Below are 56005 nucleotides of genomic sequence, written 5' to 3' on the forward strand. Positions count from 1 at the left end.
GCCTTGGCCTCGGCCTCGCGGCGCAGCCTGCTCCCCCGGCGCAGCGCCTGCCGGGGCAGCGCGCCCTCGGGCCGGTAGCCCTCGATGAGCTGGACGCCGACACGCTGGGCGGGGTTGAGCGAGTCCAGGGCCTCCTGGAAGATCATCCCGATCCGCGCGCCCCGGTAGGCGCGCATCTCCTCGGCGCCGAGCCGCGTGACGTCCACGCCGCCGATCTCGATCGCGCCCTCGGTGTAGGACGGGGCCACGAACTCCAGCAGGCGGATGATCGACAGTGCCGTGACGGTCTTGCCGCTGCCCGACTCCCCCACCACGCAGAGCGTCTGCCCGGAGGCGACGTCGAGGGTGAGCCGGTGGACGAGTTCCTGGGGCCCGGCGTCCTCCCGGGTGACGCCGATGGTCAGATCCGTCAGGTTGAGCAGCGACATGCGCGTGAGCTCCATTCCTGGCACCGGTACCGTGCTCGAAGCGGGGCACGCAAACCCACACTGAGCTGCCGAAAAGCCATGTTCGAGCCAGATAGTTCTACAAAGGTTGACAGACGGTCCCTCCACTGTCAACGGTTATTCCACGTTCGTAGACAGAGGGTCTATGGTGAACGTCTACATTCGTAGACAATACAGAAAGGGCAGGGCCTTGACCATGTCCACGCCTTCCCCCACGCCGGATCCGATCGTCGCCATCGCCACCGGTTACATGGGCGCCAAGCAGCTCTTCGCGGCCAGCCGCATCGGACTGTTCGCGGCGCTCGCGGACGGCGCGCGCAGCGCCGGGGAGATCGCGACGGCCACCGGCGTCACCCCCCGCATGGCCCGCATCCTGGCCGACAGCATGGCCGGGCTCGGCCTGCTGACCAGGACCGACGGCCGGTACGCCCTCGGCGCCGACGCGGCCGGCTACCTGGCCGGGCAGAAGTCGTCCGAGCTCGACCTCGGCCCGTTCCTCACCTTCCTCAACGAGATCAGCTACGGCCACTGGCTGCAGTTCGACAAGACCGTGGACACCACCGAGCCGGGCGTCCTGGACACCTCGGGCAACCGGTGGGGCACGTTCATGGCCGGGGTCATGACGTACAACAGCCTGCACGCCAGGATGCTGGGCGGCGCGTTCGACTTCTCCGGCTTCCGCAACCTGCTGGACCTGGGCGGCCTGTCCAGCGCCTTCGCCTTCGAGGCCCTGCGCGCCAACCCCGCGCTGCGCGCCACCTTCGTGTACGACCCGACGTTCGCCGACTCGATCGCCGAGCAGGTCGCCCAGGCCGGGTTCGCCGACCGGGCCGAGGTGACCGGCGCCCCGACCGACACGGCGACGCCGTCCGGCCCGTACGACCTGGTCATGGTCAACCACGTCATCCACCGCTTCGACGTCGAGCAGAACCGGGCCATCCTGCGCAACGCCCGCGCGGCGGCGGCTCCGGGGGCGCGGCTGCTGCTGCTCGACTTCTTCCTCGACGACGACGCCGAGCAGCGGGCCATCGACGCGCTGCACGCCGGGGAGTACCTGGTGATCGACGGGACGGTCGTCTACGAGGAGTCGGAGGTGCGCGGCTGGCTCGACGAGGCCGCCTGGAAGCCGGTGGACAAGCTGGCCCTGCCGGGCAGCCCGCGGGTCATCGTGGCCGAAGCGGTCTGAGCACGCGCCGGCCCGCGCCGCGGACGCGCGACGCGGGCCGGAACGGGCGGGGTCAGGGCCAGGGCTGGGCTCAGGGCTGGGCGATGCGGTCGAAGAACGACTGCAGGTGCCGCTTCTGCAGCTCGACCGTGGAGAACTGCGGGCCGACCAGGCTCATCACGTTGGCGCCCGCGTTGAGCAACACGAGCTCGTCCACGAGCTGCTCGTCGGGGATCGAGGTGCGGATGTCGCCGTCGGCGCGGCCCTCCTCGATCAGCCGGTGGAGCATGCCGCGCCAGGCGCGCAGGTGCTCCAGGTACTTGTCGTACAGCTTGGGGTTGGTCAGCGAGGTCTGCCAGAAGATCAGCAGCACCCGGCCGGCGGTGATGCGCTCCTCGTCGATCGGCATCGCCGCCTCGCACATCTCGCGCAGCGCGCCCAGCCCGCGGCGGCCGTCGAGCTTGACGTAGCTGGTCACGATGGCCAGGGCGCGCTCGTACGTCGCCTCGATGATGTCTTCCTTGCCGGGGAAGTAGTGCTTGAGCGCGCCGTTGGCGAAGCCCGCCGCGTTCGCGATCTCGCGCATGGTGGCCGCCTCGATGCCCCCCTTCGTGATCAGGTCCCACGTGACGTCGATGATGTCGCTGCGACGCTGGTCGTGGTCAATGATCTTGGGCATGCGGGACCCCTCCGTACGGCGTTTCGTCTACCAGTGTAGGACAAAATGCCGGGAGGGCATGACCCGATTGTTAGCCGCGGGTGACCCGGACGTCATAGAGGGCGCCGGCGGTGTTGGTCTTGTGCGCGCACGCGACCCGTTCGATCTCCGCGGGGTCGGCGCCCGCGGCGATGAGGTCGAGCAGGTGCTCGTGCTCCTCCACCGAACGGCGGGCCCGGCCCGGCAGGTAGCCGAACACCGAGCGCCGCATGTGGTCGAGCCTGGTCCATTCGGCCTCCAGCAGGAAGTTCAGGTGCTCGTCGTCGCAGTGCTCGTAGACGGAGAAGTGGAAGGCCCGGTTCAGCGCGGTGAACGCGGCGGGGTCGAACGAGTCCAGCGCCTCGAACAGCCGGGCGTTGATCTCGCGTGAACGTGCCACGTCCGCCGGGCCCATGCGCGGGGCCGCGACGGCGGCCGCGTACCCCTCCAGGCGGGCCAGTACCTCCAGGGTGTGGCGCACCTGCGCCGCGTCGAAGATCGCGACGCGGGCGCCGACGTTGCGCACCACCTCCACCAGCCCGTCGGACTGCAGGCGGCGCAGCGCCTCGCGCAGGGGGATCGTGCTCACGCCGATCTCCCGCGCGAGGCGGTCCATGACGAGCTGGTAACCGGGGCCGTAGGTGCCGTCCAGGATGCGCGAACGCAGGATCTCGTAGCTGAGCTCCGCCTTCGACGCGACTCCTCCTGTGCTCGTCACGTGGCGAGCGCCTTGGCGACCGCGTCGCGGAACGCCTGGCCGGCCAGCGCGCCGCGGTGATCACCCGGGACGGTGACCAGCCGGGCGCCGGGCGCCAGCGCGACGACGTTCTCGATGCCGGAGGTCATCATGTCCTCCGCGCCCGCCACGAACACCGGCGGCGTGCGCCCGGCCCATCCCTTGGGCTCGAACGGCGTGGCGCGCAGGCCCTCGACCAGCCTCACCAGCCCGGCGGCCCGCTCGGGCACCCCGCCGGAGGCGCCCGCGATCATCGCCGCGATCATGCCGGTCATCGGGTCGCCCGGCTCGCCGCCCGCGACCGCCGCGCGCAGCGCCGCCACGTCCAGCGCGGCGAACGGCTCGAACGGGCTGAGCCCGCCCAGCACGACCGCCCGCACCCGGTCGGGCGCCAGCTCCGGCAACTCCCAGGCCAGCCGGGCGCCGAGCGAGTACCCCACCACATCGACCGGCCCGTCGCCGGCCAGCGCGAGCAGCGCCGCGGCGACCGCGGGCGCGCCCGCCGCCTCGGCCGGAACCGGGCTCCCGCCGTGACCGGGCAGGTCGGGTACGACGACCACGCGCCCGGCCGCGGCCAGTTCCGCCGCGATCCCGGTGTCCACCCAGTCCTGCCGCCCGCTGGAGGCGAACCCGTGCAGCAGCAGCACGGGCGGCGCCCCGGTGGGCCGGTCGGGCGTGAACGTCTGAACGGCCGTCATGTCTGCCGAATCCTTCATGTCGTGTGGAACGCGGGCACGGGGAAGTCGACGACCACCTGACCGGTGCCGCTGCTGCCGAAGTAGGGGCAGAGCTGCTCGCCCCGCCCGTTGTACGCGCGCCAGCCCAGCAGCCCGAAGAGCATGGCGGTGTCGGCCATCGCCCCCTCGCCGGTGCAGCGCTCGTTGTAGTCGGGCAACATGTCGAGGAACTCCGAGATGCGGCCTTCGCCCCACATCTCCAGCACCGCGTGGTCGACGTTGCGGTTCAGTTCGCTGCTCACGTCGTCGAGCAGCGACTCGGCGATCTCGTTGGGCGGGAAGGCGTGCGAGAGCGACCCGCTGGCCAGGAAGGCCACCTTCCTGTCGCTGCGGAGCACGGCACGCAGCAGGGCCTCGCCGATCCGCCGGTTCTCCTCGACGGTCGAGTAGATGTTGCAGCCGATGGGCAGGACCCGGACGCCGGCGTCCTGGTTCATGAAGTACATCGGCACCAGCGTGGCGTACTCCAGGCCCAGGTCCTGATAGGTGTGCACGCGGGCCTTCTGGCCGCCCGCGACGATCTCCTCGCGGATCAGCTCGGCCAGCTCGGGATCGCCCGCGTAGTCGTAGGCGAGGTCGTGGATGAAGTGCGGCAGCTCATGGCTGACGTACGTGGCCTGGTGGCGCGGCTTGCCGTTGAGGTGGAAGCCGATGCTGTTCATCCAATGGGTGTCGGCGATCAGGAACGTGTCCGCGCCGAGCTCCCGCGCCCGCCTGCCGACCTCGGTCAGGGCGAGCTCCGCGGGGCGGCGGATGCCGAAGTGTTTGCCGGGCTGGATCGACAGCCAGATCGACGGCACGTGCGTGATCTTGGCGGCGAGCACGATCTCACCCATCACGCCACTCCCCGGCCTGCTTGGGCGGTCTGAACCATCATCCGCACTCTCCTCTCCACTGATGGCGTGATGAGCATCATGTAGGCATCTGAGGGGGTTTGTCGATATTGTTCCACATGCCATAACATAAATGATGTCGTATATGATTTGGAAGGAGACGAGGTGGGACACCCTCTTGGCCTGTCGCCGGGGAAGATCATCGCGGTCCATCTGAACTACCGCAGCCGGGCCGCCGAACGCGGCAGGACCCCGGCCGTCCCCTCCTATTTCCTCAAGCCGCCGACGTCCCTGTCGTGGTCGGGCCGGCCCGTCGTGCGGCCGGACGGGTGCGAGTTGCTGGCGTTCGAGGGCGAGATCGGCATCCTCGTCGGCAGCCGCGCCCATCGCGTCTCCCCCGAGCGCGCGCTGGAGCACGTGGCCGGGTACGTGGCGGCCGACGACTTCGGGGTCTACGACTTCAAGCACGCCGACCTCGGCTCCAACCTGCGGGCCAAGGGCCAGGACGGGTTCACCCCGGTCGGCTCGGAACTGCTCACGGACGCCGATCCGGGGCGGTTGTGGTTGCGCACGTACGTCAACGGGGAACTGGCCCAGGAGGCGTGCACGGACGAGTTGCTGTTCGGCTTCGACCTGCTGATCGCCGACCTGTCCCGGTACATGACGCTGGAGCCCGGCGACCTGATCCTGGCCGGCACCCCGGCCGGCTCGACCGTCGTACGGCCCGGGGACGTGGTGGAGGTCGAATTGGAAGGCACCGCCCGGCTGCGCAACGAGGTCGTCGCCGAGCAGGACCCGCCCGCGGCGTACGGCGTCCGGCCCAAGGTCACCCACGAGACCAGGGCCGCCGCGTACGGCGCCGCGCACCCCGCGCCCGGCCCCCTGACCCCGGAGATCACCGAGGCGCTGCGGTCGGTCTCGACCGCGACGATCTCCTCCCAGCTCCGCGCCCGCGGCATCGACCACCACTTCATCGAGGGCGTCCGCCCCGCCCGCCCCGACCTGCGCATGGTCGGCGTCGCCCGCACCCTGCGCTACCTGCCGCTGCGCGAGGACGTCTTCGCCGAGATCGGCGGCGGCATGAACGCCCAGAAGCGCACCGTCGAGGAGATCCGGCCGGGCGAGGTGCTGGTCATCTCCGCCCGGGGCGAGCACGGCGCGGGCACGCTGGGCGACATCCTGGCCATGCGCGCCCTGCGCCGCGGCGCGGCCGGCGTCGTCACCGACGGCGGGCTGCGCGACAGCCCCTCCTTCGCCACGCTCGACCTGCCCTCCTACTACGGCACCGCGCACGCCGCCGTGCTCGGCCGCCGCCACGTGCCGATGGACTCCCAGGTGCCGGTGGACTGCGGCGGCGTGCTGGTGTGCCCCGGCGACGTGCTGGTGGGCGACGCCGAGGGCGTCGTCGTGATCCCGCCCGCACTGGTCGCCGAGGTCGCCGGGGCCGCCGCCCGCCAGGAGGACGAGGAGCGCTTCATCCTGGATCGCGTCTCCGAGGGAGCCTCGATCGACGGCCTCTACCCGCTGAAGGGCGCCTGGCGCGAGGCGTACGAGCAGCAGCGCTGACCCCCCGAAAAGGAGAACCCCATGAAGTTCCGCTCCGATCCGTCGACCATCCGCGGATCCATCGCACCCGTGGTGACGCCGTTCGCCGCCGACGGGTCACTGGATCTCGACTCGCTGCGCTCGCTGGTGCGCTGGCAGCTCGGCCAGGGCTCGCACGGCATCTCCACCGGCGGCTCCACCGGCGAGCCCGGCGCGCAGTCCGTCGAGGAGCGCGTCGCGGCGATGGCCGTGGTGGCCGAGGAGACCGCCGACCGGGTGCCGTTCCTGCCCGGCACCGGCTCGGCCAAGCTCGACGAGACCCTGCGGCTGACCGCCGAGGCCGAGCGCCTGGGCGCCGACGCCGCCCTCGTCATCACGCCCTACTACGCCCGTCCCACCCAGGAAGCCCTCTACCGCTGGTACGCCACGGTCGCCGCCGAGTTCCCCGCGCTGCCGATCGTCATCTACAACGTGCCCTCCCGCACCGCCGTCGACATCGCCCCCGCGACCGTGGCCAGGCTGCGCCGCGACCACGACAACATCGTCGGCATCAAGGAGACCACCAAGGACTTCGAGCACTTCTCGCACGTGCTCAACCTGTGCGGCCGCGACTTCCTCATGTGGTCCGGCATCGAACTGCTCTGCCTGCCCCTGCTGGCCATCGGCGGCGTCGGCTTCGTCAGCGCCGCGGCCAACCTGGCGCCGCGGACCGTGGCCCGCATGTACGAGGCGTACACGGCGGGCGACCACGAGACCGCGCTGGAGCTGCACTACTCGCTGCACCCGCTGGTCGAGCTGCTGTTCGTGGAGACGAACCCGGCCCCGGCCAAGTGGGTGCTGGAGCAGCGCGGCCTGATCGCCTCCGGCCACGTACGGGCCCCCCTGATCACCCCCACCGAGCCCGGCATCGCCCGGATCAACGAACTACTGGCACAGAGCGAGGGAGTCGCCTGATGAAACTGGAGCACTACATCGGCGGCCGGCACGTGCCGAGCCAGTCCGGTGCGACCTTCACGGCGCTCGATCCCACCACGAACGAGCCGTACCTGGAGGTGGCCGCGGGCGGCGCGGCCGACGTGGCCGCGGCAGTGGCCGCGGCCCAGAAGGCGTTCACCGACGGGCCGTGGAGCACGATGCCCGCCGAGCAGCGCGCCGGGACCCTGCGCGCCGTCGCGGCGGCCATCGAGTCGAGGGACGACGAGATCGCCGCGCTGGAGTGCCGCGACACCGGCCTGCCGATCACCCAGGCCCGCGGCCAGGCGCGGCGGGCCGCGCACAACTTCCGGTTCTTCGCCGACGTCATCACCACGATGGGCGAGGACGTCTACCGCGTCGGCACCGCCCAGCTCAACTACGTCGTACGCAAGCCGGTCGGGGTGGCCGGGCTGATCACGCCGTGGAACACGCCGTTCATGCTGGAGACCTGGAAACTGGCCCCCGCGCTGGCGGCCGGCTGCCCGGTGGTGCTCAAGCCCGCCGAGTGGTCGCCCGCGTCGGCGAGCCTGCTGCCGGAGATCATGGAGGAGGCCGGGCTGCCGACCGGCGTGTTCAACCTGGTCCACGGCATCGGCGAGGACGCGGGCGCGGCACTGGTCGCCCACCCCGACGTCCCGGTGATCTCCTTCACCGGCGAGAGCGGCACCGGCCAGACCATCATGCGCAACGCCGCGTCGTCGCTGAAGACGTTGTCGATGGAGCTGGGCGGCAAGTCGCCACTGCTCGTCTTCGAGGACGCCGACCTGGAACGGGCGCTCGACGCGGCCGTTTTCGGCGTCTTCTCCCTGAACGGCGAACGCTGCACGGCCAGCTCGCGCGTGCTCGTGCAGGACACGGTCTACGAGGAGTTCGTGGCCCGGCTGGCCGAGCGCGCCGCGCGCGTACGGGTCGGCGCGCCCGGCGACCCCGCCACGGAACTGGGCGCGCTCATCCACCCCGAGCACTACGAGCGTGTCATGGAGTACGTCGCGATCGGTTCGGGCGAGGGGGCCCGCCTGGTCGCCGGCGGTTCCCGGCCCGAGCACCTGACGTCGGGCAACTTCCTGGCCGCGACGGTGTTCGCCGACGTGACCCCGCACATGCGGATCTTCCAGGAGGAGATCTTCGGACCGGTCGTCTGCGTGACGCCCTTCTCCACCGAGACGGAGGCGGTGGAGCTGGCCAACGCGACCCGGTACGGCCTGGCGGCGTACCTGTGGACCAACGACCTGCGGCGTACGCATCGGCTGGCCCAGTCGATCGAGGCGGGCATGCTCTGGGTCAACTCCCAGAACGTGCGCGACCTGCGCACGCCGTTCGGCGGGGTCAAGGCCAGCGGCGTGGGCCGGGAGGGCGGCCGGCACAGCATCGACGTCTACACCGAGTCGCACATCGTGCACCTGGCCACCGAGGACCTGCCGATCCCCCGGTTCGGAGCCGCCTGATCCGGACCGTTCCCTGCCGGGCCGGTCCCCGGCCCGGCAGGCCGTAGACGCTGAGAAGTGCGTGGAGTTACGCTCCGGTGGCCGATATGGCAGTGATGGCCACTCTTGGGGGGGAACCCAATGAGCTACACACTTTTACGCGGCAGCTTCGTGATCCGTTACCCGGATCTTCCCCGTCAGGGCCCCGAGCCCGACGGCGACACGATCAAGTTCAGACCCGACTCGCCCGCGCTGGTCGAGACGCTGGCCCGTCCCTCCGGACGGCCCCCGGACCTCACCGCGCGCGGCATCTCCGTCCGCCTGGAGGCCATCGACGCGCTGGAGACCCACTTCCAGGACACCCGCCAGGAACTCACCGGCGCGAACGCGGCCCGGGACGAGCTGCTGCGCCTGCTCGGCTTCACCGGCGTGCAGTTCTTCGACGACCTGCCCAACAAGGTCCGGTCGGCCGACCAGGACGAACTGCGCGGGCACGTGCTCAGCAACGGCATCGACGCCAACGGCCGGCTGATCGGCTTCGCGTTCACCGGCGAGCACCCAGGGCCCGACGGCCTGGCCGTGTTCCTCGACGAGGCGCTGGTGGACACCTCCGCGAACGCGCGGCTGCTGGCCGCCGGGCTGACGTACCCGGCCTTCTACGCCACGCTGCCCGCGACGCTGCGCACGCATCTGGCCGGGGTGTCGCGTACGGCCAGGACGAAGGCCTCGCCCACCGGCATCTGGCCGCGTTCGGCCGCCGATCCCGACGGGCCCGCCGAGGTGGCCTCGCTGGAGGCCCTCACCGGGCTCGTCATGTGGCCGAAGTTGTTCCGCCGGCTGGTTCCGTACCTGGCGACGGGCGCGAGCGACCTCGACGGCTTCGACGCCTGGCTCCGGGCCGACCCCGTCAACCGGGACGACGCTGTGTTCCTGCTGGACAAGCTCGAACACGGCAACCTGCACGACGTGATCCGCGCCTCCGGCACCCGGATCCAGCTCACGGCCTGGCCCGAGGACTTCGTCATCAGCCCCGACCCGGCGCCGCCCGGCGCGCCCGTGGACCCGCGTCCGGTCTCCGCCGGGGACGTGCTGATCGTGGCGGCGCTGCCCGACCCGGCGGGCGCCGACCGGGGACACGAGAACGTCACCCTCCTCAACGTCACCGGCCGGCCGGTCGACCTGGCCGGATGGGCGCTGGCCGACTCGCGGGGCGGGCGCACCGAGCTGACCGGGTCGCTCGCCGCCGGAGGCGTCCTTCAGGTCGTGCCCGGCGGGCGGCTGCAACTCGGCAACCAGGGCGACACCATCCTCCTCGTGAACGCGAAGGGCGTCACGATCGACCAGGTCACCTACAAACCCGACCACGTCCGCCCCGGCCGGACCATCTGCTTCGGCCGCTGACCCTCGCCCGCCGCCCCCGCGCGCGGGCCCTGGGCCTTCGCGGGCGCCGGAGGTGGTCCGGCGCCCGCGAGCGGCCGCCCGGTCTCAGGACAGCAGCGCCGCCAGGGCGAGGGTGGTGTCGGGGTGGTGGGTCAGCAGGGCGGCGGCCTCCGGGTGCTCCGGTCCGGCGCCGGCGGCCACCGGCCGCCAGCCGCCCTCGCAGCCCAGCAGCTCGGCCGCCGCGTCGCAGGCCGCCGGATGCCCGGCCAGCAGCTCGGCGACCGGGCCGGACGCGGCGGGCGCGACCGCCTTGGACGCGGGCGGCGCCGCCGTACGGGCCCATGGCGGTGTCCAGGCGTCCACCGCCGTCAGGCTGCCGGGGAACGTACGACCGGCCTCCCGTACGAGGACCGGCATCAGCTCCCCCGCCTGGTCCCGCAGCGTCGTGATCAGCTTCGGCAACCACGGCAGCAACACCTGGTCCGGCAGCCGTCCGAACGCCTTGGAGATCACCTCCACCACGAACCCGGACAACGCCGGAGCCGGCTCCATCGCCTGCACGAACCCGGTGATGTACTGCGGGAACGACGGGATGACCAGCGGGTTGGCCAGCAGTTCGTCGCACCGCGACCGCAGCTCGGCCAGCGGCAGCAACCCCAGCAGGTGCTGGGCCGCCCACAACAGCGCCACCTTGGCCGGCGACTCCGGATGCGACTGCCGCACCGCGATCTCCAGCTGGGCCCGGTCGCACCCGAGCGCCAGCGCCAGCCCCTCCATCGTGAACAGGAACCCGAGCATGGCCGACACCTGCCGCACCCCGGTCTCGTCCTCGACGAACGCGGTCGGGAGCAGGGTGCAGTAGTGGGCGTAGCCCTCGGTCACGAACGCCTCGCACCACGTGGGCAGCACGGGCTCGGCGGTGCGGTAGTAGGACAGCAGGCGGCGGATGCGGCGCAGCACGTCCGGGGCGTCGTCGACGCTGCGCTCGGCCGCCAGCAGCTCCACCGCCCGCGCGCCCAGCTCGTCGGCGATGCGCCCGCCGCCCAGGAAGAGGATGGCGTCCTCGACGGCAGCCAGCGCGACGGCGGCGGTGGCGTCCGGCTCCCACACCTTGCGCCGCAACCGCTGTTCGAGCACCTGCTCGATGGTGACGCCCTCGTAGCCGAGCTCGATGATGGCCCGCTGGTTGCGGCCGATCGCCAGGTCCCAGCTCTCCTGGATCGGCCGTTCGCCGAGCCTGCGCTCGCCCATGATCGGCCGTGCCGCGTCGCCGGGCAGCAGGTAGCGCAGCATCCACAGCAGGTCGGAGCAGGGCAGCAGCTCGGGGTCGGAGTGCAGGTCGAGCAGCGCCCGCTGGAGCGTACGCCGGTCCAGGTCGACGCCGAGCGGCCGGAGCCGGTCGTAGACGTCCTGGGCCAGCGGGGGCAGCGCGTCGTAGCCGACCGAGCCGATGCGGTCGCCGCCGAGCAGGATCTCGCACAGGCGGCGCACGTCGCGCCGGCCCGGCACGACGTCCTTCTCGATGCACGTGACCGCCGCGTCCTGGAAGTCGTACGGCGTGGGCCTGGTCCGGTTGCGCATGCCGGCGAGCAGGATCGACGTCTCGAACACCGCGATGGCGTCGGCGGTGCTGGCGAGATAGCCGTTGCGGCGGGCCAGCCGGACGATGTCCACGCTCCAGCCCAGCAGCTCGGCCTCGTCGAGCGCGTCGAGCTTGGGCGGGCTGGACAGGAACCCGGTCAGCCGGTCGGCGGCCTGCGCCGGCGCGGCGGGCGCGGGCAGCTTGACCGCCCGTTTCCTGGTGCCCTTCTGCCCGCTGAGCTGGAACGGGGTGAGCTTGCTCCGCGTCACGGCCTTGGCCCAGGTCGCGGCGGCGATCGACACCGACCCGGAGGCCAGCCCGAACTGCGCCTCGATGGCCGAGTGGCTGGACGGGATCAGCCCGTACAACCACCGGGTCCCGGTGCGGGGGCCGATCTCGTACGGGGCGGTGGCGGCCAGGCCGAACTGCTCGACGCGGCTGGCGGCGTGGAAGGCGCCGCAGACGTAGAGGCAGTCGGCCGGGTCGGCGCCCGAGGCGGCCAGGTGCTCGCGCATCCTGGTCCACATGTAGCGCTCGCGCTCCTCGTCGACGGCCAGCCGGTCGTCCTCGGGGCGCAGCCGGCGGAACAGGCTGCCGATGAGGACCATGACCTGGCGGTAGGTGTCGTAGTCGGCGCCGGACAGCGGCTGCTCGACGTACTGGTCCCACCATTCCGACCAGTGACGGACCTTGCCGTGGTGGAGCAGGTGCTCCTCCAGCTCGGCGAAGCGGGGGCGCAGGTCGCCGATCTCCACGCCGACGGCGTCGCCGTGCAGGCCGGCCTCCTCTCCCGGTTTCGCCGGCTCCTTCTCCTGCTCTCGCGGCAGCCATTGGAAGACGTGGTCCGACGAGCGGTCGACCAGCACCAGCTCGACGTCCGGGGTCTCCAGCGCGTACGAGATGGCCTGGTACTCGGCCGACGCCTCGGTGATCGGGGCCACCACGCTCAGCGGCCCCGAACCCTTGGGGAAACCGTCCAGCTCGGTCGCGAACGCCTGGAGCGCCACCGGCAGCCGGCAGTTGCGCAGCTCGGTCAGCAGCGGCGCCAGGTCCTCGCAGAGCTCCAGGTAGATGACCTTCGGCTGCTTCTCCCGCAGGCGGCGCACCATGGCCAGCGCCGAGGCCGGCGAGTGGTGGCAGACCGGGAAGATCTCCAGCTCCTCGCGCAGCGCCCGGTCGACGTCCTCGACCAGCCCGGTGAGGATGGACGACACCGCGCCGTCGCCCACGAAGGCCGCGGCGGCCTCGCTGAGCTGGTCCTTCAGCGGTTGGAAGAGGCTCATGACAGGGTGGAGATGGCCTGGCGGCCGCCCTCGAGGAAGTCCTGCCACGGGCCGCCGTCCTTCTTGCTGCGCGGTTCGACGACGCCGTGCCAGTACTTGTTCAGGATGGCCAGGTCCTCGGGGCTGCGCCGGGCCAGCGAACCGACGAGCGAGCCCGCCAGCGTCTCGGGCCGCAGCGTGCGGTCGCCGAAGAAGTGGCTGTGCAGGATCGCGTCCTCCAGCACGCCGATCTGCTCGGCCGTGGACAACGCGGACTCCAGCTTCTCGTCGTCGCTGGTCGCCGAGGCGGCCGCGGCCCGCAGGTCGGCGAAGCTCTGCAGCAGGATGTCCAGCAGCGTGGGCGGCAGGTCCAGCTCGATCTGGTGCCTGCGCAGCAGCTCCTCGGTACGGAACCGGACGATCTCCGCCTCGCTCTTCTTGTTCGTCACCACCGGGATGCGGACGAAGTTGAACCGCCGCTTGAGCGCGGAGGACAGGTCGTTGACGCCCCGGTCGCGGCTGTTGGCGGTGGCGATGATCGAGAAGCCGGGCTGGGCGAAGACGATGTTGTCGTCGTCGAGCTCGGGGATGGAGACGTACTTCTCCGACAGGATCGAGATCAGGGCGTCCTGGACGTCGCTGGTCGAGCGGGTCAGCTCCTCGAAGCGGCCGATCACGCCCTGCTCCATCGCGTTCATGATGGGCGAGGGGATCATGGACTCGCGCGACTGGCCCTTGGCGATGACCATCGAGACGTTCCACGAGTACTTGATGTGGTCCTCGGTGGTGCCGGCGGTGCCCTGCACGACCAGCGTGGAGTTGCGGCTGATCGCCGCGGACAGCAGCTCGGCCAGCCAGCTCTTGCCCGTGCCCGGGTCGCCGATCAGCAGCAGGCCGCGGTCGGAGGCCAGGGTCACGATGCTGCGCTCGACGAAGCTGCGGTCGCCGAACCACTTCTGCGGGATCTCGCGGTCGAGCCCGTCGGAACGCTCGGAGCCGAGGACGAAGATGCGGATCATGCGCGGGCTGAGCCGCCACGAGAACGGCTTGGGGCCGTCGTCGACCGACTCCAGCCAGTCGAGCTCCTCGGCGTACTTCGCCTCTGCGGGGGCGCGGAGCATGTCACTCATGGTCGGGGGTTCTCCTAGGTGAGGAAGTTCTTGAGCTCGAAGACGAGCTTGCGGACATGGCCGGAGAGCACGGGGGTGCCCAGGTCCTTGAGTTTCTGCCGGTACCACGGGTCGACGCTCTGGTAGCCGGAGCTGTTGACCGAGCCGACGGGGATGAACTTGACGCCCGACCGGTGGATCGACTCGAAGTCGGTGATCAGCGAGCGGTTGTCGTAGAAGTCGGAGATCCACACCATCACGGTGTTGCGCGGATCGGCGATCTTCGGTCTGGCCAGGGCCATCGCGGCCGTGCCGTCGGTACCGCCGCCCAGCGTCGTACGCAGCAGCACCTCGAACGGGTCGTTCACCCACGGCGTCAGGTCGAGCGCGCGGGTGTCGTACGCGACGAGGTGCACGTCGACCTTGGGCAGGCCGGCGAAGATCGAGGCCAGGATGGTGCAGTTGACCATCGCGTCCACCATCGAGCCCGACTGGTCGACGACCACGATCAGCCGCGCCGGGGTGGTACGCCGGGCCGTCTGGCGGTAGTAGAGCCGGTCGACGTAGAGCCGCTGGTCCTCGGGGCTCCAGTTGGTGAGGTTCTTCCAGATCGTGCGCTCGATGTCGAGGTTGCGGAAGACCCGCTTCGGCGGCACCGACCTGTCGATGACGCCCACGCTCGTCTTCTCCACCTGCGTGCGCAGCACCTCGGCGACCTCGTCCACGAACCTGCGGATGAGCGCCTTGGCGTTGGCCAGCGCGACGCCCGACAGGTTGGACTTGTCGCGCAGCAGCTGCTCGATGAGCGACATGCTGGGCGTGAGCTGCTTGGCCAGGGCCGGGTCGGCCAGCACCTCGCGCAGGCGCATGCGCTTGACGAGGTCGCCCTCGATCATGGCGAGCACGGCGGCCAGCTCCTCGTTGCCCGGCCCGTGCTTCAGGCCGCCGGGCTCGCAGCCCATGCCCTTCTCGAACCAGCCCGCGTCCTGCTTCCAGCGGGCCAGGTCGCCCGCCGTGACGTTGCCCGTGCCGGTGGAGAAGACGTTCAGCAGCAGTTTGGAGACCAGCGCGGCGCGGCGCACCTCGCCGCCCTCCTCGTGCTCCTTCTCCGCCATCAGGTCCTGCAGCTCGGCGCCCAGCTCGGGGAAGCGCTGGACCAGCGTGTCCACCGACACGCCGGGGTCGAGCAGCGCGGGCGGCAGGTCGAGGTCGCCGACGATGCCCATGCTGGCGGTCTCCAGCGCGGGCTGCTCGTCGGCCGAGAACAGCCGCGACATGAGCCGCCAGTACAACACTTGGCGCCGGGTCTCGTCGGCGCTCGTGGTCGGGTCGCTCATTTGCGCAGCAGCCGTCCCGCTCGTTCGCGCAGCACGGCGACGACGTCACCGGCCTTGGCCTCGGCCTTGACGACCTTGGGGTCGGTCGGGCCGGTCGCCCAGTCGCCGTTGTGCGCGGTGACCGGCTTCTTCTTGACCGTCGCCTGTACGGCGAGCGGTTGCAGCAGCCACCTGCCGCCGTCCCAGCGCACCAGCCCGATGCAGGCCGACGACGCCGCCACCAGCTCCGGCGTGAGCGGACAGCTCGACGGGAGCCGGTCGAGGGCGAGGGCGAGCCGGTGGCCGCCCAGGTCGAGGGCCTCGCCGTCGACCTGGTAACCCTCGATCAGCACCGGTTCGGCGATGCGCACGGGGTGGCGGTCGAGCGGCGGCGTGGCGGCGGCCGTCGCGCCCGCGAGCTGGACCCGCGCGGTCGTGAACGGGTCGGCCTCGGCGCCCGTACGGGCCCGGTCGTCGTGCCACAGCAGGTCACCGCCGGGCAGCAGCGGCATGCCGTCGATCTCCACGGACCGGTGTCCGGCCAGCGCGCCCATCAGCACGGGATGACCGCCCAGCAGCCGCCACACCGACGGCCCGGCGATCGTGTCGACCTTGGCCGCCGCGACGCTCGTACGCACCAGCCGCGTCTGCCCGCCGGCCTCCTCCAGGACGCCGTGCACCTGCACCCGTACGACGGTGGCGTGCTCGTGCACGTCGGCGCCGAGGATCAGCAGCCGTCCCGACACCGGCTCGGGCGCGCCGTGCCAGGTGCCGGACTGGGCGAGCAGCAGCGCGCGCGTCCACAGGTCGGCCCATCGCCTGGCGGGCAGCCTGTCCATGGCCGCCACCGGGGCCGAGGCACGCAGTTCGGCGGCCAGCCCGTCGAGCAGGACGGCGAGCCCGCGCAGCCGCGGCACCGCGAGCAGCGCCTCGATCGCCTGGTCGGCGCCGGAGACGAGATCGTGGTCGACACCGCGCCAGCCGGTGATGGCCAGCTCCCGCAACCAGACCCGGCACCCCGCGAGCAGGTTCGCCGGCACCTCGTCGCCGGCGCCCTCCCCCGGCTCCCCGGCCGGGGAGGCGGGCCAGGGGGCGCGGGTGCGGCCCACGGCCTGGTCGAGGCGGGCGAGCAGGGCGTCGTGCACCGCGCCGAACAGCGCGGCCCGCCCGCCGGCCAGCACCGCGAGGTGCTCGTCGGCGACCGACCCGGCGGTCACCTTCTCCACCGCCTCGCCCAGCCGGTCACCGAGCGGAGAGGCCCCGAGCGCACCCGCCAGCGCGGCCAGCGCCGCCGCCGGCTCCTCCGCGATCCTGGCGAACCCGTGGCCGAGCGCCTCGTCGAACCCCGCCGCGAGCGCGAGCGCCTCCCGCACCCCGGCCGGCCCGTCGCCCACAAGCTCTGCGAGCTGTACGTCGAGCATCATCGCACCTCCCCCATCGCCGGGAACCAGTGCAGCTCGGCCAGGGGCTCGACGCTGTCGGGCACCTCCAGATAGGCCAGATGACGCAGGAACCGGCTGAACACGACGGCCGCCGGGGTGCGCTGCGGGCTGCCGTTCAGCGCGCTCATCAGGTGGCCGCCCTCGGGCACCTCCACGCGCAGGTAGCGGGCCACCCGGTCGAGGCCGTACTGCAGCACGGCCTCGTCGGCCAGCAGGCGAAGGTGCTTGCAGGCGTAGCCGTGCAGCGCGCCGCACGGGCGGTTGTTGTTGGTGCTGCAACTCAGGTCGTGGGTGCCGGCGGTGATCGAGGAGACGTAGACCCGCTCGATGTCGGACCCGCTCGACACGACCCCCTGCAACCGGCCGTCAGCCAGCTCGACGAAGGGCACCTTCGCCAGCTTGCGCGGCTGGACCGGCGGCACCACCCGTACGACGCTGCGCTGTTCCCACGCGGTTTCGTCCGCGTCCAAGATCTCGACCTCCAGTCCGACGGCATGCTCACGCCGACAGCCACTTCCGAATGGGCTTGATCAACAGACCCGGAAATCTACCGGAGGCCACTGACAGAGCGGGCTGGAACGATCATCTCGGGCGAACCGCCCGCATCAGCGCCGATCGACGACGCGATCGTCGATCAAAGAGACGCCGTCCAGGCCGGGTGTGCGCCGGGGGCGAGCTCCACGAAGCCGGGCAGCTCGCGCAGGGCGAGCTCGGCCCCGCCCGGCGTGTACGTCGCGATGATCCGCAGCGGCCGCCACCCGGTGTTGAACGTCGAGTGCAGCGTGCCCTTGGGGATGTAGATCGCCTCACCGGCCCTGACCGGGAACTCCGGATCGTCGCCGACGGTCTGCCGTCCCTCGCCCTCGATGACGTAGAGGACCTCGTCGGAGTCCGGGTGCAGGTGGCGTTCGTGGCCCTTGGTGGGGTTGATGATGACCTCGCCGAACGTGGAGGAGGCGCCGGGCACGGCGTCGGGCGTCACGTGCCACTTGATCGCCCCCCAGTCGAAGATCATGGTGGGCAGGGCGTCCGGTCGTCGGTGCATGGCGGGTTCCTCCCGGTCAGAGCTGCTTGAAGGCACGTACCTGGTCGGCGATGGCACGCTCCGCGGGCAGGCGTTCCATCGAGGACGCGCCGAAGAACCCGGCGATGCCGGCCGTTCTGTCCTGGATGAGGCGTACGTCGTCGGGTTCGGCGATGGGGCCGCCGTGGCACAACACGATGATGTCGGGGTTCACGGCGACGGCCGCGTCGCGCATCTCCTGGATCCGTACGGCCGCCTCGTCGAGGCTGATCGCGGTGACGGCGCCGATGCTGCCCTTGGTGGTCAGGCCCATGTGCGGGACGAGGATGTCGGCGCCCGCCCGCGCCATGGCCGTGGCCTGCTCGGGGGTGAACACGTAAGGGGCGGTCAGCAGCTCCCGCTCGGCGGCCAGCCTGATCATCTCGACCTCCAGGTCGAAGCCCATGCCGGTCTCCTCCAGGTTCGCCCGGAAGACGCCGTCGATCAGGCCGACCGTCGGGAAGTTCTGGACGCCGGTGAACCCGATGTCCTTCAGCTCGTCGAGAAAGCGCGGCATCAGCCGGAACGGGTCGGTGCCGCACACCCCGGCCAGCACGGGTGTGTCCTTGACGACCGGCAGCACCTCGCCGGCCATCTCCACGACGATGGCGTTGGCGTCGCCGTACGGCATCAGGCCCGCCAGCGAGCCGCGACCGGCCATCCGGAACCGCCCGGAGTTGTAGATGATGAGCAGATCGACCCCGCCCGCCTCGGCGGATTTGGCCGACAGCCCGGTGCCCGCGCCGCCGCCGATGATGAGCCGGCCCGCCTCCCGTTCGGCGCGCAGCCGCCGCAGTGCCTCGTCCCGATGCATCAGGCCCCCTTCTGGATCAGCCGGTGCAGCCGGTCGGCGGCGGCCACGGCGAACGTCGTGTCGTTGATGTCCTGGTCGCTCTCCACCACCTCGACGTGGCTGCCCGCGACGGATGCGAGCACCGCGTCGAAGCAGGCCGCGTCGGCCTCGGGGTCGTGGAACGGGCCGCCCTCGACGTCGACGGCCGACACGCCGCCGCGCGGCACGAACAGCGTGACCGGCCCCGACGCGCGGGCCAGCCGCTCGCCGACCGCCCGCCCGATCTCGGCGTTCTCGGCGGGGGTGGTGCGCATGAGCGTCACGGTCGGGTTGTGCACGAGCAGCCGCCGTGACCTGAACCGTTCGGGGACGGTCTCCATCGGGCCGAAGTTGACCATGTCCACCGCGCCCAGGCTGACGACCTGCGGGATTCCGGCGTTCCCGGCGGCGGTCAGGCGGTCGGGGCCGGCCGACAACACGCCGCCCACGAGCTCGTCGGCCAGCTCGGTGGTGGTCAGGTCGAGCACCCCGGCGAAGTGGCCGCCCGCGGCCAGCGCCTCCATGGCGCGTCCGCCCGAGCCGGTGGCGTGGAAGACCAGCACCTCGTAGCCCAGGGACTCCAGCCGGGCCCGAGCTGCGTCCACGGCCGGCGTGGTGACGCCGAACATCGTGGCCGCGACCAGCGGTTTGTCCTCGCCGGCCGGCTCGGCGCGGGCGTCGTACGAGGCGGCCATCGCGCTGATCGCGGCGGCGGCGTTGGACAGGATGCGGCGGGAGACGGAGTTGACGCCGGCGACGTCGACGACGCTGTACATGAGCGTCACGTCGCTCTCCCCGACGTAGGCGGAGACGTCGCCGCTGACCATGGTCGAGACCAGCAGCTTGGGCAGGCCGACGGGCAGCGCCCGCATGACCGCGGCGGCGATGGAGGAGCCGCCGCTGCCGCCGAGCGCGAGCACGCCGCTCAGGCCGCCGCGGGCGTGCAGGTCCTTGGCGAGCGCGGTGGCCCCGGCCGCCATCGCGGCCAGCGCCGCGCCGCGGTCGCCCGCGCTCCTGAGCCGGTCGAGGTCGGTGCCCGCGGCCCGCGCGACGGCCTCGGCCGGGACGTCGGCGGCCAGCGCGGAGGAGCCCATCACGCCGGTGTCCATGAGGACGACGTCCTGCCCGGCCCGGGTGATCAGGTCGCGGACGAGGGCGTACTCCGCCCCCTTCGTGTCGAGGGTGCCCAGCAGCAGTACCGCCATGTCAGACCTCCTGGGATCGGCCTCTCGACCTTACCCCGGCGATCATCGCGCGAACCGGGATCCCACGCGCCCGGGGCCGCCGCCTGGTCGGCGGCGGCGTACGGGGAGTCAGTGGACGGGGAGTCAGTGGACGGGGAGCACGTCCACGCCGTGGTCCGACTCGGGGCGCGGCCCGAAGATACGGCGGTCGCCGGCCGAGATGGGGACGTCGTCGATGCTGGCCTCCCTGCGCCGCATCAGCCCCGACTCGTCGAACTCCCACTGCTCGTTGCCGTAGCTGCGCCACCACTGTCCGGCGGCGTCGCGGGACTCGTACTGGAAGCGGACGGCGATGCGGTCGCCGGTGAACGCCCAGAGCTCCTTGCGCAGGGCGTAGTCCAGCTCGCGCTCCCACTTGCGGCGCAGGAAGGCGGCGATCTCGGCGCGGCCCGTGACGAACTCGCCGCGGTTGCGCCACACCGAGTCCTCGGTGTACGCGAGCGCGACGCGGTCGGGGTCGCGGGTGTTCCAGGCGTCCTCGGCGGCCTGGACCTTGATCCGGGCGGTCTCCTCGGTGAACGGCGGAACGGGCGGGCGTGTCATGCGATGTCCTCTCATGTCGAGAGAACGAGCGTTCTCCCGGGCTGTGCGCTAGCGTAGAGAACGAGCGTTCTCCGCGGCAAGCATCTGGAGGAGTGTCATGGATCACGAGCAGCGGTTGCTGGACGCCGCGGGCGACCTCTTCTACCGCCGCGGCGTGCAGGCGGTCGGCATGGACGAGATCAGGGCCGCGTCAGGCGTCTCGCTGAAACGGCTCTACCAGTGTTTCCCGTCGAAGGAGGCCCTGGTCGAGGCGTACCTGCGGCGGCGGGACGAGCTCTGGATGGGTTCGCTCACCGCGTACGTGGCCGACGACGGCGACGGCATCCCCTCGGTGTTCCGCTGGCTGGAGCGCTGGTTCACCGAGGACGACTTCCGGGGCTGCGGCTTCGCCAACGCCTTCGCCGAACTGGGCGCCGGTTCGGCCGTGGTGCGTACGGCGGTGCGCGAGCACAAGGAGCGCCTGCGCGCCTACCTGCGCTCGCTCTCGGAGGAGGCCGGCGCGGAGGATCCCGGCCTGCTCGCCGAGCAGTTGCTCACCCTGATCGACGGCGCCACCGTGACGGCGATGATCTCCGAGGACCCGGGCGCGGCCCGGTCGGCCGCCCACGCCGCCACCACCCTGGTCGGCCAGCACACGAATCCCCCCACCCCCTGAGCCGCTCCCGCACACGAAAAAGCGCACCCCCGACGTGGGAGTGCGCTCTTTCGGAGTGGGATCAGGCGGCGTAGGACGGGTAACCGTAGCCGACGACCTGCGACGTCGGGCGGACTCGCTCCTCGACCTTGCCGTTGCCGGTGTTGCCCTCGATCGTGGAGATCGTGCCGTCGCCGTTGTCCTTGACGACGAAGCCGACGTGCTGGATGGCGCTCAGGTCCTTGCTGCCGCCCCAGGAGAAGAAGACCACGGCGCCGGGCTTGGCCTCGGTGCCCCAGCGGTCGTTGGCGGCGAACCACTTGGCGTGGGCGACGGTGTAGGCGTCCCAGCCGATCTGCGGGGTGGCGCCGGTCTGGTTGCCGACCCAGGAGACGAACATCGAGCACCAGGCGGCGTTGACGTAGGCCTGGCGGTTGCCGCCGTCACGGGCGACGGTCTCGCCGGCGCGCTGCGAGGAGGCGTACCACTTCTGGAACTTGGTGCCGCCGCCGTTGGCGTCCTCGGTGGTGCCGACCTGGGCCTTGGCGGTGGCCAGGACCTGGGCGGCGGTGACGTTGACCTTGCCCTTGGCGCTCTCGTCGCTCACCTTGGCGACGTACGGGCGGGCGGCGGTCTCGGCGGTCCGCGCGGCGGTGGTGCCGGCGGCGGCCTGCGAGGCGGTGTCGGCGTTCACTGCGGCGTGCGTGCCGAGCACGCCGGCGATGGCGGTCGCGCCGAGGGCGAGCTTGGCGACGTCGAGCTTGAAGGCACGGTGAAGACGGTGCTTGGCCATGAGGGATTACTCCTTGTGCTTCCGTGCCGCTTACCGGGTTAGCTGACGGGTTCGGGCGGGAAGCTGCCCTACGGCACAGCAGTGCCGATTCACCCCGATGGACACATGGGTCCCCGGTTCCGCACACAGGCGGATTCAGCGGTCTCTGGTCAGGCAAAGGGCTGACGCACGTCTTCCCGGGCCCAGGAAAGGGCCTGAAGGTATATCTGCGACGCCCGGACGCGGATTGCCCGCGCCGACTCTGTACAACATGGGGCCTGCCTGGGTAATTCCCGGGCAATGTCATCCCTACCTGGGACGACTCCCCGCTTGGGTGTGTACAACCAACGTACCCGGCGAGTAATTCCAGGGCAAACGCGGGCAATTATTTCGACAGCCGAAAAGAAACGCCGCTCGCCGAATGTCAGGCCACGTGCGCCTTTATGGCGACGCTGGTGAGGGCGAGCAGCAATTCCAGATCCGGCTCGGCGTCGACCTGCACGGCGACCCAGGCGCGGTCGCGGCAGGCATGGATCTGATCGCACGCATGGAGATAGGGCTCCAGGCGTCCGATGGCGGGTGCGGTGAGGCGTACGTGGATCTCGTCCCGGCCGGCCAGGCGCAGGATCTCGGTTCCGCGTACGGTGAAGGCGATCTGTTGCCCGGTGTCGCTGAGAGCCAGCGACGGCCAGGACCGTAACTCCGCGACCGCGCGGGCCACATAGGGTCCGCGGCGCGTGGGCGTCCGCCGCCAGGCGGAGATTCCTGCCACGATCCAATGCTGGGCCACGGCTCACCCCGCCGTCAGCCCCCGTTCCTGAACCGTTATCCCCCTGTGAACGGGCGTATCCGGGCCCTGACCGGCACGGTTACGGACACCTGACCGATACGTATTGACGCTCCCGCAGGCAGAAGCTACCGTCGATTCACAACTTAAAGGAAACTTTCCTAATAGTTTCCCCAGAAGTCTCCCATCCCACTCCCCACACACCCCCCAACGGATGTCGGAGCGACATGAAACACACCATTCTGAGCAAGGTCCTGGCGGGAATGGCGGCACTTGCCCTGCCCCTTACCGCGGCCGTGGCCGCCCCACCGATCGCCTCCGCCAGTACGGTGGCCTTCGCGGCGGCCTGGGCGCCGTGGACGGCCTACACCGCCGGCACGGTCGTCACCTACAACGGCGTCGACTACGTCTGTCTCCAGGCGCACACCTCCCAGCCCGGCTGGGAGCCGCCGAACGTGGCGGCGCTGTGGAAGGTCTCCGGTGGCGGCGGCGGTGACACGACCGCGCCGTCCGTGCCGGGCAACCTGCGTTCGACCGGCGTCACGAACAACAGCGTGGCCCTGGCCTGGGACGCCTCCACCGACAACGTGGGCGTCACCGGCTACGAGATCTACCGGGGCGGCAACCTCGTCACCACCGTCACGGGCACCACGTACAGCGACACGGGCCTGACGGCGAACACGGCCTACAGCTACACCGTGCGCGCGCGGGACGCGGCCGGCAACCGCTCGGCCAACAGCAACCAGATCACCGCGACCACCACGGGCGGCGGCGACGACAAGACCCCGCCCTCGGTCCCCGGCAACCTGCGCTCGACCGGCGTCAGCAACAGCACCGTCTCGCTGACCTGGGACGCCTCCACCGACAACGTGGCCGTCACCGGCTACGAGATCTACCGGGGCGGCAACCTCGTCACCACCGTCACGGGCACCTCGCACACCGACACCGGCCTCAGCGCCAACACCTCCTACACCTACACCGTGCGCGCGCGCGACGCCGCCGGCAACCGCTCCGCCGACAGCAACCAGATCACCGCGACCACCACCGGTGGCGGCGGTGGCGGTAACAAGGTGCTGGGCTACTTCGTCCAGTGGGGCATCTACCAGCGCGGCTACCACGTCAAGAACATCGACACCAGTGGCTCCGCGGCCAAGATGACGCACATCAACTACGCGTTCGGCAACGTGCAGAACGGCCAGTGCACGATCGGCGACAGCTACGCCGACTACGACCGCTTCTACCAGGCGGGCGAGAGCGTGGACGGCGTCGCCGACACCTGGGACAACGGCGCCCTGCGCGGCAACTTCAACCAGCTCCGCAAGCTCAAGAAGAAGTACCCGAACCTGAAGGTGCTCTTCTCCTTCGGCGGCTGGACCTGGTCCGGCGGCTTCGGCCAGGCGGCCCAGAACCCGACGGCCTTCGCCGACTCCTGCTACAAGCTGGTGGAGGACCCCCGCTGGGCCGACGTCTTCGACGGCATCGACATCGACTGGGAGTACCCGAACGCCTGCGGCCTGACCTGTGACACCAGCGGCGCGGCGGCGTTCAAGAACGTCATGTCCGCGCTGCGTTCGCGCTTCGGCTCGAACAACCTGGTCACCGCGGCCATCACCGCCGACGGCAACGACGGCGGCAAGATCGACGCGGCCGACTACGGCGGCGCCGCCCAGTACGTCGACTGGTACAACGTCATGACGTACGACTTCTTCGGCGGATGGGACGCGAAGGGCCCGACCGCCCCGCACTCGCCGCTCACCACCTGGGACAAGATCCCGATCCCCGGCTTCTACACCGACAACGCCATCCAGAAGCTCAAGAGCAAGGGCGTCCCGGGCGCCAAGCTGCTGCTCGGCATCGGCTTCTACGGCCGCGGCTGGACCGGCGTGACCCAGGCCGCGCCCGGCGGCGCGGCGACGGGCCCGGCGCCCGGCACGTACGAGCAGGGCATCGAGGACTACAAGGTCATCAAGACCCGCTGCCCGTCCAACGGCACGGTCGCGGGCACGGCCTACGCCTACTGCGGCAACCAGTGGTGGAGCTACGACACGCCGAGCACGATCGGCGGCAAGATGGGCTACACGAAGAGCCAGGGCCTCGGCGGCGCGTTCTTCTGGGAGCTCAGCGGTGACACCACCAACGCCGAACTCCTCACGGCCATGAAGAACGGCCTCGGATAAGTTCGCACCTCAGGGCCGGTCCCGGTTTCGGGACCGGCCCTTCGCCGTGTCCGGCGTGCCGCAGGACGGAACGCCTACTCTCTGGGAGAAGCTGGTCACCGGGGGTGAACGACGATTCTCTGGGGTGGCGGGCTCAAACAGCCCTTGTTCTCGACGCCGGTGTTCGTGGTCTTTCTGATCGGCATCACGGCGCTGGTGGTCGGGCTGGACAAGTTCACCGGCGGGGGCGCGGAGCTCGTACCGGTGCTGATCTTCCTGCCAGCGATCGTGTCGGGGCTCGGCACGGTGTGGCAGACGGCGATCGCGTCGTTGTGGGTGTTGCTGGTGGTGTCGGGCTCGGTCGCCTATCTGGGCGGCAACCTGCGCACGAACCTGGAGGTCTCCGGCTTCACCGCGGCGTTCGGGCTGATGAGCGTGGTCGGCGCGAGCTACCGGATCCAGCGCGAGGAGGAGGTACGCCGGTTGCGGTCGGCGGCCGCGGCGTTGCAGCGCCAGCTCGTCAGGCCGCTGCCGCTGCGCTCGCTCGACGTGGTCGTGGACGGCCTCTACCAGCCCATCGAGGAGGACACGATGGTGGGCGGCGACATGTACGAGGTGGCGCCGTCGCCGTACGGGACCCGGGTGATGATCGCGGACGTGCAGGGCAAGGGGCTGCCCGCGATCGGCGCCGCGCTGGCCGTGCTGGGCGCCTTCAGGGAGGCGGCCTACCGCGAGACCACCCTCATGGGCGTGGCCGACGCCCTGGAGGACGCGGTGATCAGGCACAACAGGTTCGCCGCGCACACCGGCGAGCGCGAACGCTTCGTCACCGCGCTCCTGCTCGACATCGGGCCGGAGCTGGAGGTGGACGCGGTCAACTGCGGGCACATCGCGCCGTACCTCATCCACGGCGGGAACGCCGGGCAGCTCTGGCTCGGCGAGCCCGAGGTGCCGCTCGGCCTGGCCGCGCTGACGGGCGTGCCGCGCCACAGCGCGCGCTTCGCCTTCCCGGCGGGCGCCTCGCTCCTGCTGTGCACCGACGGCGTCACCGAGGCCCGCAACCGCGACGGCGAGTTCTACCCGCTGGAGCGGCGGCTGCGCGCCTGGGCCCGCGACCCGCCGGCCAGGACCGTCGAGGCCCTGGCCGCTGACCTGACCGCCTTCACCGACGGCGCCCAGCGCGATGACATCGCCGTGCTCATCATGCGCAGGACGGGCTCATGAGCGCCGCTGGTGCCCGAACCTGACCGGCTCGGGGCCCAGCACGCGTACGGCGGGGTCGGGCAGCACCCGCTCGTCGGAGTCCAGCTCGGCGGCCGGGTCGACGACCGGTTCGGCCTCGCCCGCCTCGACCGTCCGGCGTATGAGGCGTTCGCGCAGCTCCGCGGCCACCTGGGCGTGCGAGCGCAGCCCGGCCAGGTTGACCAGTTCGTGGGGGTCGCTGTGCAGGTCGTACAGGGCCTGCTCGTGGTAGCGGGTGGCGGCGGGGGTGTCCCACGGGTCGGCGTCCGGCGCGACGACGTAGTACTTCCACCGGTCCGTACGAATGCCGCGGCCCACCTCCGACTCGCTCACCTGGAAGAACACCTCCTCCGGCCAGGGCGCGCGGGAGTCGGCCAGCAGCGGCAGGAACGAGCGGCCCTGCATCTCGCCGGGCACCGGCAGCCCGGCCGCCGCCAGCAGCGTGGGCGGCAGGTCGAGGGTGCTGACCGGGCGGGAGATCGCGCCGCCGCCGTCGAAGCCGGGGCCGCGCAGCGCCAGCGGCACCCGCAGGGACGCGTCGTGGCAGGAACGTTTGTACTCGTCGTTCCTGGTCCTGAAGTGGCTGCCGTGGTCGGAGGTGTAGGCCACGATCGTGTCGTCGAGCAGGTCCATGCTGCGCAGGGCGTCGAGCAGCCGGCCCAGGCCCTCGTCCAGCCGTTTGACCTGGCCCAGGTAGCCGCCCAGGTGGCGGGCCGAGGTGCCGCCGAGCGCGGCCAGGTCGGCGGGCAGCCAGCGGCCCTGGTAACGCTCCTCGTAGCCGTCGGGGGCCGGGTGGTTGTCGACCTCGTTCTGGTGGTGGGGCTCCAGAAACGACAGGAACAGGTAGAAGGGCTCGGCGTGGTGGTCGGCGACGAACCTGACGGCGGCGTCCACCAGCGCGTCGGAGCGGTAGCCGGGCAGGAACACCGGCTCGGCCGCGTCGTCGTAGACGATCGTGCGGTAGGCGTCGGAGGTGAACTCCAGCGTGTTGGCCGCCAGCCAGGTGCCGTAGCCGCCGCGCTGCCCGGCCGGTACGGGGTCGCCGTCCGCCAGGTGCCACTTGCCGATGTAGCCGGTGGCGTACCCGGCCGCGCCGAAGTGGTGGGCGAGCGTGCGCTGCCCCTCGGGAAGGGTGAGCCCGTTGCGGTGCACACCCACGGACGTGGGAAAGCGCCCGGTCTGGAGGGCGGCGCGGGCCGGGGCGCACACCGGCTGCGGGGTGAGCGCCACCGTGGCCTGCGTGCCGTTCCTGGCCATCCGGTCGAGGTTCGGGGTGAGCGGGCCGACGGTGTCCCACCGCTGCTGGTCGGTGAGGACGACGATCACGTTCGGGCGCAAGCGTGGGCTCCTGTCGAAGGCCGGTCGGCGCTGACGGCGTGCTGTCGATCGGTGCTGTTAATCGATTAACACGCGGGTGGAGGCACCGTACCTCCATGATCGGCCGGGGGCAACCATCGGACTCCGCGGCCCTTGCGCGAATTATTAAGAAAGTTTCCTAATAGAGAGCATTGACGGCCCTGGTCAGCAGACTTAGGTTCCGATCAACCCCCCAGTCATGCCCCATCGGAGGTGGCCCTTGAAGCCTTCACGTTTACACGCGGCGCTCGCCGCGTGCGGCACCTCGCTGCTCCTCATCGCCGGAGCCCTGGCCGGTACGGCCACCGCCGCGACCGACAACGCCGCCTGCCGCCCGGACGGTCTCTACCAGACCCCCGGCGTGGACGTCCCCTACTGCCTGAACTACGACGAGGACGGCCGCGAGAAGATGGGGGCCGACCACCCCCGCCGCATCATCGGCTACTTCACGAGCTGGCGCACCGGCAAGAACGGCCAGCCCGCCTACCTGGCCTCCAACATCCCGTGGGGCAAGGTCACCCACATCAACTACGCCTTCGCGCACGTCGACGGCTCCAACAAGATCGCCGTCGACGACACCGCCACCGGGATGGAGTGGCCGGGCGTCGCGGGCGCCGAGATGGACCCGGCCTACTCCTACAAGGGCCACTTCAACCTGCTGAACAAGTACAAGAAGCAGAACCCCGGCACCAAGACGCTGGTGTCGGTGGGCGGCTGGGCCGAGACCGGCGGCTACTTCGACGCCACCGGCAAGCGTGTGGCCTCCGGCGGCTTCTACTCCATGACCACCAACGCCGACGGCTCGGTCAACCAGGCCGGCATCGGCACGTTCGCCGACTCGGTCGTCGCGTTCGTACGCGCGTACGGGTTCAACGGCGTGGACATCGACTACGAGTACCCGACCTCGATGAAGGACGCCGGGAACCCGCTCGACTGGACCCTCGCCAACGCCCGCAGGTCGAGCCTCATGAAGGGCTACGCGGCCCTGATGAAGACGCTGCGCCAGAAGCTGGACACCGCGGCCGCCGCCGACGGCAAGTACTACATGCTGACCGTCGCCGCCCCCGCCTCCGGCTACCTGCTGCGCGGCATGGAGACGTTCCAGGTCACCCAGTACCTGGACTACGTGAACATCATGTCGTACGACCTGCACGGCGCCTGGAACGAGTTCGTCGGCCCCAACGCCGCCCTGTACGACGACGGCAAGGACGCCGAGCTGGCCAAGTGGGGCGTCTACACCGCCGCGCAGTACGGCGGCCTCGGCTACCTCAACACCGACTGGGCCTACCACTACTTCCGCGGCGCGATGCCGGCCGGCCGGATCAACGTCGGCGTGCCGTACTACACACGCGGCTGGAAGAACGTCAACGGCGGCGTGAACGGCCTGTGGGGCACCTCCAACGGCCCGAGCGGAAGCTGCCCGCAGGGCCTGACCACCTGCGGCGACGGCGCCCGCGGCATCGACAACCTGTGGCACGACGAGGAGAACGGCAAGGAGGTCGGCGCCGGCTCCAACCCCATGTGGCACGCCATGAACCTGGCCAAGGGCATCGCCGGCTCCTACGGCCCCGCCTACGGCCTGGACCCGGCGAACGACCCCGAGGACCGGCTGACCGGCGCCTACACCCGCAACTACAACACCACCCTGACCGCGCCCTGGTTGTGGAACGCCACCAAGAAGGTGTTCCTGTCCACCGAGGACGACCAGTCGCTCGGCGCCAAGGCCGACTACGTCAAGAACCAGGGCATCGGCGGCGTGATGATCTGGGAGCTGGCCGGCGACTACGCCTGGGACGCGGCCAAGGGCGAGTACTTCATGGGCCAGACCCTGACGAGCCTGCTCTACGACAAGCTCAGGACGGCGACCCCGTACGGCGCGGCCAAGGCCAAGGCCAAGGTGGCCGTCCCGGCCGAGAAGCTGGACGTCACGATCGAGGCCACCGGCTTCCCCGCCGGTGACAGCAACTACCCGATCAACCCCAAGCTCGTCATCACCAACAGGACCCAGACCGCCATCCCGGGCGGCGCGGAGTTCCAGTGGGACTACGCGACCTCGGCGCCGAACAACGCCAAGGACCAGTCGGGCTTCGGCCTGCGGGTGATCAGCAGCGAGCACACCGGCAACAACATCGGCGGGCTCAAGGGCGACTTCCACCGGGTGTCGGTGAAGCTGCCCACCTGGCAGTCGCTCGCCCCCGGGGCGTCGGTGACCCTCGACTACGTCTACTACCTGCCCGTCCCCGGCCAGGCGAACTACACCCTGACCTTCGGCGGCCGGACGTACGGGCTGGCGCAGGACCTGGCGCGCGGCGGCGTCACGCCGAGCCCGAGCCCGACGCCGACCGTCACCCCGACCGGCGGCGCCTGCACCGCGCCCGCCTGGAGCGCGACGGCCGTCTACACCGGCGGCCAGCGCGTCTCGCACAAGGGCCACACGTGGGAGGCCAAGTGGTGGACGCAGGGCCAGGAGCCCGGCACCACCGGCGAGTGGGGCGTCTGGAAGGACGCCGGCGCCTGCTGACCGGCGCCGCCCGCGGGCGGGCGGGACGGCCCGCGTCCCGCCCGCTTCGGCGAGGTCAGGTACGTACGACCTGGGGCAGCCTCTTGCGACGTGACGGTGGGCTACGGAAGGATCGCCAGATCGAGCCCCACCGGTGTCCGTAATCCCATGCGTATACCGACGGCCCGCACCCCCCAGCGTTCACGCATGACGACATGAGAGGCTGTCGTGCTACCACAGGAGAACATCGAGCAGTTCGGCTACCGACAGGAATTACGCCGTGGGGTCGGGCTCACCGATCTCGTGTTCTACGGCCTGATCTTCATGGTGCCGATCGCGCCCTTCGCGATTTTCGGTCCGGTCTACTCGGCGTCGGGCGGCATGCCGGTCCTGGCGTACCTGGTGGGCATGGTCGCGATGTTGTTCACCGCCGCGTCGTACACGCAGATGCTCAAGGCCTTCCCGCTGTCGGGCTCGGTCTACAACTACGCGGGCCGCGGCATCGCCCCGCCTGTCGGCTTCATGACCGGGTGGGCGATCCTGCTCGACTACCTCCTCGTGCCGAGCCTGCTCTACCTCGTCGCCTCGGTCGCCATGCACAACACCGTGCCGCAGGTGCCCGTATGGGTCTGGATGATCATCTTCGTGGCGGTCAACACGCTGATCAACCTGCGCGGCATCCGGATGACGATGTCCCTCACCAAGGTGCTGATCACCTGTGAGCTGGTCGTGCTCGGCCTGTTCGTGCTGGCCGGGGTCTGGGCGCTGCTCCAGGGCAGGGGGCACGGGTTCAGCCTCTCTCCGCTGTTCAACCCGGACACCTTCTCCTGGCCGGTGATCTTCGCCGCGGTCTCCGTCGCGGTGCTGTCCTTCCTGGGCTTCGACGGCATCAGCATGCTCGTCGAGGAGTCGTCCGGCGGCTCGGCCCAGGTGGGCAAGGCCATGCGGCTCGCGCTGCTCCTGGCCGGCCTGCTGTTCATCGTCCAGGTCTGGGTCGCGGCCCTGGTCGTGCCGGACCCGGCGGGCGTGCTGGCCAACGGCTCCGAGACCGCCTTCTACGACGCCGCCGCCGCGGCCGGCGGCGAGTGGCTGCGGCACATCACCTCGACCGCCACCGCGATCTCCTGGGGTCTGGCCGACACGCTGGTCGCCCAGGTCGCCGTCTCCCGCCTGCTGTACGCGATGGCCCGCGACCGGCAACTGCCCTCCTTCCTCGCCAAGGTGTCGGTCAAGCACTCCGTGCCGGCCAACGCCATCCTGCTCGTCTCGGCCCTGTCCATCGGCCTCGGCGTGTGGATGGCCAACCGCGAGGACGGCATCGGCCTGCTGGGCAGCCTGGTCAACATGGGCGGCCTGATCGCGTTCGTCATCCTGCACCTGTCGGTGATCGTGCACTACACCGTCCGCGGGCGCTCCACCGACATCTGGTCGCACCTGCTGGCGCCGCTGATCGGCATGGCGATCCTGATCTTCGTGATCATCAACGCCAACATCATGGCGCAGCGGGTGGGCCTGATCTGGCTGGGCATCGGCGCCGTCGTCCTCGGCATCCTGTACGCACTCGGCCGCCGGCCCGTGCTGGGCGGCGAGCCTGCGGCCGACGTGACAGTCAGCCGAGCGACGTGACCCGGGCGCCACTGCATCACGAGCTGTTCCTCATCGGCCACGACCAGACCGGCAAGCCCCTGGTGCACCAGCACTCGATGGCGCTCGGGCTGGCCGGGGCCGTGCTGCTCGACCTGGCCCTGAGCGAGCGCGTCACGGTCGGGCAGGGTGGGATCTCCGTCGCCGATCCCACCCCGGTCGGCGACCCGGTCGTCGACTCCCTCGTGCCGATGCTGGCCCGCGACCGGGCCAAGCGGGACGCCAAGTTCTGGATCAAGAAGCTGGCCGAGGACGCCTACGACCGCACCCGCCAGAGCCTGGTCGCCTCGAACGTGCTCGTCATGGTGACCAGGCGGCGCATGGGCATGCTGCCGTACACGCGCTACCAGCTCGCCGACATCGCCTCGGTCGTGCGCGCCTCGGCCGGGGTGCGCTCGGCGGTGGAGGGGTGGAAGCAGCCCGACGGGCGCGGCGCGGCGCTGTGCGGGCTGGTGGGGGCGCTGCGGCTGGAGGCCGAGCTCTACCTCGACCAGCCCTCGGCCCGGCTCATCGAACGCCTCCGCGAGATCGCGGTCACCCACTCCCCCGTCGTCAAGGACGTCGTGAAGCTGATCGACGACATGCTCGGCGAGGCCGCGGTCGCGGTCTTCCGCTGACCCCAGCCCGCCGGCCCGCACACCGGCGAGGCCGCGTCATCGGCGGGTCCGCGTTACTGGTGGGTCCGCGCTATCGGCGGGTCCGCGTTACCAGCGGGTCCGCGTTCAGGCGAACAGCTCGCGGATCTGGCCGACGACCTCCACGATCACCGACACCTCGGCCGCCCGTGCCGACAGCCGCTTCAGCGCGTCCATGACCCGGGAACGGTCGGGATCGGCCTGCTCGATCTCCTGCCGCACGTCGGCGACGTCCCGGCGGGCGCGTGCCGGCTCGGTCACGTCCGACTCGTGCTCGGCGAGCAGGCGTTCCAGCCGGTCGAGGAGCCGGGCCGCCTCGCCGGGGGACGTGCCGCCCAGGTTGTTGACCGTGGCGCGGGAGTGGGGCCCCACCGCGATCGGGCCGCTGACCTCGCCGCCGCTGATGTGCACGCCGTACCGGCTGTCCATGGGGGTCTCCTCGTTCGTCACGTGCCTTGCCTTCCCAGGTTGTTGACCGTCGCCGACGCCTGCTGCCCGAACGCCACCGGGCCGCTGACCGTGGCGCCGCCGCTCACGGACAGCGTGTTCATGGTCACGCTCGCCGCCTGCAACCGGTACGCGCCGGTCTCCACGCCCCGGTCCTCCAGGAAGTCGAGGACCGCCTCGGTGAGCCGCTGCTCGATCATCCGCACGTACTTGGAGACGTCGAGCACCTGGATGTGGGTCTGCAGGTCGTCGCTCGCGCCCAGCTCCCGGACGCTGAAGCGGGCGCCGTAGGGATAGACGATGTGCTTGCGCGGGTCGGGGACCAGCATGTTCTGGCGGACGGCCTGCATGCCCGCGCGCGCCAGGCGGGCCGGCGCGGCCAGCACGTCGCGCAGCAGCCGCAGCTTCAGCGACCTGACCGCCTCCCAGGCGATCCGGCCGCCGGTCATCGTGGGCAGCCGGTCCACCACGTGGTACGGGCCGAGTGCGGGCGGGAGCACGGTGACCACGAACTGGGTGTAGAGCATCCGGCCCTCGACGGCCAGGTAGATGAAGGCGGAGGTCAGCGCCTCCTGGTCCTCGGCGGGCGCGACGAGCTCGCCGTTGCGGTCGCGGATCTCCTGGCCCGCGTTGTTGATCGTGACCCGCTGGTAGTAGCGCACGCCGCCCTGGGGATGGCGGGCGATGGCCTCGATCTCCTCCTGCGTGGCGTGGGACCTGGGCAGGCCGTTCTTGCCGATCAGCGGGTGGGGCACCTGGACGCCGCCCTGGTGCCAGTCGGCCACGGTGAAGACGCCCCTGGTGACGACGTGGTCGCCGATGTCGAGGCGCTGGATGCCCTCGTTCGGGCGCAGCACGCGGTCGCGCATGTCCTTGAGCCGCTCGCGGACGAAGGCGTGCAGCTCGACGGGGTCGACGTCGACCGGGTCATCCTGGCGGCGCGGCGGGCCCTCGCGGCCGCGTACGCGGTCGAGCTCGACGGCGATCGACCAGCTCCGGACGATGGAACCGGCGCCCATGAAGGCGTCCTCGTTGGCGTACATGGTGACGTTGCCCCACTGGGCGCTGCGCACGTAGTCGACGCGGTGGGCCGTCTTGGGGTTGGCCGCCCTGGTGACCGGCTCGGGCGCGCCCGGCCGCAGCGTGCCGGCCAGCGTCATGTACGTCGCGATCCGGTAGACCAGCGCCACCCCCAGCGTGATGAAGGGCACGAACATCGCCAGCGCCAGCGCGCCCAGGCCCAGACTCAGGATCTCGGCGGGGCCGTAGGAGGGGCTGTCGTCGAAGAACGAGGGGCCGGACAGCGCGGTGGCCCACATGGCCCACAGCCCGCTGGAGAGCAGCGCGAGCAGCAGGAAGAGGGCCATGTTCCCGGCCCAGAACCAGATCAGGGCGCGCAGCGCCATCGATCCGCGCCGGACCTGCGCGGAGGTCAGCAACACGAGCGGGACGAGCATCGCCACCCACGCGATCGTGCTCAGCGGGGAGACCATGAACCCGATGAGGAAGAACACGGTGATGAGCGCGTCGCGGACGACGAGCATCGAGCGCGAACGCCGGCAGTGGTGGACGACCGGGACCAGGTCGAAGCCGCCGTAGGACGGAGGGACCGCGCGGTAGGGATCGAACATCAGCTCCGCCAGGACGCGGTCGCGGAACCCGCTGTCCAGGTAGGCGGCGGCGCTGAGGTAGCGCGTGACGTTGCTCATGCGCGGGACGCCCGTGCCGGCCGCCGTGTCACGCGTCGAGCCGGCGGCGCCGGGGCTGTCGACGGCCATGACCCTCCTTCGTCGGTGATTGCGCGGCCGAGCTTATGAGGGGCGAGTGCGTGAGGGGGATGGTTGTTATCAAATAGTCTCGTTGACCGGAACTGAAGCTCTGCACAAAGCTTAATAATCGAAATTCATCCCTTTACGGAGCATTACGGGAGGGTGTATTGGTCCACCATTCAGGGGCGGGCGGCCGATGCCGGCGATGCGGCAGCGACCCCGGCACCCTCCCCCAATGCCCCCGCTGCGGCGCCCCCACCCCCAGCACCGCTCCCCCACCCCCCGTTCCCCCGCCCCCCACGGACGCCAACCCCTCGGACACGGCCCCCAAGGGCACAGGCCCCGCAGGCGCCGAGGGCCCGTCCGGCGGAAGCCCGTCCGGCGGGTCCCCCGTCCCCGGCAGGCCGTACGGCGAGGGGGCGTCCTTTGGTGGGGGGATGGAAGGTGTGCGGGGGTTCGGGGGTGGGGGGTCGCGGGCGAGTGTGGGGAGTGATGGGCTGCCGCCTCCGCCTGAGCGGTTGCGGGGTCCGGCGTGGCGGCGTCCGGTGGTGCTGGTCAGCGTGGCGGCGGCCTGCGCCACAACGGCCGTGGTGTGGTGGCTGGCCGGGAGCCGTCCGTCCGCCACCGCCGTGGCGGGCGAGGGCGGGACGCCGGCGGCCGTACAGTCGCAGGCGTCGGACCCGGCGGTGGGCGACCCGGCGGCGACCGGGGACCCGGCACCCACGGGGGACGCCGTTCCCAGCGAGGACGCGACCGGGGACGCGACCCCGAGCGGCGAGGCGACCCCCACCGGGGAGCCGACGGCGGGCGGGGACGGGGTGGCGGCCCAGCAGGCCGGGCAGGTGGAAAGCCTGCTGTCCAGCAGCAGCTCGACCCGTTCCAGCCTCTCGACGGCGATCGCCGACGCGACCAGGTGCCGGCGGAACGCCGTGGACACGATCGAGGACATCACCGCGAGCCGCCGCGACCAGCTCGCCGCCGCCCGGACCCTGGAGCTGGCGGCCCTCCCCGACGGCGCGGCGCTGAAGCAGACGCTCATCACCGCGCTCGACGCCTCCTACGACGCCGACACCGCGTTCCTGTCCTGGGCCCGCCGCCATCTCGCGGGCGGCTGTACGGGCCCGGTCTCCGGCGACCGGGATTATCGGCGCGGACTCAGCAGATCGGAGGCCGCGCAGACGGCGAAAGCACAGTTCGCGCAATCCTGGCAGTCGATAGCAGAGGCCTACGACCTGACAATTTGGAAAGCTCACCAGATTTAGCCATATTCACCCATAATTCAGTCACATGCCGTCGATTTTCGGCGTCCGATCAATGGCTCGTTCCACTCGTTCCATCAGCCACATGCGAAGGAGTACTGCGATGTTCCTGCCACGCCCCCTGATCCGGCTGGCCGTGGGAGCGGCGGCCGGATACCTGCTCGCCGTACGCCCCTGGCACCTGCGCTGGGGCGCGACCGACAGCGAGGTGCACGAGGACCTGGCCGGGTGACGACATCGTGCCGCTCCCCCAGCTCCAGGCCACCCGCGCCGCCCGCCGCCGTCTGGCCCTGGGTGGTGTGGCTCACCGGCCATCCGCGCCCCGGCGCGCGCCCCGGAACCGCCGATCCCACGCCCCCCGACCTCGCGCAACCCCCGCGCGACCTCAAGGCCGGTGACGTCATGGACGGCGGCGGGTACGTCGTCGAACGGGTCGGGGCCCCGTACAGCCTGGTGCTGGCCGACCGCGGCACCGACGCCACCACGAGTTGTTCCGTCGTGCTCCGCGACACCGGCGGCGGCACCCGGCTGATCCTCCGGACGCGTACGCGCGGCGAGCCCACCGTACGCGGCGCCGCCCACGTCGCGATGATGGACGTGGGCGACTTCGTCGCGATGCGCAGGCAGCTCCTCACCATCAAGGCCAGGGCCGAGTCCGCGGGCTGACCCGGTTCAGCCCATCCGCCGCTGCCTTAAGGTTCAAGCTGTGGATCAACGCGGAGCGAGCGCGACGACCGAACGAGCCCCGGCCGACGAGCGGCGGGCACCCCGGCGGCCCAGGCGCTGGTTCGCCTGGACCGTGGTCGCGCTGCTGGCCGTGTGGGCGGCGCTGCGGGTGGGCGGTCTGGAGACCGGGTCCTTCCTCACCCAGCTCATGACGGTGACGCCGATCGGCGCGGGGCTGGCCGCGCTGACCGCGCTGCTGTCGATGCTCAAGCGCAACCGTCCGGCGGCGCTCTGCGCGGCGCTCGTGGGCGTGGTGCTGGTCTCGTGCCTGATCCCGCGGACGTCCGGGGTGGCGGGGGAGGTGGCCGACGGCGTCTCGCTGCGGGTGTTGTCGATCAACCTGTTCGGCCGGGCCGACGCCGAGACCGTGGTGCGCCTGGTGCGCGCGTACGACGTCCAGGTGTTCAGCGCGCTGGAGCTCACGCCTGACGCGGTCGCCCGGCTCGACGAGGCCGGGCTGCGCAAGCTGCTCCCCTACAGGGTGCTCCAGGACGCCGACGGCGCGATCGGCAGCGGCCTGTTCGCCAAATACCCGCTCAGGCCGCTGACCGGCCTGTTCACCCCGATCGGCCACAACATGCCGGCCGCCACGCTGTCCGTGCCCGCCGGTGGCAAGGTCGAGATCGTGGCTGTCCACCCCAACCCGCCGCTCGGCCCGAAGGTGGACGAGTGGAACGCCTCGCTCAAGGCACTGCCGTCCCCGTCTCCGTCGGTGGTCAGGATCCTGGCCGGCGACTTCAACGCCAGCCTCGACCACCGTGCCTTCCGCGACCTGCTGGCCCGCGGTTACGTGGACGCGGCCGACCAGGTGGGCAAGGGGCTCGTACCGACCTGGCCCAACGGCCGGGCGATCCCGCCGATCATCGCCATCGACCACGTCCTGGCCGACCGCCGGGTGGGTGTGGCCAGTACGGAGATCCTCGACGTGCCGGGCACCGACCACCGCGGCGTCTTCGCCGACCTCCGCCTGCCCGACCTCGGCTGAGCCGCCCGACCGCCCAAGCTGCCCTGCTGCCCGACTGCCCGACTGCCCTGCTGCCCTGCTGCCCGGCGTCCTGCCCGGCGGTCAGGCTCGCTGCTCTCTGTAGCGCTCTCTGAGCCTGGCCTTGAGCAGTTTGCCGGCGCCGTTCTTCGGGAGTTCCGCGACGAACTCCAGATACTTCGGGATCTTGAAGCGGGCCAGGCGGCCGTCCAGGTGCGCCAGCAGCTCGTCGGGCTCCGCGCTCATGCCCGCTCGCAGCACGACCAGCGCCTTGCCGGCCTCTCCCCACTTCTCGTCCGGTACGCCGATCACCGCGCACTCGGCCACCGCCGGATGCTCGTACAGCAGGCTCTCGACCTCGGCCGGGTAGACGTTCTCGCCGCCGGAGATGTACATGTCGCTGATCCGGCCGGAGATGCGGACGTACCCGTCCGCGTCGGTCACGCCGAGGTCGCCCGACCTGAACCAGCCGTCGGCCGACAGTGCCTTCGCCGTCTCCTCCGGGCGTCGCCAGTAGCCGGGCATCACGTTGGGGCCCTGCACGTACACCTCGCCGGGCTCTCCGGGGACGGCGGGCGAGCCGTCGGCGGCGACCAGCCGCACGTCGGAGAAGAAGCACGGCACCCCGGCCGAGCCGAGCTTGCCGTCCGGGTGCCCCGCCCCGAGGAAGAGCGCGCCCGGCGAGGTCTCCGTCATGCCGTACCCCTGAAGGAAGGTCAGCCCCCGCTCCCGGTACGCCCTGATCAGCGCCTCGGGCACCGGCGCTCCCCCGCACAGCAGGTGCCGCAGGCTGGACAGGTCGGCCGTCGCCCAGCGCGGCGACCCCGCGAGGGCCGCGAACATCGACGGCACCCCGAACATCATCGTCACCCGCTCGGACTCGACCAGATCGAACGTCCTGTCCACCCCGAAGGACGGCTCCAGCAACGCCCTGCCGCCCTTGAGCACGGTGGGCACGAGCGTCTGCGCCAGGGCCGCGATGTGGAACAACGGCGCGCTGACCAGCGTCACCTCGTCGTGCGCGAGCGGCACGTCGACCAGCAGGTTGACCGCGTTCCAGATGAGGTTGGCGTGGGTGAGCATGGCGCCCTTGGGGCGTCCCGTGGTGCCCGAGGTGTACATGATCAGGCAGATGTCGTCCTGGCTCACCGGCTCGTCGAGGGGGCCGGCGGGCGCGCCGGCGATCAGCTCCTCGAAGGCGTCCTGGGTCAGGTGGCGGCCGGGCAGCCCGCCGCCGTCCTGGCCCTCGCCGAGCACGACCACCCGGGCGCCGGAGTCGTCCAGGACGAAACGCAGCTCGGGCGCGGCCAGCCGGGTGTTGAGCGGGACGAACACCGCTCCGAGCAGCCCCGCGGCGAAGAACGTCTCCACCAGGGACGGGTGATTTGGCCCGAGATAGGCGATCCGGTCGCCGCGTCCCACATCCAGGTCGGCGAACGCGCGGGCCAGCCGCGTGACCCGGTCGTACAGATCGCCGTAGGTCCGGTCGATTCCCGGGTAGCCGACCGCCGGCCGGCCGGGCGTCATCCGCGCCCTGCGTGCCGGCCAAGACCCAAGCCCCTGATTCCTCATCGGCACTCCTTGACGGTCAGCACTCAAGCTAGGACACCAAGCGCTTGATGTCATCGAAATGCCGGACTTTCCCCACCCTTCCTCCACGGGTGCGTGATCCAGCACCATCAAGGGACATCTTCCGCAAGCCCGGCACCCGCTGACGGGATGCCGCCGAGAGGACCCAGGTGAACGTACGACGTCCGCGTGCCCTGCTCGTCATGGACCCCGCGAGCTTCGCCGAGCAGTTCCACGAGCCGCAACTACGGCGGCTGAGCGAGCTGGCCGAGGTCGGCGACCCGGTCTCGACCGCGGACCTGGACACGCCCGAGGCACGCCGCGCGCTGCGCGCGGCCGAGGTGCTGGTGACCTCGTGGGGCTGCCCGCCCCTGACCGCCGAGCGCCTGGCGGACGCGCCCCGCCTGCGCGCGGTCTTCCACTGCGCCGGCTCGGTACGCGGGTTCGCCACCGACGAGGTCTGGCGCCGCGGCCTCCTCGTCACCAGCGCGGCCGGCGAGAACGCGATCCCGGTGGCCGAGTTCACCCTGGCCGCGATCATCCTGGCCGGGAAGAAGGCGCCGTTCCTCGCCCAGGACGCGCGCCGGCACCGCGAGAACTGGCCCTACCCGGCCCACCGAGGCGAGCTGTCCAACCGCGGCCGGACGGTCGGCGTCGTCGGCTTCTCCCGGGTGGGCCGCCGGGTCGTGGACCTGCTGCGCGTGCTGGAGCTGGGCGAGGTGCTGGTCGCCGATCCGTACGCGGACGCGGACGAGGTGCGCGCGGCCGGCGCCCGCCCGGTCGCGCTGCCCGAGCTGCTGGCCCGCTGCGACGTGCTCACCCTGCACGTACCGGCGCTGCCGGCCACCCGGCACCTGATCGGGGCCGCCGAGCTGGCCCTGCTGCGCGACGGCGCGACGGTGATCAACACCGCGCGCGGTTCCGTCCTGGACACCGCCGCGCTGGAGCGCAAGTGCGCCGCCGGCCGGATCGACGCCATCCTCGACGTCACCGACCCCGAACCGCTGCCGGCCGGGTCACCGCTGTACGACCTGCCCAACGTCATGCTCACCCCGCACGTCGCCGGCTCGCTCGGCTCGGAGACCCGGCGGCTGAGCGAGAGCGCCCTCGACGAGCTCGACCGTTACGTCTCGGGCCGCCCGCCCCGAGCCGCCGTGACCGCGGACGACCTCACCGTGACCGCCTGACCCGTCCGCGCGCCGGCCGGCCGGGTGTGCTTCGTTCGGTCACGACTTGAACACTGCCGCCGAACGATCCCGGCGGCCGGGCTGGAATGTCGCCATGGGCCTCTTCCCGCGTCCGCCCCGGGTCTCCGCCCGGCCGCGCGAACCGCGTCCGCCCCGGGTCTCCGCCCGGCCGCCCGAGCTGCGTCCGCCCCGCTCGATGTGGTGGTGGACCCTTCCCGCCGCGCTGCTGATCGGCGCCGCCGCATGGGCCACCACCGCCTGGCTGCTCCAGGATCTGAACACGGTTCCGGTGTCCGGCCGGGTCGCCGCCCGGATCGAGGCCGTCCGCACCGCCCTGGCCGCCGCGGCCGGCGTCGGCGCCGCGGTCACCCTGCTGCTGGCCGTACGCCGGCAGCGCCACCAGGAGCTGGCCACCGCGCACACCACCCACGACGCCAACGAACGCCGGGTCACCGAGCTGTACACCAAGGCGGTCGAGCACCTCGGCAGCGACCAGGCCGCGATCCGCCTCGGCGGCATGTACGCCCTGGAACGCCTCGCCGAGCACACCCCCGCGCTCCAGGGAACCGTCGCGGAGGTGATCTGCGCGTATCTCCGCGGGCCCTGGACGCCGCCCGCACGCCGGAAGGCGTCCGCCGTACCGGCCGGGCCGGATCCGCGCGAGGAACGGCAGGTGCGCCTCGCCGCCCAGCGCATCCTGGCCAGGCATCTGCACCACTCCCCTCCTCCGGCGCGTCGCTGGTGGCAGCCGCGCGACTCCGGCGACGCGGACCGGCTGCACTGGCCCGGCACCCGCCTCGATCTCACGGGCGCGACCCTCGTCGACTTCGAGTTCGTCGAGTGCCGCGTGGCCGACGCCGACTTCCGGGAGGCGACCTTCGCCGGTGAGACCATGTTCGCGGCGACGACGTTCACCGGCCGCGCGAACTTCGCCGGGGCGACCTTCACCGGCGACGCCAGTTTCACTTGGGTCACCTTCGCCGACGGCCACCCGGGACTCGACGGCGCCGACTTCGACGGCGCGACCTTCGCCGACGACGCGAGTTTCCGTCATGCGACCTTCACCCGCAGCCCCCGATTCGAGAGGACGGCCTTCCTGCGGGACGCCGTGTTCGACGGGGCGGTCTTCGGCGGAGGGGCCAGGTTCGTCGGCACGGCCGTCGTCGGCGAGGTCTCCTTCGTCGCGGTGAAGGGACTGGAGATGACCGGCCTGCCGGCCGGGCGGCAGCGGTGGCGGCGGATCGTCCGGCGGCGCGGCCGTGGCTGACCTGGGCGAACTCGCCGGGGCTCGCGAGGTGAGGGCGGGCGCCTGCCGGTCGGTGGCGGCGGTCAGCACAGGGCGGCGTCGAGGGCGGCGAACAGGTGCTTGTCGTTCTCCGGGGTGCCGGTGACGTAGACGGTGGCGGCCCGGCCGGCGCGGTCGCGGCCGCTGAGCACGCGTACCCCCGGCAGCCCGCCGTCGTGCATCCAGGCCGGTCCGCAGCTCAACGGGTAGGTGTACACGCCGAGCCCGTACCGGCTGCCCTGGGGGTCGGAGGCGGGGACGGCCCCGGTGAGCATGGTACGCAGCGTGCGCTCGGGGACGGCCTGCCAGAACCGGTTGAGGTCCTCCGGCGTGGAGACCAGGCCGCCGCCGGCGCCGAACGCGTAGCCGGGAAGCTGGGTCATGTCCGTCTCGCCGTCCTTGGGGGCGGCGGGGTTGAGGCCATAGGTGTGGGCGTGCCTGCCGCGGATGCCGAGCTCGCCCTGCTTCGGCCAGTACGTGCCCGGCAGCCCCTTGAGCACTCCCTCCTCGGTCACCCGGCGGAAGTCCTTGCCGGTCACCTTCTCGATGATCATGCCAGCGACCAGGTAGTTGGTGTTGGAGTACGACCACCGGCCACCCGGCTCGCCGGTGAAGGGGCGGGCCAGCGCGAGCGCGAGGTGGTCGGCGGGGACGGCCGGCTTGGTCCAGTCGACCAGGTCGAAGTACTCGGGCAGGCCGCTGGTGTGCTGGAGCAACTGGCGGACGGTCACCCGGGCGCCGCGCAGCGAGCCGGGCAGGTAGTGCTCCACCTGCTCGTCCAGGCTCACCTTGCCGTCGGCGACCAGTCGCATCACCGCCGCCGCGATCACCGGCTTGGTCACACTGGCGGCGCGGAAGCGGCCGTCGCCGCCGACCATCGGCCTGCCGGTGCCGCGCTCGGCGGTGCCGGAGGTCCAGGTGGTCGTACGGCCGTCGCGCTCGCGTACCGAGACCACCGCGCCGGCCAGGCCGTCCTGCTTGGTCAACCGGTCGATCTCACGCTGCACGCCGCCGCCGGTCGCGGCCATGGCGGGTGAGGCCGCTCCCAGCAGAACGGTCGCGGCGGCCGCGGCAGCAATGTACTTGTTCATCAGGACATCTCCTCAGAGGGTGGCGATGTCCCAATCTTTGGGCGTTCCGCTCCCAAGATCAGTCACGTGGGCCCGCTTGTTCCGGTGGGGCCGGCCCTACCGGAACTGGTCAGGCCCGCGAGGGGGCGTCCTGGGCCGCCGCGCCGCGTGGTTTCCAGCCGGGGGGCGGGTCCTCGCCGACGAGCCCGTCGACGGCCTCGCGGAGCAGGTCGGCGTGGCCGGTGTGGCGGCCGTACTCCTCGATGAGGTCGCACAGCAGGCGGCGCAGGCTGGCGTGGCGGCCGTCGGGCCAGGACAGGTGGACGAGCTGCTCGGGGCCGCCCTCGGCGAGCGCGGCGTCGATGCGGGCGCGGGCGCGCTCGACCGCGGCGTCCCAGAGGGTGTACAGCTCGGCGGGGGTGTCGCGCTCGGCGGAGGTGAACGGCCAGTCGGGGCCGTCCCAGCCGGAGGACTCCCACGGCTCGCCGAGCGGGGCGCCGGTCAGCCTGACGGTGGTCAGGTGATCCTCGACGAGGGCCAGGTGCTTGAGCAGGCCGCCGAGGGTCAGCGCCGAGGCGCCGACGCGGGCGCGCAGCCCGGCGGCGTCGAGGCCGTCGGCCTTCCAGCGGAAGGTCGTACGCAGGCGGTCGAGCGCACCGAGCAGGTGGTCGGCCTCGCTGCCCGCGAGGGGCGGCTCCCAGGGGGTGTCACTGTCGCTCACGCCGACACCCTAGACACCACCACCGACAATCCCACCGACAATCCCACCGCCATCCAACGCCACCCCCGGCCCCGGGCGACGGCGCCTGGCGGCCCCGGGCTCGCGGATCGTGGCGGCCCGGGGGCGGCGGCCCCACCTCGGCCGCGCTTCCGGCCCCATCAGCGGTCAGCGGAAGGCGGCGGCGTTGCGGGTGGCCCAGGCGGTGAACGGGTGTGCCGGGCGGCCGAGGACACGTTCGACGTCGGGGCTGACACGCCGCTCCTCGGGCGTGGGCTCGCCCAGGATGGCGAGGGTGCCCTCCACCACGGGCGGCGGCATGACCCGCGCCATCTGGGCGCGGGCGGCCTCGCGGGTCTGCTCGGCGAAGCGCACCGGCTCGCCCAGCGCGGCCCCGATCGCCGCCGCCCGTTCCCTCGGTGTGGTGGCCTCGGGCCCGGTCAGCACGTACGTCGCCCCGTCGTGCCCGTCCTCCCGCAGGACCGCGGCCGCCACGGCGGCGACGTCGTCGGGGTCGACGAAGGGCAGGCCGACGTCGCCGAAGGGCGCCTCGGCGGTGCGGTGCGCCCGTACGGGCTCGGCCCAGGCGAAGGCGTTGGAGGCCATGCCGCCCGAACGCAGGACCGTCCACACCAGGCCCGACCCGCGTACGGCCTCCTCGAACCGGGCGGCGTGCGGGTAGGCCCCCGGCCGCGTGCCGACGCCCTGGCTGGACAGCAGGACGATCCGGCGGACGCCCGCCTCCCGCGCGGCCTCGACGACGCCCTGCGGGTCCTCCCCCGCCACCAGCAGGAACAGCGCGTCCGCGCCCGCGAGGGCCGGACGCAGGCCGGCGGGGTCGCCCAGGTCGGCGGCGACGGCCCGCACACCCGGCGGCACGTCGGCCTCGGTGATGCGGCGGGCGACGGCGGTGACCGGCAGGCCCTCCCCGGCCAGCAGGCCCACCAGCGGGCGGCCGACGTTCCCCGTGGCACCGGTGACGACGATCATGTCAGTTCTCCTTGATTAGTTAGTTGCCTGACTGAGAAGACCGTAGCACAGAAAGTCAGTCAGGCAACTAACTACTTTTCTCGATCCCGGCCGAGCACCCCGGCCAGGACCCGCCGCAACTCGTTCTCCGGCTGCGCCGGGAGCGAGGCGGCGCGCCAGGCGACGAACCCGTCCGGCCGTACGAGGGCCGCGCCGGTCGCGGTGATGCCGTACACGTCCGGGAAGCGGGCGTCGTCGATCCGGTGGACGTCGAGGTCCAGCGAGGCCGCCGCCTTCCCGGCGGCTTCGGCCCGCCCGAGCCCCCGTCAGAGGTGTGAATCCCCCGTAGGCCGGGGACATCTGGGCAAATGGGGACGGCGCTCGCTGCCGCGAATCTGACCGGGCAAGGGTGGACCCAGCTGGGCGAACTGGGTCTGGCCCTGCTGTTGTCGGCCGCCATCGGCCTCGAACGCGAGATCCGCCAGAAGAGCGCGGGCCTGCGTACGCACACGCTGGTCGGCTTCGCCGCCGCCCTGATCATGCTGGTGTCCAAGTACGGCTTCGCCGATGTCCTGGGCGAGCACGTCACCCTCGACCCCTCCCGGGTCGCCGCGCAGATCGTGTCGGGCATCGGGTTCATCGGCGGCGGCCTGATCTTCGTCCGCCGGGACGCGGTACGCGGCCTGACCACCGCCGCCGTGGTCTGGCTGACCTGCGCGGTCGGCATGGCCGCCGGAGCCGGCCTGTGGCTGCTGGCCGTCGCCGTCACCGCGGGTCACTTCCTGGTCGTGTTCGCCTTCACCCCGCTCGCCGCCCGGCTGCCCCGCTCGAAGTACGCCCAGTCGCGCCTGCACCTGACCTACCTCGACCGCCACGGCGCGCTCCGGCGCGTGCTGGCCCTGTGCGGCGAGAAGGACTTCGTCATCGCCGAACTCAACCTGGAACGCGACAGCGAGCGCAAGGACCGGCAGTCGGTCTCGATCTGGCTAGTCGTCCAGGGCTCGGGGCCGGTCGAGGAACTGGTCACCGAACTGCTGGACATCGACGGCGTGCTCGGCGTCTCCAGCGACGAACTCGACGTCACCACGCCCTGACCGGCGCGGGGGCCGCACAACCGTTCAAGACCGGGGCCCGTCCCGTCGGCTACAACGGTGGCGGCGGAACGCGGGAACCGGAGGTCGGGCGCATGGCCGTGGCGGGTTTCATCGGACTCGGGATCATGGGACGTCCCATGGCGCTCAACCTGGTGCGGGCGAGCACGGAGGTGGTGGTCTGGAACCGTACGGCGACCGGGTGCGAGCCGCTGCGGGCGGCCGGCGCGCGGGTCGCGGCGAGCCCGGCCGAGGTGTTCACGCGGGCCCGCGTCGTGCTGCTCATGCTGGCCGACGAGGCCGCCGTGGACGCCGTGCTCGGGCGCGACACGCCGCGGTTCGCGTCCATGGTCGCGGGGCGCGTCGTGGTGCACATGGGCACGACGTCCCCGGCGTACTCGGCGGACCTGGGCGCCGCCGTACGGGCCGCGGGCGGCGACTACGCCGAGGCGCCCGTGTCGGGCTCGCGCGGCCCGGCCGAGGCCGGGCGGCTGGTGGCCATGCTCGCCGGCGAGCCCGCCACGATCGAGCAGGTACGTCCCCTGCTCGCCCCCATGTGCGCCGAGACGATCGCCTGCGGCCCGGTCCCCGGCGGCCTGCTGATGAAGCTGGCCGTGAACGTCTTCCTGATCACCATGGTCAGCGGCCTGGCCGAGGCCGCGCACTTCGCCGCCCGGCACGGCCTGGACCTGGAGACGTTCGCCCGGGTGCTCGCGTCGGGGCCGATGGCCAGCGAGGTGTCCCGGGGGAAGGCGCGCAAGCTGCTGGACGGCGACTTCACCGCCCAGGCCGCCATCGCCGACGTGCTGAAGAACAACCGGCTCATCGCCGGGGCGGCGCGGGCGTCGGGCGTGGCCTCGCCGCTGCTCGACGTCTGCCACGCCCTGTTCGCCGAGACCCTGGCGCTCGGGCACGGCACGCTCGACATGGTGGCCGTGGTCCGGGCGATCGAGGCCAGGACCGAGGGCCGTCAGGTCAGCGCGGCCGTCCACTCGCCGGGCGTGAGCCCGTAGGCGCGCTTGAACATGCGGGTCAGGTGGCTCTGGTCGGCGAACCCGGCGCGCAGGGCGGCCTCCCGCAGCGGCACGCCGCCGCGCATCGCCCGCCGGGCCAGGTCGAGCTGCCGCATCGTCCTGAAGCGGGTGGGGCTGGTGCCGAAGGCGGCGCGGAACTGGCGGGCGATCGTCCACCGGTCCAGCCCCGAGACGCGTTCGAACTCGGCCACCGGGTGCCGGGTCACCGGGTCGGCGGCGATGAGCTCGCGCACCCGTGCCAGCGCCTCGACCGCGAGGGGGTCGCGCCGCCGCCGCGCCGGGACGTCGGCGTGGCGTTCCAGCGCCGCCGCGACCAGCAGCGCGACCTCCAGCCGGGCCAGGTCCTCCAGAGGCTCGTCCAGGTGCCGCAGCCACGCCAGCAGCGACGGCGACATCCCCTCCGGCCGGACGACGGGGTCGGCGACGAACGGCAGCGGCCGCCCGCCCAGCGCCTCCTGCACCAGGTACGGGTCGACGTAGAAGATCCGGTAGCCGAAGCCCGCGTCGGTGCCGGCGGCGCCGTCGTGCACCTCGTCGGGGTGCAGGACGTGCCACTCCCCCGGCAGGCATCGCCGTACCTCGCCCCGGTAGCGGAAGGTCTGCACGCCGGCGAGCGTGACGCCGATCGCGTACGTGTCGTGGCGGTGCGGCGCGAACGCCTCGCCGACGAGCGAGGCCGCCAGCCGCTCGATGCCCTCGGCGGCCACCCCGAAGCGCAGCCGGTGCCCCGGCCGGGCCGCCCCGCCACGGACAGGTCGTGTCTCCACCACCCCAGTGTCGGCCATCGGACCGGGACCGGGCGGCGGATCACAACTCGGCGAGGCGGCGGGTGAGGAAGCGGCGCTCGGCCTCGGTGGTGGTGAGTTCGAGCGCCCTGCGGTAGGCCGCGCGGGCGCCTTCGGTGTCGTGCAGGCGGCGCAGCAGGTCGGCCCGGGTGGAGTGGTAGTAGCGGTAGTCCTCCAGGGGGAGCCCGTCGAGGACGGCCAGCGCCGCGCCGGGGCCCTCGACCTCGGCGACCGCCACGGCCCGGTTCAGCTCGACGACCGCCGAGCCGGTCAGCTCGCGCAGCCGGCCGTAGAGCGCAGCGACGGCCGGCCAGTCGATGGGCCGCTCGGTCTGGAGGTCGGCGACGGCCGCCTGCACGGCGTACGGACCGGCGGCGCCGAGCGCGACGGCGCGGCCGAGCAGCGCGCGCCCCTCCCGGATCTGGGCGGCGTCCCAGAGCGCGCGGTCCTGCTCCCCCAGCAGGACGATCTCACCGTCGCGGACGCGGGCCGCGCGCCGCGAGTCGTGCAGCAACATCAGGACCGCCAGCACCGCCGCCAGGCGCCCCGGCAGCAGGTCGGCGCGGGGGATCGCGAACGGGATCCCGGCCGCCCGGATCTTGTGCCGGGCCCGGGACAACCGGCGTTTCATCGTCTCCTCGCTCACCAGGAACGCCCGCGCGATCTGCGGCGTCGAGAGCCCGCCGAGCGCCCGCAGGGTGAGCGCGACCTGGGCCTCGGGGGCCAGCGCGGGATGGCAGCAGAGGAAGAAGAGTTCGAGTCGTTCGTCGGGGATTTCCGAACGGTCCATGTCCGCCTCCGCACTCGGGCCGGCGATCGGGTGGTCCAGGAGCCGGAGCTTCTCGGCGTGCCGGCGGTCGCGGCGCAGCCGGTCGACGGCCCGGTTGCGCCCGGTCACCACCAGCCAGGCCACCGGGTCGGCCGGCACGCCGTCGCGCGGCCACCGCTCGGCCGCGACGGCGAACGCCTCCTGCGCGGCCTCCTCGGCGACGTCCAGGTCGCCGGTCCAGCTCACCAGGGCGGCGAGCACCCGTGCCCAATGCTCGCGGAAGACCTGCCCGATCATCGGCTACCGCACCTCCACCGGGCGCACCTCCACCGACCCGCCCATCCGCACGGCCGGGATCGCCGCCGCCAGTTCGAGTGCCTCGTCGAGGTCGGCCGCCTCCACGATGTAGAACCCGCCCAGGATCTCCTTGGTATCGGCGAACGGCCCGTCGGTCACCAGCAGGCCGCCGCCGTCCATGCGGACGGTGGTCGCGGTGGCGGCCGGTTGCAGCCGTTCGCCGGCGATCATGCGTTCGTCGGCCATGAGCGCGGCGTACCGGGCGCTGACGCCGGCGCGCTCGTCGTCGTCGAGGCCGTCGTAGGCGCCGGGGCGCTCGTTGATGAGCAGGGCGTATCTCATGGGATCCTCCTCGGGGTCGTCACGCCGTAGTATCGCGGCCGTAGACCAGGCGGACGGCCTGGCCCACCCGTTCGGCCGAGACGAGGGTCAGCCGCTCGGGCCGGTCGAACAGGCGCCTGCCCTGCCCGAGCACGACCGGGAACACCATCAGCCGGTACTCGTCGATCAGGTCGTGCGCCGCGAGGGCGTCCACGACGCCGGCGCTGCCGGTGACCACGACGTCCTGGCTGCGCTTGCGCTCGGCCACCTCCTCGGCCAGGTCGCCGCGGAGCAGGGTGGAGTTGGCCCACGCGCCGGCGTCCGTGAGCGAGCGGGAGGCGACGAGCTTGGGGATGGCGTTCATCCGCTGCGAGAACTCGTCGGTCCTGGAGGGCCAGATGCGCGAGAAGAGTTGCCAGGTGCGGCGGCCCAGCAGCATGAGGCCGGTGTCCAGCACGGGACCGAGCGCGAACTTGTCGCCGGCCACGGCTTCGGGGCCGTGCCGGAAGGCCCATCCGCCCTGCGGCGTCCCACCGGAGCCGTCCGGGTCCTCGATGACGCCGTCGAGCGAGACGAACTGCATGACGATCAGCTTGCCCATGATCCTCGTACCTCCTGGGAGCGGGTTTCCGGACCGAGGACGACCGGGGACGCCGCCCGGGGACAGCCGATCGATGTGATCCGCGTCACATCTCCGGTACGGGAAGCGCCCGCGCGTCGTTGCCGGCGATCGGGTTGCGTACGCTGCCGAGGCGTTCGGCCTCGACCTCGACGACGTCGCCCGGCTTCAGCAACCACGGCGGCGTACGGGCGTAGCCGACCCCCGCGGGCGTGCCGGTGGCCAGCAGGTCGCCGGGCCGCAGCGTGAACGTGCGCGAGACGAGGGCCAGCACGTCGCCGACGGTGTAGACCATGTCGTCGGTGCGCGCGTCCTGGACGACCTCGCCGTTCACCTGGGTCCGCAGCCGCAGCCCGTCACGCAGGTCGCCGACCTCGGACGCGGGCACCAGCGGGCCGAGCGGGCCGGAGCTGTCGCCGTTCTTGCCGAGGATCCACTGGCTGGTGAGCTTCTGCGCCCGGCGCGCGGTGAGGTCGTTGAAGACCGAGTAGCCGGCCACCGCGGCCAGGGCCTCCTCGGGCTCGGCGTCCACCAGCGGCGCGCCGACGTACGCGACCACCTCGCCCTCCCAGTCGAGGCCGTCCTCGCCCGCGGGGACGGGCACCGGGACACCGCCCACGGTCAGCGACCGCGTCCAGCGGGCGAACAACGTCGGGTGCGGCGGCACGCCCTCCCCGGCGAACGAGCCCTCGGCGACGTGCCGGAGGTAGTTCAGCCCGACGCAGATCACCCGGGCCTCCGGCAACACCGGCGGCACGAAGGTGACCGACGCGGCCGGGACGCTCTCACCGGCCGGTTCCCTGTCCAGGAAGCCCGCCGCGTCGGCCCAGAACCGCTCAAGCGTGGCCAGCACGGTGACCTCGGCGCCGTCGGCCGACAGCGCGGCCACCTCGACGCCGCCGGTCTCCCGGCGGATGCCGACGATCCTCATCGTCCATCTCCTCATGGCCGCCAAACCTTCTAAAGGTTCGCAGGTTTTGTGGTTGGATTCGGACTATGCCGCATCTCTCCGCGTCCGGACAACCGCCGGCCGATGTCGGGCGGGGGGCTCGTACCCGGGCCGAGCTGCTGGCCGCCGCGCTCGACGAGCGGATCAGGTCACAGGGCCTGGCGCCCGGCGAGCCGGTCGGCACGCTGGAGTCGCTGCGCGCCGAGACCGGCCTCGGCTACGCCACGGTCAGCGAGGCCGTCCGGCTGCTGCGCGACCGGGGCGTGCTGGAGATCCGGCCGGGGCGCGGCGGCGGGCTGTTCGTCGCCGACCGAGGGCCGGTGGTGCGGCTGCGGCACACGCTGCTGAGCGTCACGGAGGAGCCGGGCACGGTCGCCGACGCCATCGAGCTGCGCGACCACCTGGAGGAGCTGATCGACGTCGGCGCCGCCCGCCACCGCACCCGCCGGGACGTCGCCGACCTGCGCGCCCTGCTGCGGCGGCTGCGCGCCGCCGCCGGCTGGGACGCCTTCATGCGCGCCAACTGGGCCCTGCACGAGCGCATCGCCGCGATCAGCCCGAACGCCATGGCCCGCGCCGTCTACACCGGCACGCTGGGCCATCTGGGCGCGACGTCCGCCCGCCCCGACGGCGCGGCCGGGGCCGCGTACCGCGCCGGGCGCTACCAGGTCCACGCCGACCTGGTCGAGGCGATCGCCGCCGGCGACGAGAGCGCGGTCCGGGCCGCCGTCGCCCGGCACAACACCACGACCTGACTGAGCCGAAGGGGCGCGCATGCCCGGTGAGTACCGCCAGTACCTGTTCCCGTACGACCATCCGCGGCTGGCCGGCGTACGCGGCCTGGACCCCTACGCCTACCGCGAGCACGCCAGGAGGCCGGGCACGTTCACCGGCGGCCTGATCGAGGGCTGGACCCCGCTGTACGGCGCGGACTTCCGCGGCGTCACCACGGACGGCGTCCCGCGGCCGGACCTGTACCCGCTGACGCCCGCCGAGCCCGGCGAGGAGGCGCCGGTCGCGGCCATGGTGGACGCGGCCCGCGACCTGCTCTCCGCCCTCGACGACGAGGGCCGCGACCGCCTCTGTCACGAGGTGGCCGCCGTGGAGTGGCAGACCTGGGCCAATCCGGAGTTCATGCAGTTCGACACCGGCCTGCGGCTGGACCTGCGACCGCCGGCCGTCCGGGAGAAGGCGCTGGCCCTGGTACGCGCCTCGCTCTCGCCGGAGGGCTACCGGCTGGTCCGCTCGGCGATGCTGGTCAACGGCTTCCTCGGCCAGGTCGTCGGCCTGGAGACCATCCTCAACGAGTTCAGCTACAACATCGCCCTCTACGGCACCCCCGACCCGCGGGCTCCGTGGGGCTGGCAGCTCTACGGCCACCACTGCGCGCTCAACTGCCTGGTCGTCGAGGGCCGCATGGTGCTGTCGCCGGTGTTCCTCGGCGCCGAGCCCGACGAGATCGACGCCGGTCCGCACGCCGGCCTGCGCGACCTGTTCGCCGACCGGGTCGCGGCCGGGCTGCGGCTGATGGCCGCCCTGCCCGGCGAGCTGCGGCGGCGGGCCGTCCGCTACGAGCGCATGGTCGATCCCGCGATGCCCGAGGGCCGGGTGCACCCGGGGGACGAACGCCACCTGGCAGGGGCGTTCCAGGACAACCGTGTCATCCCGGTCGAGGGGCTGCGGGTCGCCGACATGCCGGCGCGGGCCCGGCGGCACGCGCTGGCCGTCGCCGAGTCCTTCGTCGCGCCGCTGCCGCGGGGCCCGCGCGCCGCCCGGATGCGGGAGATCGCCGCACACCTCGACGAGACCTGGTTCTGCTGGATCGGCGGCCACGAGCCGGGGGACGTCTTCTACTACCGGCTGCAGTCACCGGTGATCGTCGCCGAGCTGGACCACCACAGCGGCGTGTTCCTCGACTACGACACGCCCAAGCCGTTCCACGTCCACACCGTGCTGCGCACGCCGTACGGCAACGACTACGGCCGCGCTTGGGTCCGGCAGTGGCGGGCGCCGGGTCAGGGCTCGGGCTGAAGGTAGACGACGGTCGAGATCGGGACACGTTCGCGGATGCGCCGTTCGGTCTCGGCCAGCGCCTCGGCGACCGTGTCCCCCTGGTCGGCGACGGTGACGCGGGCGGCCACGAGCAGTTCCTCCGGGCCCAGGTGCAGGGTGCGCAGCCGGCTGTAGGAGGCGACGTCGTCGTCGTCGCACAGGGCCTGCTCGATGGCCCGCTGGATCTCCGGCGAGGCCGCCTCGCCGATGATCATGCTCTTGGTCTCCGTGGCCAGGGTGACGGCCACGATGATCAGAAGCACGCCGATGGCGATCGAGCCGATGCCGTCGTAGACCGGGTTGCCGGTGACCAGCGCGAGCGTCACCCCGATGAGGGCGAAGGCCAGCCCCAGCAGGGCGGCGGTGTCCTCCAGCAGGACCACGGGCAGTTCGGGGGCCTTGGCCTCGCGGATGTAGCGGGTCCACGACCGGCCGCGGCGCACCCGGTCGGCGTTGCGCACCGCCGTACGCAGGGACAGGCCCTCCATGACGATCGCCCCGGCCAGCACCCCGATGGCCCACGGCCAGCTCTCCAGCGGGTGCGGGTCGCTGATCTTCTCGTAGCCCTCGTACAGGGCGAACAGGCCGCCGCCGAAGAACAGCACGACCGACACCAGGAAGGCGTAGAAGTAGCGTTCGCGGCCGTAGCCGAAGGGGTGGGCCGGCGTGGGCCCGCGCTTGGACCGTGACTGGCCGAGCAGCAACAGCCCCTGGTTGCCGGAGTCGGCGACGGAGTGGATGCCCTCGGCGAGCATCGAGGACGAGCCGGTGAAGAAGAACGCCACGAACTTGGTGACGGCGATCCCCAGGTTGGCGGCCAGCGCCGCGAGGGTCGCCTCCTGCGAACCCTTGCCGCTCACGCCGTACCCGCCGCCGGTGCTCGTGCAGGCTGCTGCGTCATCGCGGTCCTCCCGTGCCGGTGTGCGAGTCGGATGCGTGCCTTTGCCCCGTGGACCCGTGCCCACACGTCGATCTTCTGCTGTGCACGACGTGCATTGATGCGCGTTGTGCATCTTTGTAGGGTGGAACGGCCCACCGAGAGAACAGGACGTGCCGATGAGCGACAGCAGCCTGACCGACGACTCCCCCGGCGCCGCCCCGACCGCGATGCGCCGGATCCTGCCCGCCGACCTGGTCGAGCGCGGCGGCTGCCCGTTCGACCCGCCGCCCGGCCTGCGGGCGCGCCGCGGCCGGGCCCCGGTCCAGCCGCTGCATCTGCTGAACGGCGCCCAGGCGTGGCTGGTGACCGGCTTCGACGAGGCCCGCGCCGTGTTGTCGGACGCCCGCTTCAGCGCCGACCGGATCCGCCACCGCGAGGCCACGTCGCTCCAGCCCCACGAGGTGGCCGAGCAGGCGGCCGGCACCCTCAAGCCCGGCCCGGCCGTCGAGACCCGTGAGGACGGCTTCTTCGTCTTCATGGACCCGCCCGAGCACACCCGGATCCGGCGGCTGCTGACCGGCCAGTTCACCGTACGGCGCATGCGCGAGCTGGAGTCCCGGGTCACCGAGATCGCGGTCGAGCACATCGAGGCGATGAAGGCGGCCGGCACGCGGGCCGACCTCGTGACGGCGTTCGCGCTGCCGCTGCCCTCGCTGATCATCTGCGAGCTGCTGGGCGTCGACTACGCCGACCGCGCCGAGTTCCAGGAACGTACCTCCGTCGGGCTCAACGCCAACTCCACCGCCGAGGAACGGGCCGTGGCGGGCGCCGAGCTGTACGCGTTCATGCAGCGGCTGGTGGCCGCCAAACGCGCCGAACCGGCCGACGACCTGCTGTCGGGGCTCGTCCACGACGCCGATCCGCCGCTGACCGACGCCCAGCTCGTGGACGTCGCCCTCGTCCTGCTCGGGGCCGGCCACGAGACCACCGCCAACATGCTGGGCCTGGGCGCCCTCGCCCTGCTGGAGCATCCCGGCCAGCTCGCCGCGCTGCGCGCGGACCCCTCACTCGTCGACAACGCGGTCGAGGAGCTGCTGCGCTACCTGAGCATCATCCAGCTCGGCGTCAGCCGGGTCACGACCGAGCCCGTCACGCTGGACGGCGTCGACCTCCCCGCCGGCGCGACCGTCGTGATCGCCACGCCCGAGGTCAACCGCGACCCGCGCCACTGGCCCGACGCCGACCTGTTCGACGTGCACCGCCCCCGCGTCCCGCACCTGGCCTTCGGGCACGGCGTGCACCAGTGCCTGGGCCAGCAGCTCGCCCGCGTCGAGATGCAGGCCGGCCTGCGCGAGCTGATCACGCGCCTGCCCGGCCTGCGCCTGGCCGTGCCGGTCGAACAGGTGCCGCTGCGCGACGAGATGCTCATCTTCGGCGTCCACTCCCTGCCGGTCGCCTGGGCCTGAGCTGCCGGGCCCCCATAATGAGGACCGTGGTGAAGGAGGAGACGGCAATGGTCCGGCCCACGCCCGTCGTGGGGCGGCGCGAACGCAAGAAGCAGGCCACCCGCGCCGCGCTGCGGGAGGCCGCGCTCCGCCTGTCGCTGAGCCACGGCGTGGAGAACGTGACCGTCGAGCAGATCGCCGGCGAGGCCGACATCGCGCTGCGCACGTTCTTCAACTACTTCTCCAGCAAGGAGGAGGCGGTCGTGGCCTCGCTGGCCGCCGCCGCCCAGGAGCTCATCGCCCGGTTCCGGGCCCGACCGCGGACGGAGAGCGTCCTGGTGGCGTTCCGCGAGGCCGTGCTGGCCGTCATGAACGAGAGCGACGCCGCCGGGCGCGACCACGTCAGGGCGTTGCAGCTCGTCCGTTCGGCGCCCACGCTGGTGCCCCAGCAGCTCGCCGTGCTCGCCGCCCAGGAGAAGGCCCTGGCCGAGGCGATCGCCGAGCACGCCGGGCTGCCCGCGCCCGGCCGGCCCGGCGACTCCGGCTATCCCCTGCTGTGCGCGGCGGCCGCCCTGACGGCGCTGCGCGTCGTCCTCGACCAGTGGTTGCGGCAGACCGCGGACTCCGGGCGTCCGCCGGACGCGGCGCTGCTCGGACGGCAGATCGACGCGGCGATCAGCCAGCTCGCGGCCGGCCTCGACCACCCGGGCCGTCCGGACCATCCGGACCATTCAGGCGGCTGACCGGTCAGGCCCAGCCGCCGTCCGCGGCATCGGCGGCGTCCGCGACGTCGGCGGCGAACCGGTCCCATGCGGCCTGGCGGGACACGCCGAGGGCCTCGCCGATCCTGGCCCAGGTCACGCCGCGCTCCCGCAGCAGCCGTACCCACGCGCGCAGGTCGCGTTCGGCCTGCTCCACGGTGAGGGCCTGGCGGGGCAACATGGTCAGCATGTCCTCGTCGGACATGCTGACCAGGTACTCGTCAGTGCGGGGATCGGGGCCGCGGTGGACGGGCCGCGGAACGTCGTCCGGCCGGGCCGGGGAGTCGGCGATGATCTGGTTGCACAACTCCACGCAGGCGTCGCAGATGTAGACACCGGGGCCCGCGACCACCCGGCCGGCCTCGGCGTAGGGCTTGCCGCAGAACGAGCAGCGGGTCGCCAGGCCGTCGGTCGGGCCCACGGGCCGCCTACGTCTGCTTCGTGTCACCCGCCGATCATCCCATGACCGTTCTGTCAGCCCGAGCTTGACGACCAGGAGCGGTCCCGGCGACGCCCCGGCCTCAGGTCCAGCCGAGCTTGGCCGCGCGGACGCCCGCCTGGAAACGGCTGCCCGCGTCGAGCAGGGCGGTCAGCTCGGCCACGACCCTCGTCACCGTACGGTTCGAGACGCCGAGGGCGCGCGCGATGGCGTCGTCCTTCGCGCCCGTGGCCAGCAGGCGCAGCACGGCCCGCTGCTGCTCGGTCAGCTCGTCGCCGTCGGCCGCCCTGGGCACGTCGCCCGGTTCGGAGGCGGTCATCCAGCAGTAGTCGAACAGGGCGGCGTAGGAGGCGACCAGTCCGCTGCCCTCGATGAGCATCGCGCCCGCCATGAGGTCGCCGGGCATCACCTCGACCACCAGCAGCTCCCGGTCCACCATGATCAGCCGTACCGGGACGAAGGGCATGGTCCGTACCTCGACCCCGGCTCCCAGCAGGCCATGGACGTGCTCGCGCAGGAGCGGCT

The 56005-nt window shown here is 72.1% G+C and carries 54 protein-coding genes, 1 pseudogene and 1 riboswitch (2 of these 56 running past the window's edge); of the genes and pseudogenes, 23 read left to right on the forward strand and 32 right to left on the reverse strand.

Annotated elements, in window-relative coordinates:
* Nucleotides 1–443, reverse strand: partial view of a dipeptide ABC transporter ATP-binding protein gene (locus IEZ27_RS26055; protein ID WP_229824333.1) — the start only. The gene continues 1297 nt to the left of window position 1, outside the view; only the first 443 of its 1740 coding nucleotides appear in the window; the start codon lies at nucleotides 441–443; its stop codon lies off the left edge, out of view.
* 199 nt (nucleotides 444–642) lie between these two features.
* Here IEZ27_RS26055 and IEZ27_RS26060 point away from each other — a divergent pair, with 199 nt between their 5' ends.
* On the forward strand, nucleotides 643–1632 hold the full coding sequence (locus IEZ27_RS26060; RefSeq protein ID WP_189649634.1) for a methyltransferase: 990 nt from the start codon (nucleotides 643–645) through the stop codon (nucleotides 1630–1632).
* A 70-nt stretch (nucleotides 1633–1702) separates the two neighbouring features.
* Here the strand turns inward: IEZ27_RS26060 and IEZ27_RS26065 are convergent, their stop codons facing one another.
* The 4 genes from IEZ27_RS26065 to hpaD form a co-directional block, all read right to left on the reverse strand.
* Nucleotides 1703–2290, reverse strand: a complete 588-nt coding sequence (locus IEZ27_RS26065; RefSeq protein WP_189649635.1) for a TetR/AcrR family transcriptional regulator — start codon at nucleotides 2288–2290, stop codon at nucleotides 1703–1705.
* A gap of 70 nt (nucleotides 2291–2360) precedes the next feature.
* The gene (locus tag IEZ27_RS26070) at nucleotides 2361–3026 is read right to left on the reverse strand and encodes a GntR family transcriptional regulator (protein ID WP_229824334.1); all 666 of its coding nucleotides are present in this window, start codon (nucleotides 3024–3026) and stop codon (nucleotides 2361–2363) included.
* Entirely contained in the window at nucleotides 3023–3742 is a 720-nt protein-coding gene (locus IEZ27_RS26075) for an alpha/beta fold hydrolase (RefSeq protein ID WP_229824335.1), read from the reverse strand. Before IEZ27_RS26075 ends, IEZ27_RS26070 begins: the two co-directional genes overlap by 4 nt.
* A gap of 14 nt (nucleotides 3743–3756) precedes the next feature.
* Nucleotides 3757–4617 (reverse strand): 3,4-dihydroxyphenylacetate 2,3-dioxygenase, encoded by an 861-nt coding sequence (gene hpaD / locus IEZ27_RS26080; RefSeq protein ID WP_189649637.1) that lies wholly within the window; start codon nucleotides 4615–4617, stop codon nucleotides 3757–3759.
* 162 nt (nucleotides 4618–4779) lie between these two features.
* Here hpaD and IEZ27_RS26085 point away from each other — a divergent pair, with 162 nt between their 5' ends.
* From IEZ27_RS26085 to IEZ27_RS26100, 4 genes are all read left to right on the forward strand, one after another.
* A complete protein-coding gene (locus IEZ27_RS26085) occupies nucleotides 4780–6180 on the forward strand; it encodes a fumarylacetoacetate hydrolase family protein (RefSeq protein ID WP_189649638.1) in 1401 nt (466 codons plus the stop codon).
* Between the two features lie 21 nt (nucleotides 6181–6201).
* Nucleotides 6202–7113, forward strand: coding sequence for a 4-hydroxy-tetrahydrodipicolinate synthase (dapA, locus tag IEZ27_RS26090; RefSeq protein WP_125633057.1), 912 nt, complete (start codon nucleotides 6202–6204; stop codon nucleotides 7111–7113).
* Nucleotides 7113–8579, forward strand: coding sequence for a 5-carboxymethyl-2-hydroxymuconate semialdehyde dehydrogenase (gene hpaE, locus IEZ27_RS26095; protein ID WP_189649639.1), 1467 nt, complete (start codon nucleotides 7113–7115; stop codon nucleotides 8577–8579). The genes dapA and hpaE overlap by 1 nt, the downstream gene beginning before the upstream one ends.
* Before the next feature lie 120 nt (nucleotides 8580–8699).
* A complete protein-coding gene (locus IEZ27_RS26100; protein ID WP_189649640.1) occupies nucleotides 8700–9959 on the forward strand; it encodes a lamin tail domain-containing protein in 1260 nt (419 codons plus the stop codon).
* Nucleotides 9960–10043: 84 nt separating this feature from the next.
* Here IEZ27_RS26100 and IEZ27_RS26105 read toward each other — a convergent pair whose 3' ends face one another.
* The 9 genes from IEZ27_RS26105 to IEZ27_RS26145 form a co-directional block, all read right to left on the reverse strand.
* Nucleotides 10044–12803, reverse strand: coding sequence for a DUF5682 family protein (locus tag IEZ27_RS26105; protein ID WP_189649641.1), 2760 nt, complete (start codon nucleotides 12801–12803; stop codon nucleotides 10044–10046).
* Nucleotides 12800–13912: an ATP-binding protein gene (locus IEZ27_RS26110; RefSeq protein WP_189649642.1), complete on the reverse strand. Its 1113-nt coding sequence runs from the start codon at nucleotides 13910–13912 to the stop codon at nucleotides 12800–12802. The genes IEZ27_RS26105 and IEZ27_RS26110 overlap by 4 nt, the downstream gene beginning before the upstream one ends.
* 14 nt (nucleotides 13913–13926) lie before the next feature.
* Entirely contained in the window at nucleotides 13927–15228 is a 1302-nt protein-coding gene (locus IEZ27_RS26115; protein WP_189649643.1) for a VWA domain-containing protein, read from the reverse strand.
* Nucleotides 15225–16631, reverse strand: coding sequence for a hypothetical protein (locus tag IEZ27_RS26120; protein WP_229824336.1), 1407 nt, complete (start codon nucleotides 16629–16631; stop codon nucleotides 15225–15227). The genes IEZ27_RS26115 and IEZ27_RS26120 overlap by 4 nt, the downstream gene beginning before the upstream one ends.
* Nucleotides 16628–17119 carry a hypothetical protein gene (locus IEZ27_RS26125; RefSeq protein ID WP_125633071.1) on the reverse strand — a complete coding sequence of 164 codons (492 nt, stop codon included), beginning with the start codon at nucleotides 17117–17119 and terminating at the stop codon, nucleotides 16628–16630. Before IEZ27_RS26125 ends, IEZ27_RS26120 begins: the two co-directional genes overlap by 4 nt.
* A gap of 164 nt (nucleotides 17120–17283) precedes the next feature.
* Complete coding sequence (locus IEZ27_RS26130; protein ID WP_189649644.1) at nucleotides 17284–17694, reverse strand: cupin domain-containing protein; 411 nt, start codon at nucleotides 17692–17694, stop codon at nucleotides 17284–17286.
* A 16-nt stretch (nucleotides 17695–17710) separates the two neighbouring features.
* A complete protein-coding gene (locus tag IEZ27_RS26135) occupies nucleotides 17711–18526 on the reverse strand; it encodes a phosphoenolpyruvate hydrolase family protein (protein ID WP_189649645.1) in 816 nt (271 codons plus the stop codon).
* On the reverse strand, nucleotides 18526–19749 hold the full coding sequence (locus IEZ27_RS26140; RefSeq protein ID WP_189649646.1) for a Tm-1-like ATP-binding domain-containing protein: 1224 nt from the start codon (nucleotides 19747–19749) through the stop codon (nucleotides 18526–18528). Before IEZ27_RS26140 ends, IEZ27_RS26135 begins: the two co-directional genes overlap by 1 nt.
* Before the next feature lie 123 nt (nucleotides 19750–19872).
* Nucleotides 19873–20331 carry a nuclear transport factor 2 family protein gene (locus tag IEZ27_RS26145; protein WP_189649647.1) on the reverse strand — a complete coding sequence of 153 codons (459 nt, stop codon included), beginning with the start codon at nucleotides 20329–20331 and terminating at the stop codon, nucleotides 19873–19875.
* Between the two features lie 97 nt (nucleotides 20332–20428).
* On the opposite strand from IEZ27_RS26145, the gene IEZ27_RS26150 reads away from it, so the two are divergent.
* The gene (locus tag IEZ27_RS26150; RefSeq protein WP_189649648.1) at nucleotides 20429–20986 is read left to right on the forward strand and encodes a TetR/AcrR family transcriptional regulator; all 558 of its coding nucleotides are present in this window, start codon (nucleotides 20429–20431) and stop codon (nucleotides 20984–20986) included.
* A gap of 61 nt (nucleotides 20987–21047) precedes the next feature.
* Here IEZ27_RS26150 and IEZ27_RS26155 read toward each other — a convergent pair whose 3' ends face one another.
* Nucleotides 21048–21758 (reverse strand): CHAP domain-containing protein, encoded by a 711-nt coding sequence (locus tag IEZ27_RS26155; protein WP_189649649.1) that lies wholly within the window; start codon nucleotides 21756–21758, stop codon nucleotides 21048–21050.
* Between the two features lie 13 nt (nucleotides 21759–21771).
* A riboswitch (cyclic di-AMP (ydaO/yuaA leader) is annotated at nucleotides 21772–21909 on the reverse strand.
* Between the two features lie 252 nt (nucleotides 21910–22161).
* Nucleotides 22162–22509 (reverse strand): luciferase domain-containing protein, encoded by a 348-nt coding sequence (locus IEZ27_RS26160; protein WP_189649650.1) that lies wholly within the window; start codon nucleotides 22507–22509, stop codon nucleotides 22162–22164.
* Between the two features lie 242 nt (nucleotides 22510–22751).
* On the opposite strand from IEZ27_RS26160, the gene IEZ27_RS26165 reads away from it, so the two are divergent.
* Nucleotides 22752–24701 carry a glycosyl hydrolase family 18 protein gene (locus IEZ27_RS26165; protein WP_189649651.1) on the forward strand — a complete coding sequence of 650 codons (1950 nt, stop codon included), beginning with the start codon at nucleotides 22752–22754 and terminating at the stop codon, nucleotides 24699–24701.
* 159 nt (nucleotides 24702–24860) lie between these two features.
* Nucleotides 24861–25904 carry a PP2C family protein-serine/threonine phosphatase gene (locus IEZ27_RS26170; RefSeq protein WP_229824337.1) on the forward strand — a complete coding sequence of 348 codons (1044 nt, stop codon included), beginning with the start codon at nucleotides 24861–24863 and terminating at the stop codon, nucleotides 25902–25904.
* Here IEZ27_RS26170 and IEZ27_RS26175 read toward each other — a convergent pair.
* Entirely contained in the window at nucleotides 25899–27260 is a 1362-nt protein-coding gene (locus IEZ27_RS26175) for a sulfatase-like hydrolase/transferase (RefSeq protein WP_189649653.1), read from the reverse strand. The genes IEZ27_RS26170 and IEZ27_RS26175 overlap by 6 nt on opposite strands.
* A gap of 238 nt (nucleotides 27261–27498) precedes the next feature.
* Here IEZ27_RS26175 and IEZ27_RS26180 point away from each other — a divergent pair, with 238 nt between their 5' ends.
* The 3 genes from IEZ27_RS26180 to IEZ27_RS26190 all read left to right on the forward strand — a co-directional run bounded on the left by IEZ27_RS26180 (nucleotide 27499) and on the right by IEZ27_RS26190 (nucleotide 32039).
* Nucleotides 27499–29799, forward strand: coding sequence for a chitinase C-terminal domain-containing protein (locus IEZ27_RS26180; RefSeq protein ID WP_308427310.1), 2301 nt, complete (start codon nucleotides 27499–27501; stop codon nucleotides 29797–29799).
* A gap of 207 nt (nucleotides 29800–30006) precedes the next feature.
* Nucleotides 30007–31404, forward strand: coding sequence for an APC family permease (locus IEZ27_RS26185; protein WP_229824338.1), 1398 nt, complete (start codon nucleotides 30007–30009; stop codon nucleotides 31402–31404).
* Nucleotides 31401–32039: a GOLPH3/VPS74 family protein gene (locus tag IEZ27_RS26190; RefSeq protein WP_189649655.1), complete on the forward strand. Its 639-nt coding sequence runs from the start codon at nucleotides 31401–31403 to the stop codon at nucleotides 32037–32039. Before IEZ27_RS26185 ends, IEZ27_RS26190 begins: the two co-directional genes overlap by 4 nt.
* Before the next feature lie 105 nt (nucleotides 32040–32144).
* Here IEZ27_RS26190 and IEZ27_RS26195 read toward each other — a convergent pair whose 3' ends face one another.
* On the reverse strand, nucleotides 32145–32507 hold the full coding sequence (locus IEZ27_RS26195) for a hypothetical protein (protein ID WP_229824339.1): 363 nt from the start codon (nucleotides 32505–32507) through the stop codon (nucleotides 32145–32147).
* A complete protein-coding gene (locus IEZ27_RS26200; RefSeq protein ID WP_189649656.1) occupies nucleotides 32504–34282 on the reverse strand; it encodes a hypothetical protein in 1779 nt (592 codons plus the stop codon). The genes IEZ27_RS26195 and IEZ27_RS26200 overlap by 4 nt, the downstream gene beginning before the upstream one ends.
* A 509-nt stretch (nucleotides 34283–34791) precedes the next feature.
* Between IEZ27_RS26200 and IEZ27_RS26205 the strand changes: the two genes are divergently transcribed.
* From IEZ27_RS26205 to IEZ27_RS26215, 4 genes are all read left to right on the forward strand, one after another.
* Complete coding sequence (locus IEZ27_RS26205) at nucleotides 34792–35535, forward strand: hypothetical protein (protein ID WP_194521967.1); 744 nt, start codon at nucleotides 34792–34794, stop codon at nucleotides 35533–35535.
* A gap of 100 nt (nucleotides 35536–35635) precedes the next feature.
* The gene (locus IEZ27_RS55025) at nucleotides 35636–35764 is read left to right on the forward strand and encodes a hypothetical protein (RefSeq protein ID WP_268246087.1); all 129 of its coding nucleotides are present in this window, start codon (nucleotides 35636–35638) and stop codon (nucleotides 35762–35764) included.
* Nucleotides 35761–36198 carry a hypothetical protein gene (locus IEZ27_RS26210; protein ID WP_189649658.1) on the forward strand — a complete coding sequence of 146 codons (438 nt, stop codon included), beginning with the start codon at nucleotides 35761–35763 and terminating at the stop codon, nucleotides 36196–36198. The genes IEZ27_RS55025 and IEZ27_RS26210 overlap by 4 nt, the downstream gene beginning before the upstream one ends.
* A gap of 40 nt (nucleotides 36199–36238) precedes the next feature.
* Nucleotides 36239–37243 carry an endonuclease/exonuclease/phosphatase family protein gene (locus IEZ27_RS26215; protein WP_189649659.1) on the forward strand — a complete coding sequence of 335 codons (1005 nt, stop codon included), beginning with the start codon at nucleotides 36239–36241 and terminating at the stop codon, nucleotides 37241–37243.
* An 81-nt stretch (nucleotides 37244–37324) separates the two neighbouring features.
* Here IEZ27_RS26215 and IEZ27_RS26220 read toward each other — a convergent pair whose 3' ends face one another.
* A complete protein-coding gene (locus IEZ27_RS26220) occupies nucleotides 37325–38767 on the reverse strand; it encodes an acyl-CoA synthetase (protein ID WP_229824340.1) in 1443 nt (480 codons plus the stop codon).
* A gap of 212 nt (nucleotides 38768–38979) precedes the next feature.
* Here IEZ27_RS26220 and IEZ27_RS26225 point away from each other — a divergent pair, with 212 nt between their 5' ends.
* Together IEZ27_RS26225 and IEZ27_RS26230 are read left to right on the forward strand one after the other, a co-directional pair.
* A complete protein-coding gene (locus IEZ27_RS26225) occupies nucleotides 38980–39996 on the forward strand; it encodes a hydroxyacid dehydrogenase (RefSeq protein WP_229824341.1) in 1017 nt (338 codons plus the stop codon).
* A gap of 94 nt (nucleotides 39997–40090) precedes the next feature.
* Nucleotides 40091–41263 carry a pentapeptide repeat-containing protein gene (locus IEZ27_RS26230; RefSeq protein WP_189649661.1) on the forward strand — a complete coding sequence of 391 codons (1173 nt, stop codon included), beginning with the start codon at nucleotides 40091–40093 and terminating at the stop codon, nucleotides 41261–41263.
* A 62-nt stretch (nucleotides 41264–41325) separates the two neighbouring features.
* Here IEZ27_RS26230 and IEZ27_RS26235 read toward each other — a convergent pair whose 3' ends face one another.
* From IEZ27_RS26235 to IEZ27_RS26250, 4 genes and pseudogenes are all read right to left on the reverse strand, one after another.
* The gene (locus IEZ27_RS26235; protein WP_229824342.1) at nucleotides 41326–42372 is read right to left on the reverse strand and encodes a serine hydrolase domain-containing protein; all 1047 of its coding nucleotides are present in this window, start codon (nucleotides 42370–42372) and stop codon (nucleotides 41326–41328) included.
* A 109-nt stretch (nucleotides 42373–42481) separates the two neighbouring features.
* Entirely contained in the window at nucleotides 42482–43072 is a 591-nt protein-coding gene (locus IEZ27_RS26240; protein ID WP_189649662.1) for a mycothiol transferase, read from the reverse strand.
* Between the two features lie 165 nt (nucleotides 43073–43237).
* Nucleotides 43238–44059, reverse strand: a complete 822-nt coding sequence (locus tag IEZ27_RS26245) for an NAD(P)H-binding protein (RefSeq protein WP_189649663.1) — start codon at nucleotides 44057–44059, stop codon at nucleotides 43238–43240.
* 71 nt (nucleotides 44060–44130) lie between these two features.
* Nucleotides 44131–44331, reverse strand: a pseudogene (locus IEZ27_RS26250) (aromatic-ring hydroxylase C-terminal domain-containing protein); the annotation flags it as partial.
* 75 nt (nucleotides 44332–44406) lie between these two features.
* Between IEZ27_RS26250 and IEZ27_RS26255 the strand changes: the two are divergent.
* Together IEZ27_RS26255 and IEZ27_RS26260 are read left to right on the forward strand one after the other, a co-directional pair.
* The gene (locus IEZ27_RS26255) at nucleotides 44407–45132 is read left to right on the forward strand and encodes an MgtC/SapB family protein (RefSeq protein ID WP_189649665.1); all 726 of its coding nucleotides are present in this window, start codon (nucleotides 44407–44409) and stop codon (nucleotides 45130–45132) included.
* Nucleotides 45133–45224: 92 nt separating this feature from the next.
* Nucleotides 45225–46142, forward strand: coding sequence for an NAD(P)-dependent oxidoreductase (locus tag IEZ27_RS26260; protein ID WP_189649666.1), 918 nt, complete (start codon nucleotides 45225–45227; stop codon nucleotides 46140–46142).
* Here the strand turns inward: IEZ27_RS26260 and IEZ27_RS26265 are convergent.
* The 5 genes from IEZ27_RS26265 to IEZ27_RS26285 all read right to left on the reverse strand — a co-directional run bounded on the left by IEZ27_RS26265 (nucleotide 46100) and on the right by IEZ27_RS26285 (nucleotide 49885).
* Nucleotides 46100–46930, reverse strand: coding sequence for an AraC family transcriptional regulator (locus IEZ27_RS26265; protein WP_125633121.1), 831 nt, complete (start codon nucleotides 46928–46930; stop codon nucleotides 46100–46102). The genes IEZ27_RS26260 and IEZ27_RS26265 overlap by 43 nt on opposite strands.
* A gap of 40 nt (nucleotides 46931–46970) precedes the next feature.
* Entirely contained in the window at nucleotides 46971–48014 is a 1044-nt protein-coding gene (locus tag IEZ27_RS26270) for an RNA polymerase sigma factor (RefSeq protein ID WP_189649668.1), read from the reverse strand.
* 3 nt (nucleotides 48015–48017) lie between these two features.
* Nucleotides 48018–48356 carry a YciI family protein gene (locus IEZ27_RS26275; protein ID WP_189649669.1) on the reverse strand — a complete coding sequence of 113 codons (339 nt, stop codon included), beginning with the start codon at nucleotides 48354–48356 and terminating at the stop codon, nucleotides 48018–48020.
* 19 nt (nucleotides 48357–48375) lie between these two features.
* Nucleotides 48376–48936, reverse strand: a complete 561-nt coding sequence (locus IEZ27_RS26280) for a dihydrofolate reductase family protein (protein WP_189649670.1) — start codon at nucleotides 48934–48936, stop codon at nucleotides 48376–48378.
* A gap of 85 nt (nucleotides 48937–49021) precedes the next feature.
* Nucleotides 49022–49885 carry a fumarylacetoacetate hydrolase family protein gene (locus IEZ27_RS26285; RefSeq protein WP_189649671.1) on the reverse strand — a complete coding sequence of 288 codons (864 nt, stop codon included), beginning with the start codon at nucleotides 49883–49885 and terminating at the stop codon, nucleotides 49022–49024.
* A 65-nt stretch (nucleotides 49886–49950) separates the two neighbouring features.
* Here IEZ27_RS26285 and IEZ27_RS26290 point away from each other — a divergent pair, with 65 nt between their 5' ends.
* Together IEZ27_RS26290 and IEZ27_RS26295 are read left to right on the forward strand one after the other, a co-directional pair.
* Nucleotides 49951–50658, forward strand: a complete 708-nt coding sequence (locus IEZ27_RS26290; RefSeq protein ID WP_189649672.1) for a FadR/GntR family transcriptional regulator — start codon at nucleotides 49951–49953, stop codon at nucleotides 50656–50658.
* Nucleotides 50659–50677: 19 nt separating this feature from the next.
* Nucleotides 50678–51934, forward strand: coding sequence for a DUF3500 domain-containing protein (locus IEZ27_RS26295; RefSeq protein ID WP_189649673.1), 1257 nt, complete (start codon nucleotides 50678–50680; stop codon nucleotides 51932–51934).
* Here IEZ27_RS26295 and IEZ27_RS26300 read toward each other — a convergent pair.
* A complete protein-coding gene (locus IEZ27_RS26300; RefSeq protein ID WP_229824343.1) occupies nucleotides 51919–52815 on the reverse strand; it encodes a cation diffusion facilitator family transporter in 897 nt (298 codons plus the stop codon). The two genes, IEZ27_RS26295 and IEZ27_RS26300, sit on opposite strands and share 16 nt — an antisense overlap.
* 196 nt (nucleotides 52816–53011) lie before the next feature.
* Between IEZ27_RS26300 and IEZ27_RS26305 the strand changes: the two genes are divergently transcribed.
* Nucleotides 53012–54301 (forward strand): cytochrome P450, encoded by a 1290-nt coding sequence (locus tag IEZ27_RS26305; RefSeq protein ID WP_229824344.1) that lies wholly within the window; start codon nucleotides 53012–53014, stop codon nucleotides 54299–54301.
* A 26-nt stretch (nucleotides 54302–54327) separates the two neighbouring features.
* Nucleotides 54328–55023, forward strand: coding sequence for a TetR/AcrR family transcriptional regulator (locus IEZ27_RS26310; protein WP_189649675.1), 696 nt, complete (start codon nucleotides 54328–54330; stop codon nucleotides 55021–55023).
* A gap of 4 nt (nucleotides 55024–55027) precedes the next feature.
* Here the strand turns inward: IEZ27_RS26310 and IEZ27_RS26315 are convergent, their stop codons facing one another.
* Nucleotides 55028–55462 (reverse strand): ClpX C4-type zinc finger protein, encoded by a 435-nt coding sequence (locus tag IEZ27_RS26315; protein WP_189649676.1) that lies wholly within the window; start codon nucleotides 55460–55462, stop codon nucleotides 55028–55030.
* A 100-nt stretch (nucleotides 55463–55562) separates the two neighbouring features.
* A protein-coding gene (locus tag IEZ27_RS26320) for a helix-turn-helix transcriptional regulator (protein ID WP_189649677.1) crosses the window boundary here: on the reverse strand, nucleotides 55563–56005 show its final stretch. The gene runs 508 nt beyond the window's last position; the window shows 443 of its 951 coding nt (coding positions 509–951); its start codon lies beyond the right edge, outside the window; its stop codon occupies nucleotides 55563–55565.

Origin of the sequence: Nonomuraea spiralis (assembly GCF_014648435.1) — a bacterium.
Classification (GTDB): Bacteria; Actinomycetota; Actinomycetes; order Streptosporangiales; family Streptosporangiaceae; genus Nonomuraea; species Nonomuraea spiralis.

Bases quoted from the DNA above. Each gene is read 5' to 3' on its own strand.
- IEZ27_RS26060 (WP_189649634.1), top strand. From the start codon at position 643: ATGTCCACGCCTTCCCCCACGCCGGATCCGATCGTCGCCATCGCCACC.
- IEZ27_RS26065 (WP_189649635.1), bottom strand. From the start codon at position 2,290: ATGCCCAAGATCATTGACCACGACCAGCGTCGCAGCGACATCATCGAC.
- IEZ27_RS26075 (WP_229824335.1), bottom strand. From the start codon at position 3,742: ATGACGGCCGTTCAGACGTTCACGCCCGACCGGCCCACCGGGGCGCCG.
- hpaD (WP_189649637.1), bottom strand. From the start codon at position 4,617: ATGGGTGAGATCGTGCTCGCCGCCAAGATCACGCACGTGCCGTCGATC.
- dapA (WP_125633057.1), top strand. From the start codon at position 6,202: ATGAAGTTCCGCTCCGATCCGTCGACCATCCGCGGATCCATCGCACCC.
- hpaE (WP_189649639.1), top strand. From the start codon at position 7,113: ATGAAACTGGAGCACTACATCGGCGGCCGGCACGTGCCGAGCCAGTCC.
- IEZ27_RS26100 (WP_189649640.1), top strand. From the start codon at position 8,700: ATGAGCTACACACTTTTACGCGGCAGCTTCGTGATCCGTTACCCGGAT.
- IEZ27_RS26105 (WP_189649641.1), bottom strand. From the start codon at position 12,803: ATGAGCCTCTTCCAACCGCTGAAGGACCAGCTCAGCGAGGCCGCCGCG.
- IEZ27_RS26110 (WP_189649642.1), bottom strand. From the start codon at position 13,912: ATGAGTGACATGCTCCGCGCCCCCGCAGAGGCGAAGTACGCCGAGGAG.
- IEZ27_RS26115 (WP_189649643.1), bottom strand. From the start codon at position 15,228: ATGAGCGACCCGACCACGAGCGCCGACGAGACCCGGCGCCAAGTGTTG.
- IEZ27_RS26120 (WP_229824336.1), bottom strand. From the start codon at position 16,631: ATGATGCTCGACGTACAGCTCGCAGAGCTTGTGGGCGACGGGCCGGCC.
- IEZ27_RS26130 (WP_189649644.1), bottom strand. From the start codon at position 17,694: ATGCACCGACGACCGGACGCCCTGCCCACCATGATCTTCGACTGGGGG.
- IEZ27_RS26135 (WP_189649645.1), bottom strand. From the start codon at position 18,526: ATGCATCGGGACGAGGCACTGCGGCGGCTGCGCGCCGAACGGGAGGCG.
- IEZ27_RS26140 (WP_189649646.1), bottom strand. From the start codon at position 19,749: ATGGCGGTACTGCTGCTGGGCACCCTCGACACGAAGGGGGCGGAGTAC.
- IEZ27_RS26145 (WP_189649647.1), bottom strand. From the start codon at position 20,331: ATGACACGCCCGCCCGTTCCGCCGTTCACCGAGGAGACCGCCCGGATC.
- IEZ27_RS26150 (WP_189649648.1), top strand. From the start codon at position 20,429: ATGGATCACGAGCAGCGGTTGCTGGACGCCGCGGGCGACCTCTTCTAC.
- IEZ27_RS26155 (WP_189649649.1), bottom strand. From the start codon at position 21,758: ATGGCCAAGCACCGTCTTCACCGTGCCTTCAAGCTCGACGTCGCCAAG.
- IEZ27_RS26165 (WP_189649651.1), top strand. From the start codon at position 22,752: ATGAAACACACCATTCTGAGCAAGGTCCTGGCGGGAATGGCGGCACTT.
- IEZ27_RS26200 (WP_189649656.1), bottom strand. From the start codon at position 34,282: ATGGCCGTCGACAGCCCCGGCGCCGCCGGCTCGACGCGTGACACGGCG.
- IEZ27_RS55025 (WP_268246087.1), top strand. From the start codon at position 35,636: ATGTTCCTGCCACGCCCCCTGATCCGGCTGGCCGTGGGAGCGGCGGCC.
- IEZ27_RS26220 (WP_229824340.1), bottom strand. From the start codon at position 38,767: ATGACGCCCGGCCGGCCGGCGGTCGGCTACCCGGGAATCGACCGGACC.
- IEZ27_RS26230 (WP_189649661.1), top strand. From the start codon at position 40,091: ATGGGCCTCTTCCCGCGTCCGCCCCGGGTCTCCGCCCGGCCGCGCGAA.
- IEZ27_RS26235 (WP_229824342.1), bottom strand. From the start codon at position 42,372: ATGAACAAGTACATTGCTGCCGCGGCCGCCGCGACCGTTCTGCTGGGA.
- IEZ27_RS26245 (WP_189649663.1), bottom strand. From the start codon at position 44,059: ATGATCGTCGTCACCGGTGCCACGGGGAACGTCGGCCGCCCGCTGGTG.
- IEZ27_RS26255 (WP_189649665.1), top strand. From the start codon at position 44,407: ATGGGGACGGCGCTCGCTGCCGCGAATCTGACCGGGCAAGGGTGGACC.
- IEZ27_RS26260 (WP_189649666.1), top strand. From the start codon at position 45,225: ATGGCCGTGGCGGGTTTCATCGGACTCGGGATCATGGGACGTCCCATG.
- IEZ27_RS26270 (WP_189649668.1), bottom strand. From the start codon at position 48,014: ATGATCGGGCAGGTCTTCCGCGAGCATTGGGCACGGGTGCTCGCCGCC.
- IEZ27_RS26275 (WP_189649669.1), bottom strand. From the start codon at position 48,356: ATGAGATACGCCCTGCTCATCAACGAGCGCCCCGGCGCCTACGACGGC.
- IEZ27_RS26280 (WP_189649670.1), bottom strand. From the start codon at position 48,936: ATGGGCAAGCTGATCGTCATGCAGTTCGTCTCGCTCGACGGCGTCATC.
- IEZ27_RS26285 (WP_189649671.1), bottom strand. From the start codon at position 49,885: ATGAGGATCGTCGGCATCCGCCGGGAGACCGGCGGCGTCGAGGTGGCC.
- IEZ27_RS26290 (WP_189649672.1), top strand. From the start codon at position 49,951: ATGCCGCATCTCTCCGCGTCCGGACAACCGCCGGCCGATGTCGGGCGG.
- IEZ27_RS26295 (WP_189649673.1), top strand. From the start codon at position 50,678: ATGCCCGGTGAGTACCGCCAGTACCTGTTCCCGTACGACCATCCGCGG.
- IEZ27_RS26305 (WP_229824344.1), top strand. From the start codon at position 53,012: ATGAGCGACAGCAGCCTGACCGACGACTCCCCCGGCGCCGCCCCGACC.